Source organism: Streptomyces sp. NPDC060232, assembly GCF_042726555.1.
GTDB lineage: Bacteria > Actinomycetota > Actinomycetes > Streptomycetales > Streptomycetaceae > Streptomyces.
In genome coordinates this window covers 228885-284877 of record NZ_JBHXAG010000001.1, presented here as the reverse complement: position 1 = coordinate 284877, position 55993 = coordinate 228885, and the positions used below count along the sequence as shown (strand labels likewise).

Genomic DNA, 55993 nt, shown 5'->3' with positions numbered 1-55993 from the left:
CGGCGGCCGGCGGTGACGGGGAACTGGGAGCGGGTGCTGTTGTCCTCGCCCCAGGTGCGGACGGGGGGTTCGCTGCGGAACCAGACGGAGTCGGGCCCGGCGACGGCGACCCGTTCGCCGTCGCTGCGGCGCACCCAGGGCACGACGTGCCCGTAGTCGAAGCGCAGGCGCAGGGTGCTGAGCATCCTGACGGTGCCGCTGATGCCCTCGACGATGCGGACGACGTCGGGGGCGATGTCGCGCTGTGGCATGAAGTCGATGACCTTGACGGTGCCGGTCTCGGTCTCCCAGTACGACTCCAGGACCAGTGAGCCGTCGACGTAGGCGCGTCGGGTGCAGCGCTCGCCGTCGGCGGCGCCGAGGGGGGCGATGCGCCAGTGGCCGTTCTCCTCGTCGCCGAGGAGTCTGGCGAAACACGCCCCCGAGTCGAAGCGCGGCAGGCACAGCCAGTCGATGGACCCGTCGCGACCGACGAGTCCGCTGGTCATGAGGTCGCCGATGAGTGCGTAGTCCTCGATGGGTTGTGTCATTGGAGCGCTCTTCCCCCGAATGTCCGGGGCCAATCAGCCGGGGCCCCGGACACCCCGGGACGGCGCCAGGGGGCGTCCCGGTGAGATGCCGCCTCAGGTGCGTACGAGGAGCAGTACGGCGGCGAGGACGGTGCCGAGGGCGAGGGCCAGGGCTCCGTGGGCGAGGCGGTGGGCGCGCAGGACGGGGAGGAAGCCGTCGACGGCGTACCGGCCGGGGCCGGTGAGGGTCAGGGCCGCGGCGCCCGCGGTCAGCAGGAGTTCGTACTCGATCCCGGCGGGGGCGAAGAAGGCGCCCGTGCCGTGGACGGCGATGGCGTTGACGAGGGTGCCGACGACCGCGGCGCCGGCGGGCGGGGTGAGGAGGCCGGCGGCGAGGCCGAGGCCGCCGAGGGTCTCGGTCAGTCCGGCGAGGACCGCCATGGCGTCGCCCGCGGGGTAGCCGCTGGCGGTGAAGAACTGGCCGGTTCCGCTGATGCCGCCGCCTCCGAACCAGCCGAAGAGCTTCTGGGCGCCGTGTGCGGCCATGGTGAGGCCGAGGACGAGCCGCAGCAGCAGCAGGCCGGTGTCGTGGCCGGGGGTGGAGGGGGCGGCGGGCCGGGGCTGCGCGGCGGTCGCGGCGGCCTGCGGCTTCGCGGCGGTCGCGGAGGGGCTGGTCATCGTTGGGGGTCCTTCCGGTGGTGCGGCCCGGGGAGGCAGGTGAGAAGTTGTTCAAATTCGAACCGCTGACCATGGACCCTAACCGGTGATTCAAATTCGAACAACCCGTGTAGAGTGGCCCCATGGCTGAACCGCGATGGCTGGACGAGCGCGAGATGCGCGCCTGGAACGGCTTCCTGGCCGCCTCGGCCCTGGTGAACCGGCGCCTCGACCAGCAGCTCAAGGACGACGCCGGGCTGTCGCACCCGCAGTACGAGATCCTCGTACGACTCGCCGCGGCCCCCGGGCGGGAGCTGCGGATGACCGAGCTCGCCAACGGCCTGATCAACTCCAAGAGCGGGCTGACGTACCAGGTCACCCAGATGGAGAAGGCCGGACTGGTCCGCCGCCGCAGCTGCCCCTCGGACGTACGCGGGGTCTTCGCCGTGCTCACCGACGCCGGCAGCGCGAAGCTGGAGGAGGCCGCGCCGGGCCACGTCGCCACGGTCCGGGAGGTCCTGGTCGACGTCCTGACCCCGGCGCAGCTCGATGCGCTCGCCGAGGGGCTGGGCGAGGTCGGGCGCCGCCTGCGCGGGCAGGGCGCCTGAGCGGCTCCGGACGCCGGGCAGGTATCACCATCCGAAAACGGGGTATAGGGGCGCCATGGACGGAAAGGTCTGGCTCATCGTCGGCACGGTCCTCACGGTGGGCGTCGCGATCGGCGCGGCCGTGCTGTTCGTACGCGTGCTCAGGGCGCGACGGCTGCTGACCGACGCGGGCATCCCGCTGCAGGACAAGGCCCTGTTCTGGGCCGCCCTGATCTACACCGTCTCCCCCGTCGACCTGATTCCGGACCCGGTGTACCTGGACGACATCGGGATCCTGATGCTGGCGCTGCGCTCCCTGCACGCGGCGGCAGCGGCCGCACGGCCGTCGAAGGAGCCGGGCGTCGACGTCCGCACGACCCGGGTCTGACCCGGAGGGCGCGGAGCACGCGCCCGGGTCCCCGCGACCGGCGTGTACGCCCCTGCGGCGGGGCCGCGGACCGGGGGTCAGCGCACGCCCCGGGTCCGGAACTGGATGCTGATGCGGGGCCCGACGGCCCGCGCCGACTTCGGTACGGCGTGTTCCATCGTCCGCTGGCAGGAGCCGCCCATGACCACGAGGTCGCCGTGGCCGAGCGGCAGCCGCAGCAGGGCGGCCCCGCCGTCGCGGGGGCGGATGGCCAGGTCGCGCGGGTCGCCGACGGAGACGATGGCGACCATGGTGTCCTCGGTGGAGGAACGGCCGGTCCGGTCGCCGTGCCAGGCGACGCTGTCCCGGCCGTCGCGGTACAGGCACAGCCCGGCGGTGGTGAACGGCTCGCCCAGCTCGGCGGCGTAGTGGCCGCCCAGCACGTCACGGGCCTCCACGAGTGAGGGGTGCGGCAGGGCGTCGCCCTCGCCGTAGAAGGCGAGCAGCCGGGGCACCTCCACCTCCCGCTCGTACATCTGCCGCCGCTCGGCGCGCCAGGGCACGTCGGCGGCCAGCCGCTCGAACAGCTCGTCGGCTCCGCGCAGCCAGCCGGGCAGGTGGTCGACCCAGGCCCCGGCGCCGAGCTCGGTCCGGCACAGCCCGTCGAGGGGCCGGAGGCCGATCTCGTCGCCCTGGTCGAAGAGGGAACCCTGGAGGCCGTGGACTGCGCGCATGCCCCCAGCCTAAACGCATAACCGAACACGTGCACGAATCCTTGTTTCAGAGCGGCTGCTCGCGGCGCGGGGGGCGGGACGGCCTGATCAGGAGCGTGACGGCGAGCGAGGCCGCGGCGGCGAGGGTGATCGCCGTGCCGGGGCCGAGACACTGGGCCAGGCCGCCGGCGATCACGGCGCCCAGACCCTGCCAGGTCATCCGCCCCGCCGATTCGACCCCCTGGACCTGCCCGCGGATCGCTTCGGGGGTCAGTTCCAGGAGTTGCTCCTGGAGGGGCAGGGTGGCGGCGAACCCGGCACCGGCGAGGAACACCGCGACCGCCAGGACGGGCGCGGGCGGGTGAACGGCGAAGAGCAGGAAGGGGGCGGCGAGCAGCAGCCGCAGGGTGGAGGCGTGGCGGCGGCGGGCCGCCGCGCTGAGCAGCCTGCCGACGGTCAGGTCGCCGAGGAGCATGCCGGCGGATCCGGCGGCCAGGAGGGTCCCGGCGTGGCCGGGGTCGTAGGAGATGAAGAGGGCCTCGCAGCCGACGACCAGGCCGTTCGGGACCCACAGGGCCAGCAGCAGCGCCCTCCGGCCGGGGTGCGCGAACAGCTCGGCGTTCGTCCGCCAGGTCTGCCGCAGGCCCGGGCGGCGGGTGAGCCGGACCGAGTGCTCCCGGACGGTGGCCGCGACCACGGCCGCGCCGAGGGCGGTCAGGCAGGCGGCGATGACGAAGACGCCCCGCGGGCTCGCGCAGCGCAGCAGGAGGGCGCCGACGGCGTAGCCGAGGATCGCCGTGCCGCCCGAGGTGATGTTCATCAGGGAACGGGCCGACGCGTAGGCGGAGGTCGGCACGACCTCGCAGAGCAGCCCGAGCCGCGCGCCCGTCCCCAGGGACTGGAAGAAGCCGAGGAGCAGCAGCAGGGCGAACCGGACGGCCAGCGGCAGCCCCGGAACCGCCTGCGCGGCGACCCCGGCCAGCGAGGCGAGTTGGAGCAGGACGACGGTCCGGCGCGGACGCCCGCCGTCCGCGAGCGACATCAGCGTGAGCGCGCCGAGAACCGTCGCGAAGGTGGCGCCGTACATGCTCACGGCCGTCAGGAAGGGGGAGCCGGTCTGCTCGTCGACGAGCGTGCCGAGCGCGAAGCCCGAGAGGGTGCTCGCCGCGACCGTCAGGGTGGAACCGGCGTACAGGCCGGTGAACTCCCTGTTGCGGAGCAGGCCGAGATAGCCGGTGGAGGCGGAGAGGGGGTCGGGTACGGGGGCCGAAGCGGAGTGGGTCGTGGGGCGGGTCGCGGGGTGGGACGTGGGGTGGGACGTGGGGTCTGAAGGCATGAAAAAAGCCTCCGGACGCATGCACGGGGCACGCACGCCGAAGGCCAACACCGGTGATTCTAGCCGCAATCCCGGCCGCTCGCCGCGCACCGCGGCTCCCACGACCGTCCCGAAACGGCATTACCGCAGCGTAACTGTGTGATCAGGGACTCACGGTCTTGGCCGCGGGCCCGCCGCACGGTAGCGTCACGGCGACATTTCCACATAGCGACGACGGCGAGACGGAAGCCCGGTGTGAATCCGGCATGGTCGCGCCACTGTGTGCTGCGGTGGCCTCCCCCAGGGGGCGTCGTGGCGAGTCAGACCCGAGGACCGTCGTCCTGCACCACCGTATGGGACGCGTTGTTCCCCAAGGAGGTTCCATCATGGCCGAGGCTGTCGCTTCCGCTGCCATATCCACCCCCGCCGTCTCCCCGTCGGCTCCGCTGCCCGTGCGCGCCGTACTGCCCTGGGCGGTCTTCGTCGGTCTCCTGATGCTCGTGGCGCTGTACTTCGTCGGTGCCGAGCAGGGCGCCACCGCCGTGTTCGCCGGCGAGGGCGTGCACGAGTGGGTGCACGACGGCCGCCACCTGCTCGGCTTCCCCTGCCACTGAGAGGCCGCGCCCATGTACGCCTCTACTGTCAGAGGTCTGCTGGTCCGCGGCATGCTCGCGGGCCTGATCGCCGGACTCTTCGCCTTCGCGGTCGCCTACGTGGTGGGTGAGCCACCGGTACGGGGCTCCATCGCCGTGGAGGAGGCCGCCGCCGCCCAGGACGCCGCGAGCGCCCCGAGCGGCCACGCCGGGCACGGTGGTGACGCCGCGTCGGGCGGGGCCGCCGAGGAGGAAGAACTCGTCAGCCGACCGGTCCAGTCGACCGTCGGCCTGGCCACCGGCGTGCTGGTCTACGGAGTCGCGCTGGGCGGTATCGCCTCGCTCGCGTTCTCGTTCGCCCTCGGCCGCGTCGGCGGGTTCAGCCCGCGGGCGACGGCCGCGCTCACCGGTGCGGGCGCGTTCGGCCTGGTCTACCTGGTGCCGTTCCTCAAGTACCCGGCCACCCCGCCGGCGGTCGGCAACCCGGACACCATCGGGCAGCGCACCACGCTGTTCTTCCTGATGATCCTGCTGAGCGTGCTGCTCGGCGTCGGCGCGATCATCCTCGGGCGACGGCTGGCACCGCGCCTGGGCAACTGGAACGCGACGCTGACGGCGGCGGGCGGCTTCGTCGCCGCCACCGCCCTGGCGTTCGTGTTCCTGCCGGACAACAGCGACGCGGTGCAGCCCGGGTTCCCCGCGGCCCTGCTGTGGGAGTTCCGGATCGCCTCGCTGGCCGTCCAGCTCGCGCTGTGGACGGTGTTCGCCGTCGTCTTCGGCGTCCTGGCCCAGCGGCTCCTGGCCGCGCGCACCGACGACGCGGAAGTGACGGCCCGGCAGCAGGCTCCGGCCCTCGGCTGATTCACCGCCACGTCCGCGCACGGGCCCCGCGCCCCCACTGGGGGGTGCGGGGTCCGTGCGCGTCCGCATGTGTGCGCCGGTCCGCACACTTCGCACCGCGGCCTAGGTGTAGTGCCCCTGGACGCACTCGGGCTCTCCGACAACGCGGCGAGGTGCGGCACCGGACGCCGCGGGCCCGACGGGACTTTGACGGCAGGACCTAGGATGTACGGATGAGCGGAGGCACGCACCTGGCAGGTGCGCACGATGCGCGGGAGCGGGGTGACCGGCTGGAGGTCGCCGCAGCCGTCCTGGCCCTGCTCGCGGACCGCACGCGCCTGGCGCTGATGGAACGGCTCGGTCGGGGCGAAGCGGACGTCACCACGCTCACCGAGGCGTGCGGGGCGGCCCGGCCCTCCGTCAGCCAGCACCTGGCCAAGCTCCGGCTCGCCGGTCTCGTCACCGCCCGCAAGGACGGGCGCCGCGTGGTCTACGCCCTGCGCCACGGGCACCTGCGCCGGCTGGTGGACGAGGCCATGAACGTCGCCGACCACCAGGTCGGCTCCCTGCCGCCGCACGACTGAGCCCGCCGGCGGGCCCGCTCCCCGTTCCCCCGCGTTTGCCCGCTCTCCGCCTCCCCGCGCCACGCTTCCCCGCGCCCCGATCTCCGCGCAATACGTGCACGCGTGCGCACATGTTGGGTACGATGGCATCGCGTCATCGATCCGCCGACCGGAACGGGGGCCGCCCTTGCCGTCCGTGCTGCGCAACAGGACCTACCGCCGCCTGTTCACCGCCCAGGTCGTCGCCCTGGTCGGCACCGGGCTCGCCACCGTCGCGCTGAGCCTGCTCGCGTACGACCTGGCCGGCGACGGCGCCCCGGCGGTCCTCGGCACCGCGCTGGCGATCAAGATGACCGCCTACGTGACCATCGCGCCGCTGGTCACGGCCATCGCCGACCGGGTACCGCGACGAACCCTCATGGCGGCGACCGACCTCACCCGGGCCGCAGTGGCGGTAACCCTCCCCCTCGTCGCCGAGGTATGGCAGGTCTACGTCCTCATCTTCGTGCTCCAGGCGGCTTCGGCGGCCTTCACCCCGGCCTTCCAGGCCACGATCCCCCAGGTCCTGCCCGACGAACACGACTACACCCGGGCCCTGTCGGCGAGCCGGCTCGCCTACGACCTGGAGAGCCTGTGCAGCCCGGTGCTGGCCGCGGCGCTGCTCACCGTGGTCTCCTACGACCGGCTGTTCGCCGGCACCGCCGCCGGCTTCCTCGCCTCCGCCGCGCTCGTGACCGCCACGGCGCTGCCCGCGCCCGCCCCCGCCGAGCGGACCGGCGGGGTCTACGCCAAGGCCGCCTTCGGGACCCGCCTGTTCCGCGCCACACCGCGGCTGCGGGCCATGCTCGCCCTCGACCTGGCGGTCGCCGCCGCCGGAGCCGTGGTCTTCGTGGACACGGTCGCCGTCGTCCGCGACCACCTCGACCGGACGGCAGGCGCGGTCTCCGTCGCCCTCGGCGCGTACGGCGCCGGGTCCGTACTCGCCGCGCTCGCCCTGCCGCGGCTGCTGCGGCGCACCACCGACCGCGCGGTGATGCTCTCGGCCGCCGCCAGCCTCCCGGCGGTACTCGCCGCCGTGACCGTGCTCACCGCGACCGCCCCCGGCCCCTGGTCCTGGCCCGCGCTCCTGGGGGCGTGGGCGGTGATCGGAGCCGCCTGCTCCGCCGTTCTGACCCCCGGGGGCCGCGTGCTCCGCCGCTCCGCCGCCGATGCCGACCTGCCCGCCGCCTTCGCCGCCCGCTTCTCCCTCTCCCACGGCTGCTGGCTGCTCACCTACCCGCTGGCCGGGTGGCTCGCCCCGTGGGCCGGGCTTCCGCTGACGGCCGCGGTCCTGGGGGCGGTCGCCCTGGCCGCCACCGCCGCGGCTGCGGCGATCTGGCCGGTCCGTGACCCCTACCGGCTGGAACACGTGCACCCGGACCTGCCGCCCGGTCACCCGCACCTCGTCGGCGCCCGTGCGGCCGGGGGCGGTTGGCGGCACGGCCACCACTACGTCATCGACCAGCACCACCACCGCTGGCCCGGGCGGGCCGGCTCGCGCCGGAAAACACCTCGCCGGTCGCGGCCGGGGTCGCTACGATCACCGCGATGACCACTTCCTCCCTTCACGGATCGGAGGTCCCCACCGCGCAAGGTGAGTGCTGATGCTCACTCGGACCGCCGACCGGGACCCCCGCCTCGCCCTCTGGCTCCGCGTACGCGAGTACGCCGTGCCCGTGTCCATGATCGAGACTGCGACCGCCCGCCGCCACGTCGGCGACTGGGCCGCGGCATGCGCCGCCGCACGCATCGACGTCGATTTCAACCTGCGTTCACTGGCGCGCTCGCACGGCCGCGACCTCGCGGACCGGATCCGGGCCGATCTTCGCCACCTGGCTCCCGACCTGCTTCGCTGGCACATGCCGCGCGTCGCTCCCGACGGGCTGCTGCGCCCGGGCCTGACCGTCACCCTGGCCCGCTACGACACCGCCGGACCCGAGGACACCGCGCCCCCGGTACACCTCGTGGCCCGTACCCCGCCCGCCTGGGCGGACGGCGGGCAGCGGATCAGCCTCGCCCTGTGGGACGGTTCCCGCTCCGAGACCGGGGTCGCCGCCCGTGATCCGCGGCGCAGGTCCCACCCCGACCGGCGGTTCCGCCTCGACCTGCACCGCCACCTGTGGGACGCGCGCAGGACGGACGAGTTGCGGGCCCGTTCCGGGGCCGACCGGCCGGCCGGCGACGGCCCGCCCGGACCGGAACCGCAACCGGAACCCACGCGAGCACTGCCGCCGGAACACCGCTGGGCCGCCGACCGGTGGGCGGTCGACCGGTGGGCCGCGGAGGCCGCGATCGTGCTCCGGGCCGAGGGCCGGACCGCCGGCGGCGTCACCGTCCGGCTCGGGGCCCGGCAGCGGCTGGTCCTGGACCTGGTCGCGGACGGACCCGGCCTCGGCCCGCCGTCCACGCTCCGGATCGGGGCCGCCCCCACGGACGGCAGCGCCCGCACGCTGCCGGTCCTGCCCGACGCGGCGGCGCGGGTACTCCCCGACCTGGAACTGCTGCGCACCGGTTCCATCGAGGCCGACCGGCTGCACCCCCTGGTCGCCGCCGCCCTGGCACCGGGTCACGCGTCGGCCCGGCCGCCACGGACCGGGGAACCGGAGCCGGGGACCGGCCCCGGGCAGCCGCGCCGCGTCGAATGCCGCGGAGCCCGGCACCGCATCGGCCTCGTCGACGGGGTACTCGCCCCGCTGGACCACGACCCGGCCGAGGTCCGGCGCGAGGAACTGCTGGCCGCCCTGTCCGGCACCCCCCTGCCCTGCCTCCAGGCCATCGACACGGCCCACCGCCGGCCGGACTGCCTCGCCGGCGTCCGCGAACGCCTGGACCACGGTGACACCGCCGGGGCGCTCGCCGTCGTCGAGGGCCTCCTGGGCCCCGGCGCCCTGCTGCGCCCCGGCGCCCTGCGGGACGAACTGGAGGCGGCCGCCCGACGGCGGATCACCTACGGGCTGTTCCGCGCGGGCCTGGCCGGACCGGGCCCCGAGCGCCTGCCTCCAAAGGACCGCCGCCCCCGGCAGGACCGCCGGGCCGCCTGAGGCCGTGCCCTGCGGATCATGCAGGGCCCGCGCCGGCGGACCCGTACCCCCGCCGCACCCGCTCCCCGTATCCACCCGGCCTTTCCCCCTCCCCCTCACGCATCCACAGGTGATCACCCATGCCCATGAACACGCCCGCCGCCTCCCGACTCGACGTCGCCGGCGAACTGCTGGCCCTGCTCCGCGAGACCACCACCGAGCCGCGCCCCGACAACCAGCTCGAAGCCCTCACCCTGGCCGTGGCCGCGGACCTGCCCGTCCTGCTGTGGGGTGAGCCGGGCATCGGCAAGACCGCCGCCCTGACCCAACTCGCCGCCGCCCTGGAGCTGCCGCTCACCACGGTGATCGCCAGCGTGCACGAGCCGTCCGACTTCTCCGGACTGCCCGTCGTCGGCGACGATCCCGCGGAGCAGGGCGTCCCCATGGCCCCGCCGGACTGGGCGGTGCGCCTGGTACGGGCCGGGCGGGGGCTGCTCTTCCTCGACGAGCTGTCCACCGCGCCGCCGGCCGTACAGGCCGCACTGCTGCGCCTCGTACTCGAACGGCGGGTCGGCGCCCTGCAACTGCCGCCCGGGGTAAGGATCGTGGCGGCCGCCAACCCTCGGTCCTCGGCGGCCGACGGCTGGGAGCTGAGCCCACCGCTGGCGAACCGGTTCGTCCACCTCCAGTGGACCCATGACCACGACGTCGTCGTGCGCGGTCTGGGCGGGACCTGGCCGCGGGCCACCCTGCCGCGCCTCGACGCGCGGGCGCTGCCGGCGGCCGTGGACCACGCCCGCCGTGCGGTGTGCGAGTTCCTCACGGCGCGGCCTCCGCTCGTCCACCGCCTGCCCAACGGCGAGACACGGCGCGGCGGCGCCTGGCCGTCGCCCCGCAGTTGGGACATGACGCTGCGTCTGATCGCGTTCGCCACCGCGGCCGGCTCCTCCAGGGAGGTGCTGTCCATGCTGGTCCGGGGGACGGTGGGAGACGGTCCGGGGCTGGAGCTGCTGGCCGCCCTGGACCGGATGGAACTCCCGGACCCCGAGGTGCTGCTGGCCGACCCGGCCGGCGCCGAGCTGCCCGAACGGGGCGACCAGCGCCAGGCCGTCCTCGACGCAGTCGTGTCGGCGGTGTGCCGGCGCCCGGAGAGGTCCCGCTGGGACGCGGCATGGGCAATCATGGTCCGGGCGCTGGAAACGGGGGCCCCTGACCTGGTGGTCGTCCCCGCGACCTCGCTGGCCGCGCTCCGCCGGGAGGAGTGGGACGTTCCGGCAGCGATCGAGCGGCTCGCCGGGGTGGTGGACCTGTCCCGGCGCGCGGACCTGGCCGCTGAGCGGACCGCAGACCGTACGGGTGTCCGCGCGGGGGCCGGCCGATGAGCGCCGTGGCACCGGGGGCGCTGGACCTCGACAAGCTCTTCGCGGCGCGGCTGCACGCCGCGCGGGTCCGCCCGTACCTGGCGACGGCCCTGTTCGCCCTGCACACCGTGGAGTCGCGGCAGGTGCCGACGATGGCCGTCGACACGTACTGGCGCTGTTACGTATCGCCGGGTTTCGTGGACCGCACGCCGGTGGAGGAGTTGGCCGGGGTGTGGGTCCACGAGGTGTCGCACCTGCTGCGCGACCACCACGGGCGCGGTGACCGGGCGGCGCGCCTCCAGGGGCTGACCGGCCCGGGGGCGCGGCTGCGGATGAACATCGCCGCGGACTGCGAGATCAACGACGACGTGTTCGGCGAGGGGCTGGTCCGGCCCGAGGGCGCCGTCACTCCGCAAGCCCTGGGCCTGTCCGGGGGTGAGCTGATGGAGGACTACCTGCGCCAGTGCGGGCTCGGGCCGTGGACGCAGGGCCTGGCCTGGCTGGACTGCGGCAGCGGCGCCGACGGGCTGGAACGTGACTGGGACCTCGGGCCGGACGGCGCGCACGGCCTCAGCGAGCAGGAGCAGGACGCGGTCCGGTTCCGGGTGGCGCAGGGGATCAACGGGCGGCCGGGGCACACCCCCAGGGGATGGAAGCGGTGGGCGGAGGAGGCCTTCCACGCACCGCAGCCGTGGCGGGAGCTGCTGGGAGCGGCGGTGCGGTCGGCGACCTCCGGCGCGGGCGCCGGCGAGGACTACAGCTACGGCCGGCCCTCCCGCCGCTCCGCCTGCCTGCCGGGCGTCGTCCTGCCGAGCCTGCGGCGCCGGCCGCCGCGGGTCTCCGTGGTGATCGACACCTCGGGGTCGGTCAGCGACGCCGAACTGGGCAGCGCGCTCCTGGAGGTCGCCGCGATGGCGCAGGCCGTGGGCGGCCGCCGCGATCTGGTCACCGTGGTGGCGTGCGACGCGGCGGCACGGATCGTGCATCCGCTGTGCGAGGGCGAGGGCATCGCGCTGGTGGGCGGTGGCGGTACGGACCTGCGCGCGGGTTTCGCCAGAGCACTGGGGGCGGGGCTCCGGCCGGACGTCATCGTGGTGCTGACGGACGGGCAGACGGCCTGGCCCGCCGTCCGGCCGCCGTGCCGGACGGTGGTGGGCCTCTTCGCCCGTCCGACGCCCTCGCGGTGGGACGAGGACGATCCGCGGTACGTGCCGGACCGGACCCCGCCCTGGGCCCGGGTGGTGTCCATCGGACCGTCCGCTTCCGCCCGATGAGCCGCGCCGTCCCCGCGGCGCCGACGGCCGCGGGGACCGTCCGGGGTGCGCGGCGTGGTCAGGCCGCCGCCGGCTGGTCCGCCCGGTCGGCGGGCTCCGCGGGGCTGAGGCGTCGTACGCCGTGGGTGGTGGCGAGCCTGGCGATCAGCAGGCAGTAGGCCGGCGCGGCGACGAGTTCGAGGACGAGTGCCTGCCACGAGGCGTCCGCGGCGTTGCCCGACTCCGCCAGCTGCCCCAGGGCGACGGTGATGCCGTAGGCGGTGACGTTGTTCGCCACGTGCACCGCGATGGCGGCTTCGAGGCCTCCCGTGCGGACGGTCAGCCATCCCCACCACAGGGCGGAGTAGAAGAGCAGGGCGAAGCCCGACACCTCGCCGAAGCCGTGGGCGACGGCGAAGAGGGCGGACCCGATGACGATGCCGGGCCAGGGGGACGTGAGGAAGCCGCCGAAGAACTGGGTGATCCAGCCACGGAAGACGAACTCCTCGGCGGCGGCCTGGAACGGGATCAGCGCCCACAGCACGACGAGGCCGAGTGCGAACCGGGACCAGCCGGGGAAGTCGCCCGCGAGGCTCTCCTGACCGTCGCTGAGGTAGCCCCACAGCGCCAGCCCGCCCATCTGGAGCACGATCAGGGGGAAGGCGACCGCCGAGCAGCGGGCCAGCCAGCCCCAGCGGATCCGCCCCAGGACGGAGACGACCGTGCCGGCGGGGCGGCTGCCGCACCAGCGGACCGCGAGCAGTACGACGGGGATGCCGGCGGCTATGGAGAGCAGGGCGAGCGCCTCGTCGGCGAGCGGGTCCTGGAGGATCCGCTCGCCGTCCTGGGGGGCGAAGTCCAGGCCCAGCACGTACCAGACGAGGGCGCCGAACGCGATCACCAGCAGCGGAACGATCAGGTTGCCGACGAGGACGAGGAGGAACTCCCCGATGCGCTGCGGGGTCTTCTGGCGGCCGTTGCGTGCCTGTTCGTGGTACGCGCTCGCGGCCGGCGCCGTCTGCGTCCGCGGCTGCGGAACGGCCGGGGCGCCGAACGGCGGACCGCCGTGGGCGGTGGGCGGCCACCCCTGCGCGGGGGCCGGCCATTGCGGAGCGCTTCCGGCCGGCGCGGCCCAGACGTCGGGCGGGGGCGTATCTGACACAGCGGGACCCTTTCCGTCACGGCCGTTCACACGCCCATTCGATCACGTGACCGCCCGGCGGCTCAGTCGGATGTCGTGCGGGTTCCACCGGGGGCGGGCCGGGGGCGCGGCTCGGCACGGGGGGCGGGCAGGGGCAGGGAGAACCAGACGGCCTTTCCCTCGGCCGTCGGGAGGGTCCCCCAGGAGGCGGCGAGGGAGTCGACGAGGAGCAGACCGCGGCCGGATTCGGCGTCGGGTTCGGCGAAGCGCGCCTGGGGCAGGACCGGGCTGCCGTCGCAGACCTCGACGCTCAGTTCACGGCCGACCTGGCGCAGTCGGAGGCGGACGGGGCCGCGGCTGTGGTTCACGGCGTTGGAGAGCAGTTCGGAGGTGAGCAGGCAGGCGGTGTCGCACAGTTGCTCTTCGTCCCTGCCCCACTGGGCCAGGGTGGAGCGCAGGAACCGCCGCCCGGCGCCGACGCTGCTCGGGTGGGCGGCGAGGAGCATGCTCTGCGAGGTCACCGGCGCGTCGGGAATGCGGACGAGCAGGAGGGTGACGTCGTCGGGGTTGTCGTCGGCGTCGGGCAGCAGGTCGGCCAGCAGCCGGTCGGCGGCCGCCTCCAGGCCGTCCGTCGTCGCGACGGCCTTCTCCAGCGCCGCCGCGAGGTTGTCCACTTGGCCTTCGATGTCGCTGTCGGGCGTCTCGACCAGGCCGTCCGTGTAGAGCGCGAGGACCGAGCCGGGCTGCACGGTCTGCCGGGTCTCGTGGTGGGGCACCTCCCCCACCCCCAGCGGCACGCTCACCTCGACGGGCAGCCGGGTGACCTCGCCCCCCGGGTTGACGAGGAGGACCGGCAGGTGCCCGGCCGAGCACATGGTGATCTCGGCCGCATCGGCGTCGACGACGAGGTAGCAGCAGGTGACGAACTGGTCCGGCAGTTCGCTGACGACCGCGTCCAGGGCGCGCATGAGCTGCCAGGGCGGCATGCCGGTCTTTGCCAGTGCGTGCGAGGCGGATCGGAGCTGGCCCATGACGGCGGCGGCGTCCAGGCCGCGCCCCATCACGTCGCCGACCATCACGCCGACCCGGCCGCCTCCCAGCGGGATGAGGTCGAACCAGTCTCCGCCCACCCCGGCCCCCTGCCGGGCCGGGAAGTACCGGCTCGCCGTGGGCATTCCCGGTACGTCCGGCGGGGATCCCATGAGGCTGCGCTGGAGGGTGAGCGCGACGTGGCGCTGCTGCTCGTAGAGCTTCGCGAGCATCTCCTCGGCGGACTTGCGTTCGGTGACGTCGCGGATGGCCGCGGAGACCAGGGTGCCGTCGGGGGTCTCCAGCGGGCTCAGGCTGATCTCCACGGGGAACTCGCCGCCGTCGCGGCGCAGGCCGTACAGATCCAGGCCCGCGCCCATGGGGCGGGTCCTGCGGTTGGCGAAGTAGCCGTGCCGGAAGCCGGAGTGGTGCCCGCGGAACCGTTCCGGAACGAGCACCTCGACCGGTCTTCCCAGCAGGTCCTCGCGGGCGTACCCGAAGAGGGCCTCGGTCTGCGCGTTGACGAGCTGGATCGCGCCTTGCTCGTCGACGATCACCATCGCGTCCGGTGCCGCCTCCAGCAGCGCCCGGAAGCGCTCCTCGGCGGCCCTGCGCTCGCTCACGTCGCGTACGGCCGCCGAGATCAGCAGGCCCTCCGGGGTCTCCAGCGGGCTCAGGCTGATCTCCACGGGGAACTCGCGCCCGTCCCGGCACAGGCCGTAGAGCACCAGGCCCGCGCCCATCGGGCGGACCTGGCGGCTGGCCGCGTAGCCGAGCCGGTGGCCCGGGTGGTGGCCGCGGAACCGTTCGGGGACGAGGACCTCGATGTGCCGGCCCAGGAGTTCCCCGCGGGGATGGCCGAACAGGGCCTCGGTCTGCGCGTTCACCAGCCGGATCACCCCGGCGTCGTCCACGATCACCATCGCGTCCGGTGCCGCTTCCAGCAGAGCCCTGAAGGGCTCTTCAGTCGTCGCTGCCACGCTGCGCCTCGCAGTCGTCGAATCCCGCAGAAGCAGACATCGGACCACGTGGCTGAATCTCGCGCTTCCGGTTGACCGCATGCGGCGGCAATTGACCGATTCTGCGCGCCGGGCACGCCCGGGGCCGACGCGGGTGGACGCGGTCGGAGCGGGGCTGACGCGCCCCTACGGACGGCGGAGCCGTAGCGGCAGCGCTGATCTATGGTGGCGGGAGGACCGGCCAGGGCGGACGCGAGGCGAGGAGATCCGGTGCGTGACGCAGAGTTCTTCCGGAGCTGGATGACGGCCACCGCGGCTGTCGTGGAGCGTGAGGCGGACCGGCTGACCGAACTCGACTCCCCCATCGGGGACGCCGACCACGGGAGCAATCTGCTGCGGGGTTTCAAAGCGGTGCGCACCGCTTTGGACACGGAGGCCCCGGCGGCGCCCGGCGCGGTGCTCCAGCTCGCCGGGCGGACGCTGATCTCGACGGTCGGCGGCGCCTCGGGACCGCTGTACGGGATGCTGCTGCGGCGAACCGGCAAGGAGCTCGGGGAGGCGGCCGAGGTGTCCGACGGCGAGCTGCGCGAGGCTCTGGACAAGGGGGTCGGCGCGGTGGCGCAGCTGGGCGGTGCCGCGCCGGGCGACAAGACGATGCTGGACGCGCTGCTGCCGGGCGTGGCCGCGCTGAGCAGCTCTTACCGGGCGGCCGCGGAGGCGGCTGAGAACGGGGCCCTCGCCACCGTGCCGATGCAGGCGCGCAAGGGGCGGGCCAGCTATCTGGGCGAGCGGAGCATCGGGCACCAGGATCCGGGCGCGACCTCGTCGGCGCTGCTGCTCGGGACGCTCGCGGACGTGGCGGAGGGCGCGCGGTGACGGCCGGACAAGGCGACGGGGCCGCCGCCTCGCAGCCGGCCCTGGTCGGGGTCGTACTGGTCTCGCACAGCGCGCCGGTCGCCGAGTCGGTGGCGGAGTTGGCGCGGGGCCTGGCGGCGGGCGGGCCGGTGGTGCCGGTGGCCGCGGCCGGCGGCACGTCCGCAGGCGGGCTCGGCACGAGCGCGGAGCTGGTCATCGCGGCCGCCCGGGAGGTGGACCGGGGTGCCGGGATCGCGCTGCTCGCGGACCTGGGAAGCTCGGTGCTGACGGTGAAGGCGCTGCTGCTGGAGGACGAACTGCCGCCCGGTTCACGGCTGGTGGACGCCCCGTTCGTCGAGGGCGCGGTGGCGGCGGTGGTCGCCTCGTCGGCGGGAGCCCCGCTGGCCCAGGTCGTGGAGGCCGCCGCCGAGGCGTACGCGTACCGCAAGGCCTGAGGACCCGGGCGGGCGGCGGCAGCCGTCCCGGCCGGGGCCTGGCGGTCGCGGCCGGGAGTCAGCGTCCGCGCAGCGACTGGATCTCGCGGCGGTCGCGCTTGGTGGGGCGGCCCGTGCCCCGGTCGCGGATGCCGACGACCGCGGCCTCCACGGGGGTCGGCGGCGGCGGGCTCTTGTCGATCAGGCACTCGGCGGCGACGGGCGCGCCCACCCGCTTGGACACGGGCCGCTTGACGACGACGATCCGCTCGCGCCCGGCGTGGAAGAGGCGTACCTCGTCGCCCGCGCGGATCGGCTGCGCCGGCTTGGCACGTTCGCCGTTGACCTTCACATGGCCCGCCCGGCAGGCGGTCGCCGCGATCGAGCGGGTCTTGGTCAGACGCACGGACCAGATCCACGCATCGACCCGCACCGTGCCCGTTTCCGTTCCCGATACCTCATCAGCCATGCCCCGACTCTAGTCCTGTGGCCGGAGAGGACGGAACGACGTTTTCGTGGCTTTCGGCAGATGCACCAACGGTCCTGGCACCTACCATGGAGATCCGCCCAAGAGAATTGCACATGCGCCATACGTGCGCCTACCGTGTCGCACATGCAGTCCTACACCATCGGACAGGCCGCGCGGCTGCTGGGCGTCAGCCCGGACACCGCGCGGCGCTGGGCCGACGCCGGCCGGGTCGTGACCCATCGCGACGAGGCCGGCCGGCGGCTGATCAACGGCCATGACCTGGCCGCCCTCTCCGTGGAGGTGGGCCAGGGCGCCCACACCGAGGACGGGGAGCCGTACACCTCTGCGCGCAACGCCTTCCCCGGCATCGTCACGGCCGTCCGGCTCGGCGACGTGTCCGCCCAGGTCGACATCCAGGCGGGCCCCCACCGCCTGGTCTCCCTGCTCACCCGCGAGGCCGTCGAGGAACTGGGACTGGAGGTCGGCATGCGGGCCACCGCCCGCGTGAAGTCCACGAGCGTGCACATCGACCGCGCCTGAACCCCAGACGCCGCCACCCGACGTCCGCCGCGGTCGCCCGCCGCCCCACCCCGCCGAGCAGCGCTGCTCGGCACCAACGAAGCGTTCCCACCCGCTCCGCCCCCCACCGGCGCGGGTCACCACCGCGCGGATCCGGCACCGGCCGGCCGCCGACCCGACCGAGGAGCCTGCGCGCATGTCCCCGACCCCGATCCGCCGCCGCGCCGTCGCCGCCTCCGCCCTGACCGCCGCCCTGCTAGCCGGGCTGACCGCCTGCGGCAGCGGTGACGGCAAGCCCGCCGCCCCGGGCTCCGGTTCAGCCGACCCGTCGGCTTCCGCCGCGCCGCGGGCGAGCCTCACCGTGCTGGCCGCCTCTTCCCTCACCGACGTCTTCAAGACCGCGGGTGCGGCGTACGAGAAGGCCCGCCCCGGTACGAAGGTCACCTTCTCCTTCGCCGGTTCGCAGGAGCTCGCGGCGCAGGTCAGGCAGGGCGCCCCGGCCGACGCGCTGGTCACCGCCGACACGAGGACCATGGACGGGCTGAGGGCCGAGACCGGCGAGCCCGAGATCATCGCGAAGAACCGCCTGGTCATCGCGGCGGGCAAGGGCAACCCGTTCAAGATCGACGAGCTGAAGGACCTCGCCGACACCAAGCTCAAGGTCGTGCTCGCCGCGCCCGAGGTACCGGTCGGCCGCTACGGCCGGCTGATCCTCGACGCCCAGAAGATCGAGGTGAAGCCGGTCTCCCAGGAGCCCAACGTCCGCGCCGTCCTGGGCAAGGTCGAGATGGGTGAGGCCGACGCCGGCCTCGTCTACAGGACGGACTCCGCCAGGTCGGGCGACAAGGTCGTCACCGTGGAGATCCCGGACGAGCAGAACGCCGTGGCCGCCTACCCGGCCGCCACGCTGAAGCAGTCCAAGCACACCGATGCCGCCGCCGCCTTCGTGGCATGGCTGAGCACCCCCGAGGCGCAGAAGATCTTCCAGGACGCGGGCTTCCAGCAGCCGTAGCAGGCGCCGCTCCCCCGAAGCGCCCCGGGGGCCTGGCCGCTCCGGGGGCACGGACAGCCCTCCTTCGGCGTGCCCCGGGCCGGTCCGGTCCGGCGGTTCGGGGTGGAGCGGCCCGCCCCGCATACGCTGCACCCCTGCACCCCTGCACCCCTGCACCCCTGCAGCCCCTGCACCCCCACAGCCCCTGCCCGCCCGCGGCCCCCGCCGCCGGCCCCGCCCCGTCCGGCCACGCCGGCCCCAGCCAGGAAGTCCCGTGAGCAGACTCCGTACCCGCACGCGGCCCCCGGCGGCCCTGGCGCTCCCCGCGCTGCTGGCCATCGCGTTCCTGCTGATGCCGCTGATCGGGATCCTCGTCCGCACTCCGTGGGGTGAACTCGGAGAACACCTCGGCAGCCCCGGCGTGGTTGAGGCCCTGAAGCTCTCCCTCCTGGTGTCCCTGTGGGCGCTGGGCCTCTCGCTCCTCCTCGGCGTGCCGCTCGCCTGGCTGCTGGCCCGCGTGGAGTTCAGGGGCAAGGCGCTGGTCCGCTCGCTGGTGCTGCTCCCCATGGTGCTGCCGCCGACCGTGGGCGGTGTCGCCCTGCTCCTCGGCTTCGGCCGGCGCGGACTGCTGGGGCCCTGGCTGGAGGACTCCTTCGGGATCACCCTGCCGTTCCACACCTCGGGGGCCGTCGTCGCGGCGACCTTCGTCGCCATGCCGTTCCTCATCATCAGCCTGGAAGGCGCCCTCGGCGGTCTCAAGCAGAGCTACGAGGAGACCGCGGCCTCGCTCGGCGCGTCGCCGGTCCGCGTGTTCTTCACCGTGACCCTGCCCATGGTGGCGCCCGGCCTGGTCGCCGGCGCCGCCCTCACCTGGGCCCGCGCGCTGGGCGAGTTCGGCGCGACCATCACCTTCGCCGGGAACCTTCCCGGCACCACCCAGACCCTGCCGCTCCAGGTGTACCTGCTGCTGCAGGACCAGCCCGAGGCGGCCACCTCCGTCTCCCTGCTGCTGCTGGCGATCGCCATGGCCGTACTGATCGCACTGCGCGGCCGCTGGACGGGCGCACCGATCGACCGCGGGGCGGTCACGGCGCCGCAGCCCGCCCCGGAGGAAGGGCCGGCCACCGCCCCTGGGCCGGGGGCGGGGGCGGGGGCGGCCAAGGAGACGGACGGGGCCGGCGCCGCGCCGCCGCAGCCCGAGGAGACGGGGCACTGGCCGCTGCACGCCACCGTCACCGGCTTCAACCGCCTCACCCTCGACGCCGAACCGGGCACCACCATCGCCGTCGTCGGCGAGAACGGGGCCGGCAAGACCACCCTGCTGCGCGCCCTGCTCGGCCTGACCCCGCGGGCCCACGCCGACCTGCGGCTCGGCGACGCCGACGTCACCGCCCTGCCCCCGCACAAACGGCAGGTGGCCTGGGTCCCGCAGGACGGTGCGCTGTTCCCGCACCTGAGCGCCCTGGCCAACACCGCGTACGGGCTGCGCGCCCGCCGGGTGCCGCGCGCCCGTGCCCGCCGTGAGGCGCAGGACTGGCTGGACCGGCTGGGCGTGGGCCACCTCGCGCAGCGCAGGCCGTCGCAGCTCTCCGGCGGCCAGGCCCAGCGGGTCGCGCTCGCGCGCGCCCTGGCGGCCCGCCCGCGGCTCCTGCTGCTGGACGAACCGCTCGCCGCCCTCGACCAGACCACCCGGGCCCGTGTCCGGCACACCCTGCGCACGCACCTGGCCGACTTCGGCGGGGTCTGCCTCATCGTCACCCACGACCCCGTCGAGGCGGTGTCCCTGGCCGACCGGGTCCTCGTACTGGCCGACGGCCGGGCCCTGCAGGACGCACCGCCCGCCGAGGTCTCCCGGCACCCGCGGTCCCCGTGGGTGGCCCGCATGCTCGGGCGCAACGCCTGGCCGGGCATCGCCTCGGCGGACGGCCTCGCCCTCGCGGCGGGCGGCCGCCTGGTGGTCGCCGAGGCCCTGCCCGAGGGGGCCGAGGCCCTGGCGATCATCGCCCCGGAGGCGGTTTCGGTGCACCGGGACCGCCCGGGCGGCAGCCCCCGCAACGTATGGCGGGGCACCGTCCGGGAGATCACCGCGGTGGGCAGCCGCCTGCGCGTGCTGATCGCGTCGCCCGACGCACCCGACCTGGTCGCCGAGATCACCCCGGGTGCGGCGGCCGAACTGGGCCTGGCCGACGGATCCGAGGTCTGGACGAGTGTGAAGGCCACCGAGGTCGCCCTGGTCCGCCTGTAGCTCCGCCGGGCTGCGGTGGCGTGCCGGAGGCGTCCCCCGGCCACGAAGCCCCCGGGTGGGGCGGGGGCGGCCGGGGACACCGGGTACGCGTCGCGGGTCGGCCGGGCCGCGCGGCTCAGGAGGTGTCGTCGGGGGTCTGCGGCCGGGGCAGGGCGAATTCGCACCAGACGCACTTCCCGCCGCCCCGCGGTTCCACGCCCCACGCGTCCGCGAGCTGTTCCACCAGCATCAGTCCGCGCCCCGACACCGCCCAGTCCCCTGCCTCGCGCCGCCGCGGCAGTGCGCTGCTGGAGTCCTCGACCTCGATCCGGATCCGCCCCTGGGGCGTGATCCGCAGGGTGACGTGGCCGCCGCCGGCCGTGTGGACCAGGGCGTTGGTCATCAGCTCGTCCGCCGCCAGCTCGATCTCGTCGGCGCGGTCCCGCGCGCCCCAGGCGGCCACCGCCGCCCGGATGAGGTGCCGGGCCAGGGCCGGGGCCTCGGCGTCCCCCGGCTCCAGGCGATGGCGCAGCGGGCCGCCGCCCCGCCCGGTGGGCGTACCGCGGCGGCGCAGGACGAGCAGGGCCATGTCGTCCCCGCCGCCCGAGTCGCCGACGAGGTCGCACAGCACGTCGGCGAGCTCCTCGACGTCCGCGGGGCCGCTGTGGACCGCCGCCATCAGCTCACGCATCCCGGTGTCGGGATCCGCGCCGGGCCGCTCGATGAGGCCGTCCGTGCACAGCACCAGGGTGTCTCCCGGGTGCAGTTCCAGGCTGGTGACCGGGTAGCCGCAGCCCGGCGCCGCGGACGGTTCGGGGGACGCAAGCCCGAGCGGCAGCCCGCCCGCCACCTGGACCCGGTGGCAGCTGCCGTCGCCGCGCCGCACGACCGGGTCGAGGTGGCCGGCGCGGACGATCTGGAGCATCCCGCTGGTGAGGTCGACCTCGGCGTACGTGCAGGTGGCGAAGCGCTCCGTCTCCAGTTCGCGCAGGAAGGCGGAGGCACGGGCCATCGCCGCGCCCGGCGTGTGCCCTTCGACCACGTACGCGCGCATCACGATGCGCAGCTGCCCCATGACGGCGGCCGCGTCCGTGTCGTGGCCCTCGACATCGCCGATCATCACCCCGACGCGGCCGCCGCCGAGCGGCACCACGTCGTACCAGTCGCCGCCGATGTCCCGCCCCATCCGGGCGGAGCGGTAGCGTACGGCGATCAGTGCTCCCGGCACCGCGGGGATCCGGCGGGGCAGCATGGCCCGCTGGAGGCCCTCGGCCAGGTCGTGCTCCTGCTCGAAGAGGATGGCGCGCTGGAGGCTCTGGGCGACGCCGCTGCCGAGCGCCATCAGCAGGTTGCGTTCCTCGGCGGTGAAGTCGCCGTCCCGTTTGTAGAGCAGCCCCAGGGCTCCGACGGGCCGTCCCTGGGCGATCAGCGGCAGGTAGACGCCGCTGCGGACAGCCAGCGGCTCGATGTACGGCCACAGTTCGGGGTAGCCCTCCTGGAACTGCTCCCGCGAGAGGATGAAGACGGGCTGCATGGTGCGTACGGCCACACTCATCGGGAACTGCGCGTCGATCCGCGTGTACTCGATCTCGGGGACGTAACTGCCGAGCTGTCCCTCCGCGACCAGGTGGATACGGCCTCCGTCGACGACGCCCAGCATCACGCTCACGGCGCCGAGGTGGGTGAGGGCCTGGGGGTCCTTGAGGATGTCGGTCACGTCGTTGACGGTGCGGGCGTGGGCGAGGATGGCGGTCGTCCGCTCGACGACGCCGGTCATCCGGCGGCGCCCCTCGTCCTGCTCTCCGGCGGCTCCGGGCTCGCCGGGGTCGCCGGCGGCGTCACGGAGGATGCCGATGACGCGGTACGGGCGGCCGCCAGGGTCCCGCAGGATGTGCCCCTGGATGTGGGTCCAGGCCGGTGTGCCGTCGCGGCGGCGGCTGCGGACGTAGGCGCCGTAGTGGCTCCGGCCGTCCTTGATCGCCTGGGCGACCCTGGCGTCGAGCCGGGCCTCCTCGGCGGGCGCGATGCGCGCGCGGAGCCCGGCGGGGGTGCCGTCGTACTCGTCCGGGCGCAGGTCGAGAACCTCGAGGGCGGTGGGATCCAGGTGCATCCGCCCGCTGTCGAGGTCCCAGTCGAAGGTGCCCATGCGGTTGAGCGCAAGGCTCGTGTCCGGCCGCGCGGGCCAGTCGACCTCGGGAACGTCTCCCCTACGGGCCATGCAGCCAGGGTCTCACTGTCCCCCGCCGGTGTCCCCGTGGAGCAGCCGACGGGGGGCGGGGTCCGGTGGGGGTGGTTGCGCGGACACGACGCTGTGCGGCCCGTCGCGCGGGCCGCACAGTGTGCTGTGGTGTCAGCAGCCGTGGCCGTAGCCTCCGCCACGGTAGTCGTCGTCGTCATCGTCGTACCAACCGTGGTGGCCGCCCCTGTCGTTGTCCCAGCCGCCGCCGCTCACGTACGTGACGGACTGGGCGGGGGTCGCCGCCGAGGCGGTACTTGCGGCTCCCAGGGCGCCGCCGGCCATCAGAGCGCCGATGGCGGACACCGCAAAGAGGCGCTTGACTCTCGTTGCTCGCATAATGGAGAACCCTTCTCGTTGCTACGGCACGAAAATTTGCTCTTCCTCCTCACACAAGGGATGTCCATGGCTGCACCTGTGGCCGTACAGATTTCATGAATGCGCGTAATCCCCGTCAACGCGGCCTCGTTGGGCCACGGACCTTCGGGGCCGGTGCGATATCTCGCACGCCTCGCGTTCCGGCTTGTCACTGCGGGCAAAGGGTGTGATCCCCGCGGTGGCCACAGCTACCTACGGATAATATTAGTCACCGCGCCGGCGATCGGCATCTCGGGCAGGCACCAAATCCGCCCGCAATCCGCGGCAATTCCGTTGCATCGGCCAACTATTCGGGGCGCCTGCCCTGTCACCGCAACGGGCCAAGGGGTTGCAGGAAATCAAGGTGTTGCTGCCCTGCAAGCCCTTGGGCTCGGATCCCGCACGAGGTGGCAGAGGTGACCGGGGCGGCGCTGCCGGATGAACCACTGCGTGGCACAGATCGGTATCGAGCATCCGGAACACCGCGCGGACGCCGTCGGCGAGCCCCTGGAAGCACTGAAGGACTACCCGACGTCCCCCGGTTGCACGTCCCCGTTCGCCCCGGTCTGGATCGCCGAAACGGTCCGCCGGCAGTCGGCTCCGCCGGCGGTGTGAGGCCGACTGCCCCGCCGTGGACGTCGGTTCGTCGCGCGCCGCGGGGCATCCCGTACGACCGGCCCTCGACGGGGCCGATTCGGAGCGCTCAGGCCGGTTCGCCCGTCTCCTGGACCAACAGGGTGGGCTGGACGCGGTTGTTGAGGTCGAGGCGGATCGGGGTCCTGGACACGTGGGCCGTCACCGTCGGCAGTGCCAGGTGGAGTTCCCGTGCGTGGGCGCGGCAGGTGGCTCGCCGACCCGCCGCACCCGGACCTGACCGGTGCGCTGCGCCGGTTACTGGTTGCCGCCGTCGCCGCCGTTGCCGCCACCGTCCTCGCGGGGCTGGTCCGCCGGCGGCGGCTCGATCGCTGTACGGGCCGGTTCCGGCTGCGGCTGCGAGGCGACCGGCGACTGCGGAGCCGCGGACCTGGTCGGCAGGGAAGGCGTGCGGTCGGTCGGCTGGGGCGAACCCGCCTCAGAGGGCGACGGTGACGGGCTGGGCGGGGGCGATGCCGCCGGGGACCCCGAGGGGGAGCCCGACGGCGACGGAGGTCCCGACGGGGACCCCGAGGGTGGCTTGGACGGCGACGCCGACGCCGAAGGCGTCGGCGAACCCGAAGGCGTCACTGACGGCGATCCAGAGGGCGACACCGACGGCGAGGGCGTCGGTGAGACCGACGGGGATCCCGAAGGCGACACCGACGGCGAGGGCGTCGGTGAGACCGACGGGGACTTCGACGGCGATTCGGAACCGGAGGGCTTCCCGGACGGGGACGTCGAGGGCGACTTCGACGGCGGCTTCGAGCCCGTGTGCGAGGGCGACTTCGACGGCGGTGCCGGCGGCTTCGTCCCGGTGTGCGTCGGCGTGACCCACGGACTCGGCGTGGTCGGCGGCGTCGGGAAAACGGGCGGCGGGATCGGCCGGTCGGACCGCCTGTCCTGGGGGTGGCCCTTCTCGCGCTCGAACCAGTGCCGCTTCTGGTGGTCGTAGATCACGATCTTCTTCACGGGCTGCACCGCCGGCGCGATGACGACCACCTTCTCCGGCTGGTACGAGGGCCACGTCTGCCCGTAGCGCTTCGGGGCGGCCTTGAGCGGGACCGGCTGGCCGAGCGGGTTCCCGCACGCGCAGCGCACCCGCGGCACGCCCCGGTCGTCCACGAGCACGGCCGTCCCGGCCTGCAGGACGGCCTGGTAGCTGGTGACCTTCCCGTTCTGGAAGCCGTGGTTGGTGACCCGGGTGTCCATGCGCAGCTGTACCGGGGTGAGCGAGCGCAGGTATGCGGGAACGGCCGTCGGCTGGATGCCGAGCGTCGCGGCGAACGCCTGGTTCTTGGCGGGCTCCGCGGCCAGCACCTTGATCTGCTTCTCGACGTCGCAGCTCGCCACGTTCTGGGTGCCCCCGTACACGCCCGGTGCGGAACCGCTGACGCTTCTGGTGCCCGTGGTGGTGCCCTGGGTGGTGGGGGCGGCGCCGGTCCCGCTGGGGGACGGAGCGGGGCTCTGCGGTGGCGGTGCGTCCTCCTTCACCACCGTGGACTCGGTGAAGGGGTCGGGGCCCGCGGCGGCGGCCGGCTGGAGGAACACCTCGCCCCCGGCGCCGGGGGTGCCGCTGGGCCGGGTCAGCACCACTGCCAGGGCCACGACCGCGACCACCGCGACGAGCGCGGTGGCGAGCCGTGGAACGGACCGCCACCAGGGACCCTTGTCCGGCCGCCCCGGACCACCGGGGCCGGCGGGACCGCCGGGCGGTCCGGTCGGCGGCGGGGGCGGCGGTACCTGCCGCCCGCCCGACAGCGGACCGGACGGCGGGCCGGTGGGTCGCTCTGACGACGGCTGCCAACCGGAGGGATGTGTGCTCACGGGCTCTTCTTCCCAGGAGGAGGGAGTTCCCATCGGACCATTGTGTGCGCCGTCCGGGTGGTGCCCGCAAGCCGGGAGTGCCACGGTTGCAGGGTGAGCCAGACACCGAGATCGGCATCGTCCGGGGGCTCCGCGAGGGCCTGGCGCGACGCCCTCGTCACCGTCGTCGCAGGCTTCGCTGCGATGGTCGCGGTCGCCGCGGCGGGCCTTGCGTGCGCGGGCGCGGGAGACCTTCCGGAGGGAGCGTTCCCCCACGTGCTCGCCGCGGTCGTGGTGATGGCGGCCGGCGGTACCGTGGCGGTGTCCGGCGACGCCGGTCTGCTGGCGGGCGCGGACGTGAACCTGGCGGTGCTCCCGCTCTCGGTGAGCCTGGCGGGCGCCCTCGCGGCCGGCTACTGCTTCCTGCGTCCGCTGCACAACCGGGCCGTGGCCGGGCCCCGCGAACTGGTCGGCCGGGCCGTCCCGTTGGCTGTTCTGTGGCTGCTCGCGCTGCTCGGCTGCGCGCTCCTGGCCCGGCAGGACTTCGGCATCTCCACCGCCGACCCCGCTCTCGCGGTGATCGGTGAACTCCTCGACTCCGCGCCGACGGTGGGCTTCCGCGCCGACGTGCCCGCCACCCTCCTGTTCGGACTGCTGTGGATCCTCGGCCTGTTGGTGATCGCCCTGCTGGTGTCGCGTCGGGCACCGCTCCCGGCCGGACTGGTCCGCTTCCACACGGCGGTGCGTCCGGCCGCCTTCGCCACGACCCTGCTGCTCCTCTCGTACGTCGTGATCGGCGTCGCCGTCGCGCTGGTGGTGGCCGCGACCCAGGGGGACGCCGCCCGGACCCTCGCCGTGGTCCTGCTCGGGCTGCCGAACCTCGTCTGGATCGCGCTCACCCTGGGCTTCGGCGGGTCCTGGGAGGCCCGGGTCGAAGGGGCCTTCGGGCTGCCGATGCCGCAGCTGCTGGACGAGGTGCTGCGCGATGCCGACGGGGCCCCGGTCGACGTGGCGTCGTTCGCGGCACGCGACCCGCGGGCGTGGTGGCTGGTGGTCGTGGCCGCCGTCCTGCTGCTGGGCACGGGCGTACTGGCGGCCGTACGGTCCCCCGCGCACGTCCGGCCGTGGCAGCACGCGCTGCATCTCGGCGCGGCCCTCGCCCTGGCCACCCTCGCGGTCTGCCTGCTGTGCCGGATCCAGGCCGAGTACGGGCTGTCCCTCCTGGGCATCGGCGAGGTGGACGGCCTCGGCGGGGAGCTCCTGCTGGACCCCGTGCTGTGGCGGACGGTCGGACTCGGCCTCCTCTGGGGTGCCGTGGCCGGCTTCCTCGGCGGTCTCCTGGCTCGCCCGCTGCACCGCCGCGGGCGGGTCGGCGCGCCCGCCGGGACACCGGCTCACGGCTGACCCGCACCCCTCAGCGGGTGGCGCCCTTCACTCCCCCTCGGGGTCGCGCGTGTCCACGATCCGGGTCGGGCCGGCCTGCCGGTCGTGTCCGCCCGCCTCGGGGCCGGCGGGCGGCTCGTCGGGCCCCGCGCCGGCCCCGCCGCCGTCCGGTCCGGCCGGCGGCGTCTGGGGCCCGAGGGCGATCCCCGGTCCCTCGGTGACCGCACCCCCCGGTCGATCGGTCACCGCACTCCCCGGCCCCTCGGTCACCGCGTAGGTCGCCAGGCGGGTCCCGTCTCCGTACATCCACCGTCCCGAGGTCTCGTCGTAGAGCCAGACCGACTCCCCGTCGACGACGACACCCGCCCGCAGTCCGCGCAGGGACCGCCGGAAGGCGTCGGTGTCGGCCCGGCCGGAGGCGAGTTCGTCCACGGCGTGCCGGTAGCGTTCGAGGGCGTCGGCGCCGCGCGCGAGCAGCGGCCTCGGGTCCTCGGCGCGTACCGACGGCCGCTCCCCCGTGGTCGGCGGCGGCTGCGGGACCGCGATGAGCAGCCGCCCGTCGACCCAGGCGCTCCACCCGTTGGCGCAGAGGATCTCCCCCCACTCCCCCCGCCGCGACAGCAGCTGGACGGGCAGAAAGGCGTCCAGGGCGGCGGTCGGCCGGGAGACGTCCGGGGCTTCCCAGGCGGACAGCCCGGGGGGCGGCACCACATGGGTGGGCTGGAAGTCGGCCACGGCGATCCCGGGATCCATCGAGCTGCTCATGACGCCTACTTCCGCATGATCACGGGCTCGTGCCGGCGCAGCAGCCTGGCGACCAGCACCCCGAAGAGAACGGACAGGACCACCAGCATGCCCAGGTTCAGCAGCCACACCGCGGGGGCGTGTGCGAACAGCGGGTCGTCGGTGAGGGTGCCGGGCACGATCGCGCCGAGGTCGATGGTGCCCGCCATGGCGCCGAGGGCCCAGCGCGAGGGGACCAGCCAGGCCAGTTGCTCGATCACCGGGACGCCGTCCAGCCGCAGCAGCGCGCCGCAGAAGACCACCTGCACGATGGCGAGGAGGACCAGCAGCGGCATGGTGACCTCCTCCTTGCGGACCAGTGCGGAGATCAGCAGGCCGAGCATCATGGCGGTGAAGGCGAGCAGTGCCACCGCGATGGTGATCTCGGCGAGGGGTCCCATGATCACGCCCTGGCCGCCCGGGGCGCTCAGGTCCACGCCGTAGAGGGCCACCAGGGTCAGCACCACGGCCTGGGCGACGGTGACGGCGCCCAGAACCACGACCTTCGACATCAGGTAGGCGGAGCGGGACAGCCCCACAGCCCGCTCCCGCCGGTAGATGACCCGTTCCTTGACCAGTTCGCGCACGGCGTTCGCGGCTCCGGTGAGGACGGCGCCGACGGACAGGATCAGCAGGGCGTTGATCGCGGTCTCCTGGGTGAGTCTGCTGCCGGCCAGGGCACGGGCCATGGCGCCCATGACGAAGGGCAGCGCGATCATGATGGCGAGGAAGGTACGGTCCGCGGAGAGTGCGGCCGCGTAGCGCCGGACGAGGGTGGACAGCTGGGAGCCCCAGCTCTGCGCCTTGGGCGGCGGGGGGGCGAGCGCGGCCGTGGCGGGCGCCGCGGCCGCCGCCCGGCGGTCGCCGCCGTGCCACGGCTGGCGGGCGGCGCCCAGGACGTACGTGCGGTAGGCCGTCGAGGCGGCGTACTCCCCCGCCCAGTCGCGGCCCGGCTGGTTCTCGAAGGCTTCGAAGGCCTCCGGCCACTGCGCGGCGCCGAAGTAGCCGAGGGTCTCCCCGGGCGGTCCGTAGTAGGCGATGCGGCCGCCCGGGGCGAGGACCAGCAGCCGGTCGCAGACGTCGAGGCTGAGGACGCTGTGGGTGACGACGATGACGGTGCGGCCGTCGTCGGCGAGGCCGCGCAGCATGTGCATCACCGAGCGGTCCATTCCCGGGTCGAGGCCGGAGGTGGGCTCGTCCAGGAAGAGCAGGGAGGGCTTGGTGAGCAGTTCCAGGGCGACGGACACCCGTTTGCGCTGGCCGCCGGAGAGGCTGTGGATGGGCTGCGCGGCGCGCTCGTGGAGGCCGAGTTCGCGGATGACCTCGTCCGCCCGGGCCTGGCGTTCGGCTTTGGCGGTGTCCTGCGGGAAGCGCAGTTCGGCGGCGTAGGCGAGGGCGCGCCGGACGGTGAGCTGGGAGTGCAGGATGTCGTCCTGCGGTACGAGGCCGATGCGGCTGCGCAGTTCGGCGTAGTCGCGGTAGAGGTCGCGGCCGTCGTAGAGGACGGTGCCGCGGTCGGCAGGGCGCAGGCCGGTGAGGGCGCCGAGCAGGGTGGACTTGCCGGCTCCGCTGGGGCCGATGACGGCGAGCAGGGATTTGGCGCCCACCGGGAAGGACACCTCGTCGAGGAGGGTCTTGCGGCCCCGGTCGACGGCGACGGTGAGGCCCTGGACGTCGAGGGTGACCTCGCCGGTGTCCTCGTACTCCTGGAGCCGGTCGCCGACGAGGCAGAAGGCCAGGTGGCCGATGCCGACGATGTCGCCCTCGGTGAGGGGGGCCGCGCCGGTGACGGGGGCGCCGTTGAGGTAGGTGCCGTTGTGGCTGCCGAGGTCGGCGATCTCGTAGGTGCCGTCGGGGAGGGCCCGCAGTTCGGCGTGCCGGCGCGATACGTCGAGCTCGTCGATGACGAGGTCGTTGTCGGTGGCGCGGCCGATGCGTACGGCGGTGCGGGCGGGCAGCGGGAGGACAGCGCTGGGACGCCGGAAGGTGGTGGTCATCGACGGGTTGGACACCCGGGCCGGCCCGGAGCCGGCGCTCCGCGGCCCGGGCCGCGGAGCGCTGAGGACGGCCCTGGGACCGTCCTGCGCGTCGCCGAAGCGCAGTTCGCTGCCGGCGCCGACGCTCCACTCGTGGACGCGGTGGCCGTCGGCCCAGGTTCCGTTGGTGCTGTGCTCGTCCTCGACGGTCCAGTGGTCTCCGTCGGGGCGCAGGACCGCGTGGTGCCAGGAGACGCGGGCGTCCTCGAAGCAGATCTCGCAGAGCGGGTCCCTGCCGACGTGGTACGTCCGGCCCGGGCTCATCGCAGTGGAGCCCGTGTCGGTTTCCAGGACGAGCTCGGGCGCGGTCGGCACACCGGGACGCTGGACCATGCAGAGATTTTCCCACGATCACACCGCCCCGGCAGCGGCCCGACAAAACCGCAGGTCAGAGACCTCTTATAGGGAATGACAACGGTCCCCGTTGCAGCCTTTGCCAGTCTCGCCGGGGTGCGCTTCACTTCACGCGACGGAACCGAACAAACGGTTGCCGCGACGAGACGGGGGACGACATGAGCGGGCACGACCACGGGCACGGCGATCACGGCCACGGGCCCGGGGGCCACAGCCACGGCGTGGCCGCCGACGCCGACCGCCGCTGGCTGGCCATCGCGCTCGGCCTGATCGGCGGGTTCATGGCCATCGAGGTGGTCATCGGCGTCATGGCCCACTCCCTGGCCCTGATCTCCGACGCCGCCCACATGCTCACGGACGCCGTCTCGATCGTCCTCGCGCTGATCGCGATGCGGCTGGCGGCCCGCCCCGCCCGCGGTGGTTTCACGTACGGCCTCAAGCGGGCGGAGATACTCTCCGCCCAGGCCAACGGCCTGACGCTGCTCCTGCTGGCCGCGTGGCTGACGTACGAGGCGGTGCGCCGGCTGATGGACCCGCCGCCGGTGGAGGGCGGCCTGGTCCTGGTGACGGCGCTCGCGGGCATCGTCGTCAACGTGGCCGCGGCCTGGTGCATCTCGCGGGCGAACCGGTCGTCGCTGGCGGTCGAGGGCGCCTACCAGCACGTCCTGAACGACCTGTTCGCCTTCATCGGGACGGCCGTCGCCGGTCTGATCGTCATGACGACCGGCTTCCGGCAGGCCGACGCGATCGCCACACTGGTGGTCGTCGTCCTGATGGTGAAGGCGGGCTACGGCCTGGTCCGCGACTCCGGTCGGATCTTCCTGGAGGCCGCGCCCGCGCACGTGGACCCGGATGCGGTCGGGGACCGGCTCGTCGGGCACCCGCCGGTCACCGAGGTCCACGACCTGCACATCTGGACGATCACCTCGGGGCAGGCGGCGCTCTCCGCACATGTGCTGGTCGAGCCGGCGGGCGACTGCCACGCCGTGCGCCGGGAGCTGGAGCGGCTGCTGGAGAAGGAGTACGGCATCACGCACACCACTCTCCAGGTGGACCACGTCCAGGAGGCCCTCCTCTCGGTCGGCCGGCGGGGCGATGCCTCCTACGACCCGCACTGCGCGGACGCGCACGGTCCGGTCCACCGCGAGGGCCCGCACGACCACTGAACGCAGTCGACCCGGTCACCGAACGCCGAGCCCGATCACTGACCGGCGCCCGTACGGGGCATGTATGTGCCCATGACGTACAAGCGCAGCGCCGGACTGCTCCTCTTCCGGCGGACGGCGGCGGCCGGGGTCGAGGTGCTGCTCGGGCACATGGGCGGCCCGTTGTGGTCCGGGCGGACGTCCGGGGACTGGGCCATCCCCAAGGGCGAGTACGGGCCGGAGGAGACTCCGCGCGACGCGGCCCGGCGGGAGTTCACCGAGGAGATCGGGCTGCCCCCGCCGGACGGCGAGTACCTCCCGCTGGGCGAGGTACGGCTCTCCAGCGGGAAGCTGGTGACCGTCTGGGCGGTGGAGGCGGACCTCGATCCGGCGCTCATGGTGCCGGGGACCTTCACCATGGAGTGGCCCCCGCACTCCGGGAACGCGCAGGAGTTCCCGGAGCTGGACCAGGTGGCCTGGTGCACACCCGAGATGGCCCAGGACATGCTGATCCCCTCGCAACTGCCGTTTCTGGAGCGACTGTTGGCGCTCCTGAAGGCTTGACCAGAGCTCGTACTTGCCAACATCCCCACCTGCCTGGACATTGCATCCATGACCAACGTCGTGCTGGTGGGAACCCTGGACACCAAGGGTGTGGAGTACGGCTGGCTGCGCGAGAGGCTGCTGCGCGCCGGCGTCGAAGTGATACTGGTCGACACAGGCATCATGGGCGAACCCCGGGTGGCCGCGGACGTGCCGCGCGCCGCGGTGGCCCGGGCCGCGGGAACCGAACTGTCCCTCCTGCGATCGGCCGCCGACCGGGGCGCGGCCGTGACCACGATGGCCCGGGGCGCCGAGGCGGCCCTGGTGCGCCTGCACGCCGAGGGCCGGCTGCACGGGGTGCTCGCGATCGGCGGCAGCGGCGGCACCTCCATCGCCACCCGGGCGATGCGCTCCCTGCCGCTGGGCGTTCCGAAACTGATGGTCTCGTCGATGGCGTCCGGGGACACTGCCCCGTACGTGGGCTCCTCGGACATCACGATGATGTACAGCGTGGTGGACATCGCGGGGATCAACAGTGTGTCCGCGCCGATCCTGGCGAACGCCGTGGCGGCCATCGCCGGGATGGCCGAATCCTTCGCCGCCGGGGCGGACCGACCACCCCGGCTGGGGGCGGGCCCCCGTCCGTTGGTGGCGGCGAGCATGGCGGGCGTGACCACGCCCGGCGTGGACGCGGCGCGCGAGCGGCTGACCGAGCTGGGCTACGAGGTGCTGGTCTTCCACGTCAGCGGCACCGGCGGCCGCACCCTGGAGACCCTGGCCGGCCAGGGGGTGTTCGCCGGGGTCCTCGACCTCACCCTCAGCGAGCTGGCCGACGACCTGTGCGGGGGGATCCTGACGGCGGGGCCCGACCGGCTCAGCGCGGCCGGGCGGGCCGGCGTGCCGCAGGTGGTGAGCCTGGGCGCGCTGGACATGGTGAAGTTCGGCCCGCTGGAGTCCCTGCCCCAGCGGGTCCTGGACCGGGGCGTCCACGTCCACAACCCGTCGATCACGGTGATCCGTACGAGCCAGGCCGAGTGCGCGGAGCTCGGCCGCCGGGTGGCCGCCAAACTCCGTGCGGCGACCGGGCCCACGGCCGTCTGCGTCCCGCTCCGCGGACTGTCCGCCCTCGGCGCGCCGGGCGGCCCATACCATGACCCCCGCGCGGACCGGGCGCTGTTCTCGGCGCTGCGCGAGGGCTTGCAGGGCAGTACCGCACGGCTCTACGACTACGACACGCACATCAACGACCCGGCCTTCGGGCGGGCGGCCGCCGACCGGCTGCACGCCATGATCGGCACGGTGTCGGCCGCGGCCTGAGACACCGGCCGCAGTCGGGAACCGGCCGTGGCTCGAACCACGTCCCATGGGGAGTCCGGTACCGGGCGGGCCGGTGAGCGGCCCGGCCCCGCAACCGGCCGCTGACATGGATGGTTCGGCGCTACACGGCAGGCAGCAGGCAGGGGGCAGGAACGATGAACGGCACTCGGGCGGCATGGTCGGTCCCCGGTTACACGGAGGTCCGCGAGCTCGGCTCGGGCGGCAGCGGCCGGGTGGTGCTGGCCGTCCACGACGCCACGGGCACGGCGGTCGCGGTGAAGTACCTCAGCGACCGTCTGCGCGAGGACCCGGTCTTCGTCGGGGAGTTCCGGGCCGAGGCCCGGCTCCTCGGCGGGCTGGAGTCCCCGTACGTGGTGCGCCTGTACGAGTACGTGGAGGCGCCCGGCGGCGCCGCCATCGTGATGGAACTGGTGGACGGCATCTCCCTGCGCTCGCTGCTGAAGCAGTCCGGGCAAGCCGACGCCGAGGCGGCGCTGGTGGTCCTCAAGGGGTCCCTGCTCGGGCTGGCGTCGGCGCACCGGGCGGGCGTCGTCCACCGGGACTACAAGCCGGAGAACGTGCTGGTCGCGGCCGACGGCTCGTCGAAGCTGGTGGACTTCGGGATCGCGGCCAACCGCGGCTCCACGCCCGGCGTCGCCGGCACCCCCGCCTACATGGCGCCCGAGCAGTGGCAGGGCCGGCCGGCGTCGCCCGCCGCCGACGTGTACGCGGCGACGGCGACCTTCTTCGAGTGCCTCACCGGGCGCAAGCCGTACCACGGGGAGAACTTCGCGGAGCTCGCGGTGCAGCACATCGAGGCCCCGGTGCCGGAGACCGAGGCCCCGGAGCCCGTGCGTCCGCTGATCCGGCGCGGCCTCGCCAAGGCACCCGAACAGCGGCCGGAGAACGCCGAGGCGTTCGTGGCCGAGCTGGAGGACGTGGCGCTGGCCGCGTACGGGCCCGAGTGGGAGGAGCGCGGGCAGCGCAAACTGGCGGCGCTGGCCGCGCTGCTGCCGCTGCTGTTCCCCTCGGCGGGCGCACCCGCGGCGGGCACCACCGCGGTGGCGACGACGAAGCTGGACAGCGGTGCGGGCTGGGCTCCCGGCAAGCGCGGCTGGATCGCGGCGGGGGCGTCCCTGGTCCTGGGGGCGGTACTGGTGTTCACGACGGACGCGATCGGCGCGGCCCCGGGCGGGGCCTCGGCGCTCAGCGCCTTCGCCACGACGAGCGCGGCCCCTGACGGGTCGGCTTCCCCGATCCCCGGTGCGTCGGCCTCCGCTTCGCCGTCGCCGAGCCCGAGCGCCTCGGCCTCGCCGAGCCCCACTCCGTCCGCGTCCGCGTCCGCTTCGGCTTCGGCATCGGCATCGGCATCGGCCTGGCCGTCGCTGTCGCCGAGCCCCACCCCGAAGCCGACGGTGAGCCGGCCGCCGACGCCGACACCCACCGCGACACCCACGCAGACCCTGCGGGTGACGAACGTCGCGGTGTCCCTCAAAACCGGCGTGTACCGGGGGGACGCGGCCATCACGGTCTCTTCCCAGGGCGCCGGGCCGGTGACCGTGGTGGTGGAGTGGTTCCTGGGCGGAGCGCAGGGTTCGCTGTCCGTTCCCGACGGCACCGAGTCGTTCACGGTCCAGGCCGGCTCGACCGTCACCACGAACAGGGTGCACACCTTCAGCCGTGACCGCGGCTGCTACGGCGGTGTCCGGGTGACCACCAAGCCGGCCGCCGGCAACAAGTCCGCGTCGGCCTCGCAGTACCTGCCGCGCTGCGTGGAGGTACCACGATGACCGCTTCCCACGCCCCGGAGGGCGACGACTACAGCGCGACCGTCCTCGGGAGCCACTGGTTCAGCGGGCCACCCGCGCCGGCGGAGGCGGTGGCACCCGACCGTGTCGAGGGGTCCGTACTCCGGTTCGGCCCCGGCGTCACCGCCGCGATGCCGGCGCCGTTCCCGCTGGAGGCGGCCGTGGCCGCGGCCCCCGCGCCCCGCCGACGGGGCGCCGGGCTGCGCCGGTACACGCTCGCCGCGGTCGTGTTGGCGGCGGTCCTCGCCTACCTCGGATGGCAGCGGTTCGGGCCCGGGATCGAGGTCCGCGACGTGGCCGTGACCACCGATCCGGCCGGCCCTGCGTGCGACGCGACGGCCGACGTGGTGGCCGTCGTGGGCACCAACGGGCGGCCGGGGACTCTCACCTACCGCTGGATCCGCAGCGACGGCACGAAGTCCGAGGAGCTGACCGAGCGGGTGCCGCGCGGGCAGAACGAGGCCCGGCTGCACCTGCTGTGGACGTTCCAGGGGACTGGCAACTACCAGGCGAAGGCCGAGCTCCAGCTGCTCTCCCCGGCGCAGCGCACGGCTTCCGTGAACTTCACGTACCGCTGCTCCCGCTAGCCGGGAGCCACATGACGGCCCGTCCGCCGGGGCCGTGCCCGAGCGGGGTTCAGAACCGCGCGTGCGCGGTGATGTCGGCCTCGAACTCGCCCGTCATCGCCGGGGTCACCGTCGGCCGGCACTGCCGGACGGCCTCCAGGTAGTCCCCGGTGGTCGCGCCGAGCTGTGCGGCCGCCGCGCCGCGCGCGCCCACCGCCTCCAGGTCCCGTTCGAAGGACACCTGCGCCGCGATCCGCGCCGCGTGCTCGATGTCGGCGGGCGTGAACAGTTCGGTCGCCCCGACCAGGGCGGTGACGTCGACGTCGGAACGCCCCTCCGTGTACCGGGCCCAGATCGCGGCGCGCGCCCCGGCGTCCGGGGTACCGATCGGGATGAGGTAGTCGAAGCGCCCCGGGCGCAGGAAGGCCGGGTCGAGGGAGCGGATGGAGTTGGTGGCGCAGACGAGCAGCCGTTCGCCGCCCTCGCGGAAGCCCGGTATCAGCTTGAGCAGCTCGTTCGTCACGCCGTGGATCCCGCCGGGCTGTGCGGGCTCGGTGCGCACCGGGGCGATCTCCTCCACCTCGTCGATGAAGACGAGTACGCGCTCCAGTTCCGCGATCCGGGCGAAGGCGTCGCGCAGCGCCGCGGCCAGGTTGCCCTCGTCGGCGAGGCGCGAGGGCAGCAGTTCGACGAAGGGCCAGCCGAGCCGGGAGGCGATGGCCCGCGCGAAGGTGGTCTTGCCGGTGCCGGGCGGGCCGAAGAGGGTGATGGCGCGCGGCGGCCGCACTCCGTGGGCAGCGGCCCGTTCGGGCTCGGCGAGCGGCAGCACCACGCGCCGTTCGATGAGGTCCTTCTCCTTCTCCATGCCGGCGACCTTGGACCACAGGTCGTTCGGCAGGAAGCGGCCGCCGAGGTCGTCGAGGAGGCCGGCGGCCGGTCCGTGGAGCGGCTCGGTCTTCTCGAAGTAGGCGACGGCGGGCTGCCGGGTGTAGCCGGCGTTGAGGAGGCCTTCGCCGAGCAGGTCCTCCTCGGGCAGGACATAGGCGATGCGGCCCACGCGGGCGGCGATGAGCCGCCGTTCCAGCTCGACGAGCAGGGCGCTGGCCAGGCCCCGGCCGCGCCAGCCGGCGGCGATGGCGATGCGCATGACCCAGGCGCGCTCCCCGGTGACGCAGGCGAGGGCCGCGCCGATGGGGACGCCCTGGTGGACGGCGACCACGCAGGGCTGCCGGCCGGTCAGTGCGCTGATGCACTCGGCGAGCGAGAAGACGGACTCCTGCCCGAGTTCGGCCGTGGTGTCGATCAGGTGGACCACCGCTGCGAGATCGCTCTCGCGGTAGTCGTGGATGAGCCAGTTCACCGGGTACCGCCCCTCGTTCGTGCTCCTTGCGGCCGAGGCTAGGGGCGGGCGGCCCCGGCGATCTCGCTCCGCGGTGCACAACAGGCGGTCGGGAAACCCTCCGTGGCGTCCATAGACTGGTACCTTCCGCCCGAACGCCAGAGCGAGGACCCCAGCACCTTCATGCGTTGCCACATACCCGCGGCCCGACGCGGGCTCCTCCTCTGCCTGATCCCCTTCCTCTGGACCCTGGCGTTCGGTCTGTGGGGGCTCTCCCGGCAGGACAGCGTGTGGCGCGACGAGGCGGCGACCTGGCAGGTGGCCGGGCGGTCGGCGGGGGAGATCTGGCGGATGCTCGGGAACGTCGACGCCGTCCACGGCCTCTACTACCTGCTGATGCACGGCCTCTTCGAGGTCTTCGGGGCGAGTACGACGACCCTGCGGCTGCCGTCCGTGCTGGCGGTCGCGGCCGCCGCGGTGTGCGTGGCGGTGATCGGGCGGCGGCTGGCCGGCTTCTGGGCGGGTCTCGGCGGCGGCCTGGCGCTCGGGCTGCTGCCGGCCGTGCAGTTCTACCTCCAGGAGGGCAGGCCGTACGCGCTGGTCGCGGCGGGGGCCGGGCTGTCGGCCCTGCTGCTGGTGTCGCTCCTCGACGACCGGCCCGGTCGGCGCGCGTGGCCGCGCTGGACGGCGTACGGGGCGGTCGTGCTGGTGTGCGCGCTGCTGAACTGGCTGTCGCTGCTGGTGCTGCCCGCGCACGCGGCGACCCTGTGGTGGGTGCGGGCGCGGCGCGGCGTATGGCTGCGCTGGGCGGCGTACGGCTCCGCGGCGGTCGCGGGGGCGCTGCCGCTGGTCCTGTTCAGCCGGGGCCAGTCCGACCAGGTGTCCTGGATCCCGCCACTGACCTGGCACATGCTGATCGGCCCCGGGATCCTGCTGGCGGTCGGCGCGCTGGGGGCGTGGGCGGACCGGCCGGACCGGTCGCGGCTCTCGGCGGCGGCGGTGGGGCTGCCGCTGCTGGCGGTTCCTCAGCTCGGCCTGGTCGGGCTGTCGCTGGTCCAGCCGCTGTTCCTGGACCGGTACGTGCTGTTCGGCATGGTGGGGCTCGCCCTGCTGATCGGTGCGGCCCTGGGGGCTGCCGTACGGGCGTGCGCGCCGCGGTTCCCGAAGGCGTCGGCCCTGCTGGTGCCGGGGGTGGTCGGGGTCTCGGTGCTGGCCCTGCTGCCGGTGGCGGTGGACAAGCGGGCCCCGGCCAGCCGGGTCGACGACGTGCTGGCGGTGGCCGGCGAGGTGGCCCGGCTGAAGCGGGACGGGGACGCCGTGCTGTTCATGCCGGCGGCCCGGCGGGACACGGCGCTGGTCTCCCCGAACGCCTTCACGGGCCTGACGGACGTGGCGCTGGCCGAGAGCCCGGTGGCCTCGGCCACCCTCAAGGGCGAGGAGGCGCAGCCGGCCCGGATCCGGGAGGCGCTGCTGGAGCGGCGGCGGGTGCTGCTGGTGACGGACTCGGCGAAGGTCGCGAAGGTTCCGTCGGCGGAGCGGGACAAGGCGAAGGCCGCCGTGCTGCGGGAGCGGTTCGCGGTGGTGGAGGACCGGCAGGTGCGCGGCCGCCGGGTGACGGTGTACGAGCGCCGCGACTGATCGCGCGGCGGTACGCGGCGCGGGCGTCTCGTCCGGGGCTGGGTGGTTCGCGGCCGTCTCGTCCGGTCATGGCCCGGGTTTCACAGGATGATCACGGGATTCACAGGAGATTCATACGGAACTCCGCCCTCCGGTCATAGGTTCGGCGGGCAGGGTGGCCTTCATGATCCTCGACGTGCTCCCCCGAACGGCCCGGCGCTCCCGTGCGCGGCGGGCATCACGGATCCTGCTCTCGCTGACCGCGATGGCCGCGCTGATCGGCGTCGACCTGCCCTACGGCGCCTCCGGCCCGCCACTCGGCGTCACCGCGTGGGCCCAGCCCGGCGCCGTGGCCGACCGGGTGGGCGCGCTCTTCGCGGACGGCCTCGACGGCGGGCACTCCTGCACCGCCGCGGTGGTGCGCAGCGACGACCGCGACGTGATCGCCACGGCGGCGCACTGCCTGGAGAAGACGGACACCACCGTCTTCGCACCGGGATACCGGGACGGAGACACCCCGTACGGTCTGTGGAAGATCACCGGCGTGTTCGTGGCGCCGGAGTGGACCGCCGGGCAGGACCCCGACGCCGACATCGCCTTCGCGACGGTGGCCCCGGTGGGCGGCGGGCAGACCCGTCGTGTGGAGGACCTCGTGGGCGGCTTCCCGGTCGCTGCCGAGCAGGCCGCCGGGGCCAGGGTGACGGTCATCGGCTACCCGAGGACGATGGAGGCCCCGCTGCGCTGCGCCAACCGCACCGACCTGCTCTCCCCCACGCAGCGCCGCATCGGCTGCCCCGATCTCAGCGGCGGCACCAGCGGCAGCCCCTGGCTGGTGGACGGCGCGCTGGCCGGGGTGCTCGGAGGGTTCGAGGGCGGTGGGACGGTACCGGAGATCTCCTACAGCGCGGTGATGGGCGACCAGGCGGTGGAGCTGTACCGGAAGGCCGCCGTCGACGGCTGACGCTCCCCGTCGACGGCTGACGCTCGTCGGCGGCAGCCGACAGGCCGCCGTCGGCGATGTCGGCGATGTCGGCGAAGTCGGCGAAGTCGGCGGTGCCTCAGGAGCGGCCGGCCGGGATGCGTTCCGCCCCGGGTGCGGAGGGCTGGGCGGGGAGCCGGCCGAGCGTCGCCCGACACGGCGTGCCCGAGCGGATGTCCTGCACCCCGCGTCGCAGGCTGTCGCCCAGCAGGCGGCCCAGCGGGCGTTCGACGAGCCGGTGGACGAGCCAGGCGAGAGCCACCATGGCGGCGGTCACCCCGATGGCCAGCGGGACGGGCGCGACGTCGCCGCGGAAGTGGTGGATGGCGGTCAGCCCGGCCATCATGTGGATCAGGTAGAGCGGGTAGGTGACCGCTCCGGCGTGCGGGAGCCAGCGCCACTGGACGCGGTCGAGGGCGCCGAGGGCTATGGCCGCCATGACGGCGAATCCGAGCACGATGATGACGTGGGCCGGCCAGGCGGGCGTCTGCTGGGTGGCGCTGCGGCCCAGGCTGGAGATCATGCGGGCGTGCACGTGGTGGTGTGCGAGGAGGAACTGCACACCGACCACCGCCCACAGGACGGCGTTGGGCCGGAAGCGGCGCATCAGGTGGAAGGCGATGCCGGCGATGAAGTACGGGGACGCCGACGACACCGCGAAGAAGGACAGCAGGCCGCTGTCGACGGTTGGTGCCACGACACCCGCGAGGGTCCAGGCCCCGCAGAAGAGGACGCAGTTGCGGTAGGTCACACCGCGCATGACGACCAGCGCGAACAGGACGTAGAACTTGAGCTCCACGAAGAGCGTCCAGTACGCGTCGTCGACGTGCGGGACCCCGACCCCGGCCTGGAGCATCGAGAGGTTCACCACGACGTCGCTGAACGAAGCGATCTTGCGCACCTCGGGCCAGTTGAACAGCACGAGTGAGGTGAAGACCACGGCCGCCCAGTAGGCGGGGAAGAGCCGGGAGACCCGGGAGACCGCGAAGTCGCCCACGGTGCGGCCCCAGGCGCTCATGCAGATCACGAAGCCGCTGACCAGGAAGAAGATCTCGACGCCGAGCCAGCCGTAGACGGCCACGGCGTGCGCGGCCGGGAAGACGTCCTCGGCCGGCTCGCCCCAGGCGCTGTCGAGGGCCGCGTAGTGGTAGAAGAGGACGGAGAACGCGGCCAGGACCCGGATGCCGTCGAGGGCCGCGAGGCGCGGGCCCGGGCCTGCGGCGCGCGGGGCGCCGGCCCTCGGGTGCCCGCCCGTCCTCGGTATGCCGGCCTCTCCACCTGCGCTCATTCCTCGACCCCGTGGATGTGTGACGGTGACGGCCCCTGTCGGACCCGCCGGATCTGCGGAACCTTACAGCGCACTCGCGACAGGACCGGGCGGCGCCCACCATGACGGGCAAGCCACAGGGCAGGGCCAGGCCCCGTGGCCTATGGATCTGCCGGGCCCCACCCTGCCCCTAGGACGCGGCCTGTGCCGTGCCCGTGATCGCGGCGGGGACCTCGAACCAGGTGGGTTCGTCACGCAGGGCCCGGTGGATCCGGTCCAGGGCGAAGGCCTCCAGCGGCGGCAGGGCGTCCACGTCGAACCAGGCCACTTCGAGGGATTCGTGGTCGTTGGCCCGCGCCTCACCGCCGGTGGCCCGGCAGCGGAAGGTGATGTCCTGGAACTGGCAGACGTCCCCGTTGGGGTAGGTGATCGGCTCGAGCATCTGGACGAGGACCACGCGCTCGGGCACGCAGTGCACGGCCGTCTCCTCGTACACCTCGCGCACGGCGGTCTCGGCGGGCTGCTCGCCCGGCTCGGCGATGCCGCCGACCACGGACCACCGCCCGGTGTCGGAGCGCCGGCCGAGCAGCACCCTGCCCCGGTCGTCGAGGACGATGGCCGTGACCCCGGGCAGCAGGAGCAGCTGGCGCCCGGCGGACTCACGGATCCGCCGGATGAAATCAGGTGTGGTCATCCCCCGACCCTACGAGGCCGTGCCCGCCCCGCCTCAGGCGGCGCGGCGGGCGCGGATCCGGCGGGCGGCGAGTACGCCGAACCCGCCCGCGGCGAGCAGCAGCAGGGCGTACTCGGGCAGCGCTCCGAGGACGGTGGCCGGGGTACGGCCGGAGCGCAGCGGGATCTCGGCGACGAGCGCGTCCGCGGTGAACATCTCCGTCTGCGAGACGATCCGGCCGTCGGGACGGATGACGGCGCTGACGCCGCTGGTGACGGGGACGAGGACGGTGCGGCTGTGCTCGACCGCGCGGACCCGGTCCATGGCGAGCTGCTGGTAGGTCATCTGGGTGCGGCCGAAGGTGGCGTTGTTGCTCGGCACGGCGATCACCTGGGCGCCGTCCTGGACGGTCGAGCGGACGGCGTCGTCGAAGGCGGCCTCGAAGCAGGTGACCATGCCGACGCCGCTGCCGGCCATGTCGAAGACACCGGGGTCCTTGCCGGGGCCGAAGTCGCGGCGGACCCGGTCCACGTCGGAGCTGAAGAGCCGGACGAAGGAGCGCATCGGGATGCGCTCGCCGAAGGGTTGGATCTTGCGCTTGTCGTAGGTCTCGGTGGGGCCCTCGACAGGGTCCCAGAGGATCATCGTGTTGCGCAGCGGGCCCGTCTCCGGGGCGACGACCGCGCCGATCGCGACGGGCACACCGATGGCCTTGACGGCCTCGTCGATGACGGCGTGGGCGTCGGGTTCGGCGTACGGGTCGAGGTCGGAGGAGTTCTCGGGCCAGACCACGAAGTCGGGCTTGGGGGCCTTGCCGGCCTTGACGTCCTCGGCGAGCTGGATGGTGCGCTTGGCGTGGTTGTCGAGGACGGCCCGGCGCTGGGAGTTGAAGTCGAGGCCGAGGCGGGGCACGTTGCCCTGGATGACGGCGGCGACGACGGTGCCGTCCTCGGCGGCGTCGGAGACCAGCGGGCGGGCGGCGAGGCCGGCGCCGATCGGGGCGGCGACGGTGAGCGCGGTCAGCGCGGCGGTGGTGCGGCCGGGGTGGCGGCGGGCGATGCGCAGGGCCTCGTACAGGCCGAATCCGCAGAGGGCCACGCCGAAGGAGAGCAGCGGTGTGCCGCCGAGGGCGGCGAGCGGGGTGAAGACGCCGTCGGCCTGTCCGAAGGCGAGCTTGCCCCAGGGGAAGCCGCCGAAGGGGGCCCGGGCGCGCAGGGCCTCGCCCGCGACCCAGACGGCGGCGGCGAACACCGGCCAGGCCGGGAGGCGGCTGACGAGGGCGATACCGAGGCCGGTGAGGCCGATGAAGAGGGCTTCGAGGGAAGCCAGGGCCAGCCAGGGAACCGGGCCGACCTCCTCACCGGTCCACACCAGGAGCGGCAGCAGGTAGCCGAGCCCGGCGAGCGTGGCGAGCCCGAAGCCCGCCCGCGGACGGCGCCCGTGCAGGCAGCCGGCGAGCAGGGCGAGGGCGAGCGGGGCCAGCCACCACAGGGGGCGGGGCGGGAAGCTGAGGTAGAGCAGCACGCCGGACAGCGCGGCCAGTACGCAGCGGACCAGCAGGGCTCCCCGCCGCGGCGGGGCGGCCGGGCCGTCGGGGGGCGTCACGTAGGGCGTCCTGGGCTCGTCCGGTCCGTCGGCGGGCCGCGGGGGCTCGTCGCTCCAGGCGGCCTCACGCGTCACACTGCTGCTCATCTGGCGGAGTGTACGTCCCCGCGCCCTCGGATCCCGTAAGCGCCTCGGCCCGTGCGGCGCGGCCCGGGTGCGCCTACGGCGCGTGGGCGGGGGCGCGCGGGGCTCAGCGGGCGGGACTCGGCGCGCGGGACTCAGCGGGCGAGGGAGCGCAGGTGGGCGCGGATGACGCGGACCGCGTTCTCGGCGTCGTCGACGGTCACCGTGAAGAGCTTGCCGTCGTCCAGTGTGAGCTCGAAGCCCTCGCCGCGCCGGACGATCACGGCGGTTCCCTTCTCGGGACGCCAGCGGTAGCCCCAGCCGCCCCAGTGCTGCGGGGTGATCCGGGGGAGGAAATCGACCGAGGCGACGTCGGTGAGCTCGATCCTGCGGCGCGGGAACCCGACGTGCCCGCAGCGCACCAGGAGGGACTCCGCGTCGATGGTGACGGAGACGTGCACGAAGGCGACCGTGCCGTAGACGATGAGCAGTCCGGCGGCGAGGCAGCCGGTCACGGCCATGAGGAGGGGGATGAAGCCGGAGGTCCAGGCGTTGTCGACGGCGAGCTCGACACCGAGCGCCACGCAGGCCGCGCCGACCGCCGCGAACAGCCACTGCATGGGGTTGGAGGCCCGGCCCGTCCAGAGCGGACCAGGGGGGTGACCCGTCATACGTAGCAGCGTACCCACGCATCGCCCCGGCGCCACTGTCGCGCGCCCGGTCGGCCCACCGCGCGCCGCGCCGACCCCGGCGCCGACCACGGCGACCGGGCGGCCTGGGAGGGGACCGCGATCCTGCACGAACTCGTCCGCGTCGCCCTGGACGGCGCCGATCCGCTCGCGGCCCTGCCGGCCACGCTCGACGCGGTGCACCCCGACCACCGCGAACGGTACGGCCGGGTGCTCGCCCCCGACTGGCACCCGGGCCTGGCCACCGAGTTCAACGGGGCGGTGTGGCCCTGCCTGGGCTCGGCGGTGTGGGCACTGCGGACCACCTCTGGTTTCGCGGAGGCCGTACGCGCCGCCGTGGACCTGGGCGGCGACACGGACACGGTGGCCGCGGTGACGGGTGCGCTGGCCGGTGCCAGGTACGGGCAGGATGCGGTTCCCGCGCACTGGACGGCGCCGCTGCACGTGCCGCTGCCCGGGTTCGGCGAGCGGGTCCTGTACGCCGACGATCTGCGCGCGCTGGCTCAACGGCTCGTGGCGGCCGGCTCCCGCTGAAGTTCCAGGCGGCGGCCGCGGAAGCCCGCACGCAGCCGCCGGTCGTGCGTGACCACCACGAGGGTCCCGCCGAAGTGGGCCAGGGCCGCCTCCAGTTCCTCCACCACGGCCGGGGCCAGGTGGTTCGTCGGTTCGTCCAGCAGGAGCAGGTCGAGGGGGCGCGCCACCAGCCGGGACAGCTCCAGCTTCCGTCGCTGGCCGGCCGAGAGGGTGCGTACCGGCCGGGTCAGGTCGGCGGGGGCCAGCAGGCCGAGCCCGGCGACGTACCGGTCGGCGTGCTCGCGGCCGAACAGCTCGACGGCCGAGCGGGGTTCGCCCGCCCACGGATCGTCCTGCCGGAGCAGCCCCACCCGCTCGGGTGTGCGTACGAGGCCCTGCGCGGGGTGCAGTTCACCGGCCAGGAGGTGCAACAGGGTTGACTTTCCGGCCCCGTTGGGGCCGGTGACCAGGAGGCGTTCACCCGGGGCGAGTTCGAGCGAGAGCGGTTCGAGCCGTCCGGGCAGCGCCGCGCCCGCCAGTTCGACGGCTCCGGCGGTGCCTTCGGTGAACCGCCCGGTGAAGGTCAGCGGCCGCGGGGGCGGCGGGACGGGATTCCCGTTCAGCCGGTGCAGCCGTTCGCGGGCTGTACGGATGCGGCTCGCGGCGCCGTGGGTGCGCGACCGGGCACGGAAGGCGCCGGCGCCGCTGAAGCCGCGCGGCAGCTTGCGCGGGATCGCGGCGAACCGCCCGATGTTGGTGTCGGCGAGCCGTTCGGCGCTGCGCACCTCCTCGCGCCACTCCTCGTACTCCCTTTCGCGGCGGGCCCGTTCGGCGGCGCGGCCGGCCAGGAACCCGGCATAGCCGTTGCCGAAGCGGCGTACCGTCCGGCGGTCCGCGTCGACCTCCAGGACGGCGGTCGTGACCCGGTCGAGGAAGAGCCGGTCGTGGGTGACGGCCACGAGGGTGCCGCGGTGCGCGCGCAGGTGCTCTTCCAGCCAGGCCACGGCCTCGTCGTCGAGGTCGTTGGTCGGCTCGTCGAGCAGCAGCAGTTCCGGCTCGGCGGCCAGGGCGGCCGCGAGGGCGAGGCGGGAACGCTGCCCTCCGGAGAGGGTGCCGAGCCGACGGTCGGCGTCGATGTCGGCGCGTTCGCCGAGGCGGCGCAGGGTGGTCGCGACCCGTCGTCGGGCGTCGCGGCCGCCGCGTGCCTCGTAGGCGGCGAGGAGGTCCCCGTAGGCGGTGAGTTCGTCGGGGCCGGCCCGGTGCAGGAGGGATTCGGCGGAGCGGATGCGGCGTTCGAGGGCGAGGAGGTCGGCGAGGGCGAGGTCGACGGCCTCGCCGACGCGGGCGCCCGGGGGGAGGTCGAGGGTCTGCGCGAGGTGTCCGGTGCCGCCGGGGGCGGTGACGGTGACCTCGCCGTGGTCGGGGCGTTCCCCTCCGGCGAGCAGCCGGAGGAGGGTGGATTTGCCGGAGCCGTTGTCGCCGACGACACCGACCCGCTCGCCGGGCCGGACCGTGCAGGTGACCCGGTCCAGGACGACGCGGGTGTCGTAGGCCTTGGTGACCTCGGACAGGACGATCTGGGCGGAGGCGAGTGGAGCACGCAAGGGCGGGCCCTTCATTCGGGGACGGGGACATGGAGATGAATCAGAGACGATACGTACCGTCTCGTCATGCCCCATAAAGATAGACCACGTCCGAGGACTCCGCAAGACGGTTCGTCTCGCCAGCGGTTCTCGCGGTACTTCGGGTGTCAGCCGACGGGCGCGCCCTGGCCCGCCAGGAGCCGCCCCTCGGCGTACGCGAACGCGGCGGCGGGCAGCGCCGCTTCGCGGCCGCTGTGCAGGACGGTCAGGCTGCCCGTACGGGGCAGGGTGGGCTCGGCGACGGCACCGATACGGCGCAGCGCCTGGGTGGCGACCGGCTCGGCGGAGCCGTAGTAATCCAGCTCCGCTCCCCCGGTCCGCGCGGCGAGAGCGGACCGGATGGGGCTCTCGGTCAGCTCGTAGTGGGTGCATCCGAGCACCACGCCGGTGACGTCGGCCGGGGTCAGCGCCGCCGCCGCGGCGACGGCCGCGGTCACCGCCGCGTCGTCGGCCGCCTCCACGGCGTCGGCCAGCCCGGGGCAGGGCACCTCCGTGACGCGGGCGCCGGTGGCGAAGTCGCGGATCAGCCCTCGCTGGTAGGGGCTGCCGGTGGTGGCGGGGGTGGCCCAGATGGCCACCCGGCCGCCGGACGCCGCGGCGGGCTTGATCGCGGGTACGGTCCCGATGACCGGGATGTCCGGCTCCAGTTCCGCCCGCACGGCGTCCAGGGCGTGCACGGTGGCGGTGTTGCAGGCCACGATGAGCGCGTCGGGGCGGTGCGCGGCGGCGGCCCGGGCCACTGCGAGGGCCCGCCCGGTGAGGTCTTCGGGGGTCCGCGGGCCCCAGGGCATTCCGTCGGGGTCGGAGGACAGGACGAGATCCGCGTCCGGCCGCAGCCGCCGCACCGCCGCGGCCGCCGCGAGGAGGCCGATTCCGGAGTCCATGAGCGCGATCTTCACCCGGCCACTTTAGTCGACCCCGGCTCCGGCCCGACCGGGCACCGGCCGAATCCCGCCCCGCGCCCCGGCCCCCCGGCAGGCCCCGCATCCCGCCCCGCGCGCCCCCGGCCCACTGCCAGGCCCGCACCCGCGTCGCGCACCATCGACCGATCCCACACCACCACAGCCACCGCCCCGTCGAGGCCCGCACGCCACGGCCCGCAGGCCGGTCCCGCATCCCGCCCCCGCGCGCCCCGGCCCGCAGGCAGGCCCGCATCCCGCGTCGCGCGCCGTCGGCCGGATCCCACGCCGCCACAGCCGCCGCCTCATCGACAGGCCCGATACCTTGCCCCGTAGACAGGCCCCGCACCCCGGCCCGCGCGTCCCCGGCCCCCCGACCGGTCCCGCACCCCACCCCGGGAGGGGCGCCGCACCGGGGCCGGCCGGATGCGCGACAGGCCCCCTCCGGCCCGGCACACTGCCGCCATGGGCCTCCTCACCGGCGCCGCCGTCGCCACCGCCGCGTCCTACGCCTCCCTCGCCGCATGGCTCTGGCTCACCCTCGCCCAGGGCATGTTCTGGCGCACCGACGTCCGGCTCCCGCCACGCACCGCCCCCGCCCGCTGGCCGTCGGTCGCGATCGTCGTACCCGCCCGGGACGAGGCCGGGGTGCTGCCGCTGAGCCTGCCCTCGCTCATCGCCCAGGACTATCCCGGCGAGGCCGAGGTCATCCTCGTCGACGACGGCAGCACGGACGGCACCGGCGGCCTCGCGCTCCGGATCGCCGCCGAACAACCGGGGCTTGCGCTCACCGTCGTCTCCCCCGGCCCGCCCGCCCCCGGCTGGACGGGCAAGCTGTGGGCGCTGCGCCACGGCATCTCGCTCGCCCGCACCGCGCACGCCACCGAGCCCGACTTCCTGCTGCTCACCGACGCCGACATCGCACACGAACCCGACAGTCTGCGCGAGCTGGTCTCCGCCGCGACCTCCGCCGACCTCGACCTCGTCTCACAGATGGCCCGGCTGCGCGTCGTCGGCCTGTGGGAACGCCTCGTCGTCCCGGCCTTCGTCTACTTCTTCGCCCAGCTCTACCCCTTCCGCCGGATCAACCGGCCCGGCGCCCGCACCGCCGCGGCCGCGGGGGGCTGCGTACTGCTGCGTACCGAGGCCGCCGTACGGGCGGACGTGCCCGACCGCATCCGCCAGGCCGTCATCGACGACGTCTCCCTGGCCCGCGCGGTGCAGGACTCCGGTGGCCGGATCTGGCTGGGGCTCGCGGAGCGGGTGGACAGCGTGCGCCCCTACCCGGCCCTCGCGGACCTGTGGCGGATGGTCTCGCGCAGCGCCTACGCGCAACTGCGCCACCAGCCCCTGCTGCTGGCCGGGACGGTCGCCGGACTGGCGCTCGTCTACCTGGTGCCCCCGGCCGCCCTCCTGGCGGGCCTCGCCACCGGACGGGCGCCCATGGCGTGGGCCGGGGGCCTCGCCTGGCTGCTGATGGCCGGCACCTACCTGCCGATGATCCGCTACTACCGCCAGCCCGCCGCACTCGCCCCGCTGCTTCCGTTCACGGCGCTGCTCTACCTCCTGATGACCCTCGACTCGGCGGCTGCGCACTACCGCGGGCGCGGGGCGTCGTGGAAGGGCCGTACCTATGCCCGTCCGAGCGATGCCTGAAACGGCGGACCGCCGTCCGCACCCGCGTCATCCGAGGTCACCGCGTTGTGACGTTGCGTCAGCAAGAAGTCGGTGCAACACGCAACCGGTTGGTACGAGTTGGGCCAAGGCGGGATGGAAGTGGTGAAATCGTGCACGTGAACGCCAAGTGAAAGGTGTGGCTCTGACCTGCGAATATGCAGGTCAGAGCGGTGTTGACGGCGCCTCGCTATGGACCCGGTGAATTCGTGGGCTTAACTTATGTCTCATGACCTCCCCCCGCTCCACTTATGGCGGCGGTTACTACTCCGCGCCCTCCTTCCCGGACACCCCCATCTACGACTCCCTCGTCGCCGAACGCGGCACTCCGCAGATCGCCCCGATCCGCGTCCCGGCCGCCTACGAGTCCCCGAGCGCGGGTTATTCGAGCGGTGGGTACCTGCCGGCCCTCCCGTCGGCCCTGCCCGCACTGCCTCCTGCCACCCCTCAGCAGCAGGCGCCGGCGTACGGCTACCCGTACCAGCAGCAGGCCGCTCCGCAGCCGATGCCGCTGCAGAACGCGCCCGCGCCCTACATTCCCCAGCAACAGCCGGTGGCCGCCCGCGCCGGGTACATGCCGCAGCCCCAGCCGCAGCAGCCCCGCCCGGCGGCCATGGCCACCGGTTACGAGGCGATGCGTCCGGCCGCGCCGCGACCCATGCAGGTGCCGGCTCCGGTGGCGGGCGCCTCGTACGAGGACCCCTACGGCCGCCCCTACCAGGGACGCGGCTACTGACCCGGCCCCTCACGCGCGCCGGGACGGCGGAGCGGGCTGGCAGTATGCCCCCATGTCGAAGTTGCACGTTCAGGCGCTCCACGTCCACCCCGTCAAGTCGGTGGCGGGGACCGCTCCCGACGAGGTGGCCGTGGAGCCCTGGGGGCTGTCCGGGGACCGGCGGTGGGCCCTGATCGACCCCGAGGGGACGGTCCTCACCCAACGCCGCCACCCCCGGCTGGCCTTGGCGTCGGCGCGCCCGGTGGGCGGCGGCCGGATCGCGGTGACCGCTGCGGACATGGCGGAGCTGGTCGTGGAGGTGCCCGAGCCCGGTCCGCTGGAGCCGGTGTCGCTGTTCGGGAAGAAGGTCGAGACCGTGGTCGCGGCGAGGGCCGCGGCCGACTGGTTCAGCGCGTTCCTCGGGGTTCCGGTCCGGCTGGTGCATTTGGACGACCCGGCCGTCCGCCGTCCCGTGGACCCGGACTACGCACTGCCGGGCGAGACGGTGAGCCTGGCCGACGGCTATCCGCTGCTGATCACCACGCTCGCCTCGCTGGACGCCCTGAACTCTCTGATCGCGGCGGGGGACCATCCCGAGGAGGGCCCGCTGCCCATGAACCGTTTCCGTCCGAACGTCGTCGTCTCGGGGGCGCAGGCCTGGGCGGAGGACGGCTGGCAGCGCATCGCGATCGGCGACGCACTCTTCCGCGGCGCCCGCGAGTGCGGACGGTGCGTCGTCACCACGACCGACCAGCGGACGGCGGAGCGGGGCAGGGAGCCGCTGAAGACGCTCGCAAGGCACCGGCGGATCGGCAAGTCGCTGGCCTTCGGGCGGCTGCTGGTGCCGCTGCGGCCGGGCATCCTGCACGTCGGCGACGAGGTCCGCGTCCTCGCATGACGGGCCGCGTCCGGGTGGCGACCGCGGCACAGGAATGACACCTTCGAGGGGCTCCGCCCCCGAGCTGGAACCAACCGGCGTGACCGCGCCGTTGGAGCAGTCGGAACAGGAGACAGACGGAGACTGGCGCTAGTAGGGGGAGCCGGACCGTGCGGACAGCTATGGGTGTGTGGCGCTGGCGGCGCAATCCGCTGCGCAGGCCGACCGATCTCTTCGAGGCGTGGGTGGCGTTCGCGGCGCTGGTGTGCGTCGTGGTGGTGGCCCCGGCCGTCGGCTGGGTCGCTGGCCTGCGCGTGGACGGCACGCTGCAGCAGGCCGCGTACGAACAGCGGCAGGAGCGCCATCTCGTCCCCGCCGTGGTGGTCCGGCCCGCCCCGGCCCCGGACGAGGAGGTGTCCGCCGACCCGTCGGCGCAGCGGACGGCACCTCGGCGAACGCAGATCGTGGCCTCGTGGACCGCGCCCGACGGCAGCAGCCACCAGGGCACGGTGCCGGCCGCGGAGGAACCACCGCTGCCCGGCGACCGGTTCCGCATCTGGACCGACGACCGGGGCCGGCTGGTGGGGCAGCCTCTGGACCCGTCCGCCGCCTCCTTCCACGCGGGGACGGCGGGCCTGGCGGCCGCGGCCGGGGTGGCCGTCCTGGCCGTGACGGTCCGCCGCCTGGTCGTACGCCGGCTCATGCATCGGCGGTACATACGTCTGGACCGGGCGTGGGCGGCCGCGGGACCGGACTGGGGCCGGGCGGGCGCCGGTGGCTGACCTGGCGGCCCATCGGCTCCGCGCGCGCTACGGTGGGGCGGCCGGACCGGTCGCTCCGGTGGCGACAGCCACCCGAGCGGCCTCGGACATCAGCGGCTCCGGCCGCATCGGCAGCGCGAGCACGAGGGTGGGGGCACGACAGCACCATGGTTCAGGGCACGGTCCAGGTGACGCACGGCGGCGCTTCGCGGTGGCGGCGCCGCTCCGGTGAATATCCGACGCTGACCGCCGCGCTCGCCGTCGCGGGCGACGGGGACGTGCTGTCCATCCCCCCGGGCACCTACCGGGAGAATCTGGTGCTGCACCACGCCGTCACCCTGCGCGGTCCGGAGGACGGGGCGGGTTCGGTGCGGATCGCGCCCCTCGACGGCGTCGCGCTGACCCTGCGCGCCTCGGCCGTGGTGCAGGACCTGTACCTGGAGGGCCAGGACCGGGCGGCGCCGGCGCTGCTGGTGGAGGACGGCTCTCCCGAGCTGACCGACCTGCGCGTGAGCACCCACTCGGCGGCCGGCATCGAGGTGCGCGGACCCGGGGCCCGGCCCCTGGTGCGCCGCTGCAGCGTGGAGAATCCGGCCGGCGTCGGGATCGCCGTACTGGACGGCGGCGGCGGGGTGTTCGAGGAGTGCGAGGTCGTCGCCTCGGGACAGACCGGCTTCTCGGTCCGCGGCGGCGGCCGGCCGCGACTGGAGCGGTGCCGCATCCACCACTCCACGGGCGCGGGCATCGCGGTCACCGGCGAGGGCTCGGGCCTGGAAGCCCTGGGCTGCGAGGTCTACGAGGTCAGGGGCGCCGGGGTACAGATCGCCGCGCGCGCCGCCGCCCGCCTCACCGACTGCTCGGTGCACCGCACCTCGGCCGACGGGGTCACCCTCGACACGGACGCCGTCCTCACCCTGGCCGGGTGCGACATCCACGACATCCCGGAGAACGCCGTCGATCTCCGGTCGCGTTCGGTGCTCACCCTCAGCCGCACCTCGGTGCGCCGCTTCGGGCGCAACGGCCTGTCCGTGTGGGACCCGGGCACCCGGGTGGACGCCGAGTCCTGCGAGATCCACGACAGCACGGGCGACTATCCGGCGGTGTGGGTCAGCGACGGGGCCACCGCCTCCCTGAACGCCTGCCGGGTCCACGACGTGCCGGACGCGCTCTTCGTCCTGGACCGCGGGTCGAGCGTCGACGTCACCGACAGCGACCTGTCCCAGGTCCGCAACACCGCGGTCTCGGTCAGCGACGGGGCCACGGCGCAGCTCGACGACTGCCGCATCCGCGAAGCCGCCACCGGGGCGTGGTTCCGCGACCACGGCAGCGGCGGCACGCTCGCCGGCTGCACCATCGACGCCGTGCAAACCGGTGTGATCGTCACCAAGGGCGCCGACCCGACCCTGGAACGCTGTACGGTCACCTCCCCCGCCGAGGCCGGTTTCTACGTGTCGGCGGGCGGGCGCGGCGCCTTCAAGGCCTGCCGGGTGACGGACAGTTCCGGTTTCGGCTTCCACGTCCTCGACGGCTGCCGGACCACGCTGACGCGCTGCCACACGGAGCGCTGCGCACGCGGCGGATACGAGTTCCCCGAGGACGGGCCCCTCGTCGAGGAGTGCACCTCCGACGGCTCCGGCCCCCGGTCGGCATCGGCGTCTGCGTCAGCGTCTGCGGCCCCGCCGGTCCCGGGCGGCGGCTGCGCCGGGGCGCAGGGCGGGGTGCGTACGGTCACCGCGGCCCGCAGCTCCGGGGCGCAGCCGTCCCAGGCGGCCGCGGCGTCCGTACCGCGACCCGCGGGTCCCGAGCCGGCCGGGGCTGCGGCGGCGGGCGCGCGGGCGTCCGGCGCGGTGCTGGGGCAGCTCGACGCGCTGGTGGGCCTGGACAGCGTCAAACGCGAGGTGCGGGCCCTCACCGACATGATCGAGGTCGGCCGGCGGCGGCAGCGGGCGGGCCTCAAGGCCGCCTCGGTGCGCCGGCACCTGGTCTTCACGGGCTCCCCCGGCACCGGGAAGACCACGGTCGCCCGGCTGTACGGCGAGATCCTCGCCTCCCTCGGGGTACTGGAGCGCGGGCACCTGGTCGAGGTGTCGCGCGTGGACCTGGTGGGCGAGCACATCGGCTCCACGGCGATCCGCACGCAGGAGGCCTTCGAGCGGGCGCGAGGCGGGGTGCTGTTCATCGACGAGGCATACGCGCTGGCCCCGGAGGACTCGGGCCGGGACTTCGGGCGCGAGGCGATCGACACACTGGTGAAGCTCATGGAGGACCACCGGGACGCGGTGGTGGTGATCGTCGCCGGATACACGGCGGAGATGGACCGCTTCCTCACCGTCAACCCGGGTGTGGCCTCGCGGTTCTCCCGGACCATCGCCTTCGGCGACTACGGCCCGGGGGAACTGCTGCGGATCGTGGAACAGCAGGCGGAGGAGCACGAGTACCGCCTCGGGGAGGGCACCGCCGAGGCCCTGCTGACGTATTTCACGGAGCTGCCCAAGGGGCCGGCCTTCGGCAACGGCCGCACCGCGCGCCAGACCTTCGAGTCGATGGTGGAGCGGCACGCAGGACGGGTGGCCCAGCTGTCGGAGCCGAGCACGGACGAGCTCACCCTGCTGTTCCCTGCGGATCTGCCGACGCTGCCGGCCCCTTGCTGACACCGGGGCGCTGAGCGGGTACCTCGGCCCGAGCCGCCGTCTCCAGCCGGGCGAGCAGGGCGGCGCGTTCGGCGGCGAAGGCGGGGTCCGCCTGGTAGTCGCTGTGGCCGAGGATCGGCGCGGGCAGCGGGTGGCGGACGCTGCGCCCGTAGGCGAGGGGGTCGGCGAGCGGGCCGCGGTCCACTTCCGGTGAGGCGGGGCCGGGGAGCGCGGGGCCGCCGATGGGGTCGGTGGCCCGCCAGAGGTTGCGCCAGCAGTCGACTTCGCAGTGCAGGGCGTTGAGCGGACCGGGGCCGAAGTAGGCGGGAAACCAGCGGCCGTAGAGGCGGGCGAGCGGGGATCCGTAGGTGAGCAGCGCGACACGGCGGCGGGCGGGCGGCGGGAGTTGCCAGACTGCGGCCGCTGCGAGCACGCTGCCCTGCGAGTGGCCGGAGATCACCAGCCGGCCGCCGGTGCGGCCGGTCCAGCCGGCCATCCGCCAGGTCAGGTCGGGGACGGCGCGCTCGGCGTAGCAGGGCGGGGCGAAGGGGTGGGCGGCGCGCGGCCAGAAGGTGCCGACGTCCCACAGGATCCCTATGGTCCGCCGGGCGGCCGGGTCCCGGTAGGCGCGGCGGCCCCAGGCGACGAAGAGGGCGATGCCGAGCCCGATCAGCCAGGATCCGGCGTCCTGGGCGGCCCGGGCGGCGGCCTCCAGCGGCGGCGGGCCCCCGCGTGCGGCCTCACCCGGGACCCGTCCGCTGAGCCAGGCTCCGGCCAGGGCGCCCGCGCCGAGCACCAGGGTGATCCCGGAGACGGCCGCGACGAACCAGGGCGCGGAGTCGGTGAGCGCGGCGGCCGTCCGTGCCCCGGCGATACGGCGGCTGCGCGCGGTGTCCGGGGTCTCCCCCGGGTATTCGGCCGCGACGGCCGCGGCGAGGCCGCGCCGGGCCCGGGCCGCACGCACCGCGAACCAGGCGGCGAGCAGCGCCAGTACGAGGAGCAGCGGGGGCAGTACGGCGGCCTGCCAGGACAGCAGGACGGGCGGCCCGGGCAGAGGTGCGCCGGCCGTGCCGCGGGTGGCTGCCCCGTCGAGCCAGTTGGCGACGCGCTGGGCGACCCCGCCGGACATGACCCCGCCGAGGGCGCATCCGAGCATGGCGACGGCGGGGCCGCCGAGGCCGCGCAGGGCGGCCGCGGGATCGGGGGCCCTGCGGTACAGGTATCGGGCGACGGCGGCGAGGGCCAGCACGCAGAGGCCCTGCCCGAGCATGAGCACCCCGAAGGCGAAGTCCCCGGGGAGCCGTCCGGTGGAGGTCCAGTCCGGGCGAGACCAGCAGGCGTGCAGGAGGACGGCGGCGAGCAGGGCGAGGGCGGCTCCGGGCAGCAGGCTGACCACAGCCCGGTCGAGGCGGTGGTCGGGGCGGTCCTCGCTGCGGCCGCGCCGGCAGACGACCCAGGCGACGATGACGGCCCCTGCGGCGAGGAGGGCCTGGGTGATCCAGCCGAGGGCTTCGAGGGCTGGGGCGGCGGCCGCGGTCCCGCGGTCGTGCTCGGCGGTGGGCGCGGAGACGGCCACCGCGACGGTCAGCAGCCCGGCCGCCGTGTGCGCGGCCCGCAGCCGGGCCACGATGCGGCGCCCGTACCAGAATCCGGGGCGGCCGAGCGCGGGCGCCGTGTCGGAGGCGGTGTCCGGGTCGGCGGCGCCGGCGGGCGGCGGCTGGGATTCGTAGGCGCTCCAGGTGCGGTTCGACAGGTACCAGAGCAGTCCGGTCAGTGCGGTGGGGACCAGCGCGCCGAGGGCGAGGCGGCGTCCGGGCTGGGACCACCAGCCGCCGCCGTCGGGGGCGAGGAAGCCGAGCCGGGAGCCCGCCGCGGTACAGGTCGCGGAGCCCGCGCACTGCCAGGCGGCGAGGTCGAGCGCGACCTCGCAGGCGGCGGCGATCAGCAGGACGGTCAGGCTGAGCGCGAGGATCCGTACGAGGACCCCGTACGTGCGCACCGCGCGGGGCGCGGGGTCGGCGCCGGGCCCGGTGGGGGCGGCCGGCCGGGCCCAGTGGGCGAGGTTGGCCACCATGAAGGGCAGGAGCAGCAGCCACAGTGCGCGGGCGCCGTTGCCGGAGGTGAGCCGGGACCAGCAGTAGGCCTCGGGGACGGGCAGGCCGGCGTACCGCTCGGGGTGGGCTTCGGCGTCGGCGTCGTCGGTGCGGCGGAACACGGCCGCGGTGGAGTCGCCGGTGACGCGCACGGTGCGCGGGTCGCCGAGCAGCTCGGCGGGGGAGGCTCCGGCGACTCCGTGCACCAGGAGTTCGAGGGCGAGGGGCGGGTCGGTGTGGGGGCGGTCGGGCACGGAGGCCTCCGCTCGCGGGGGGATCGGCGCGGATCCAGCATCCCGCGCGACGGGGGCGCTGCCCAGGCCCCGTCCGGGGGAATCCGCGGGTGGTGTCCGGGACGGACTCGGAGGGTGCGGCGCGGGAGTTGCGGCGGGGAGATCGTGGGGAGATCGCAGCGGACTTCTCGACGGCGCACGGCTAGGGTGGCGCGCGCACGTCCGCCGGAACATCGCCTCTGGAGGTACCGCCATGGCTCGCCGACTCCGCCCTGTGGGGCTGGACTTCATCGACGACGCACCTGTCCGGCTGGTGTT

The 55993-nt window shown here is 74.5% G+C and carries 47 protein-coding genes and 3 pseudogenes (2 of these 50 only partly in view); 30 read left to right on the top strand and 20 right to left on the bottom strand.

The features are described 5' to 3' along the window. Both ACFWFZ_RS01215 and ACFWFZ_RS01210 read right to left on the bottom strand, forming a co-directional pair. Positions 1-530, bottom strand: partial view of a glycoside hydrolase family 15 protein gene (locus tag ACFWFZ_RS01215; protein ID WP_387114755.1) — the start only. 1273 nt of this gene lie to the left of the window's left edge; 530 of the gene's 1803 nt are visible here — the first part of the coding sequence; its start codon is at positions 528-530; its stop codon lies beyond the left edge, outside the window. A 93-nt stretch (positions 531-623) separates the two neighbouring features. Further along, positions 624-1187 carry a DoxX family protein gene (locus tag ACFWFZ_RS01210; protein ID WP_387114751.1) on the bottom strand — a complete coding sequence of 188 codons (564 nt, stop codon included), beginning with the start codon at positions 1185-1187 and terminating at the stop codon, positions 624-626. 122 nt (positions 1188-1309) lie between these two features. On the opposite strand from ACFWFZ_RS01210, the gene ACFWFZ_RS01205 reads away from it, so the two are divergent. Together ACFWFZ_RS01205 and ACFWFZ_RS01200 are read left to right on the top strand one after the other, a co-directional pair. Then, complete coding sequence (locus ACFWFZ_RS01205) at positions 1310-1774, top strand: MarR family winged helix-turn-helix transcriptional regulator (RefSeq protein WP_387114749.1); 465 nt, start codon at positions 1310-1312, stop codon at positions 1772-1774. Between the two features lie 55 nt (positions 1775-1829). After that, positions 1830-2141, top strand: a complete 312-nt coding sequence (locus ACFWFZ_RS01200) for a YkvA family protein (RefSeq protein WP_387114746.1) — start codon at positions 1830-1832, stop codon at positions 2139-2141. A gap of 77 nt (positions 2142-2218) precedes the next feature. Here ACFWFZ_RS01200 and ACFWFZ_RS01195 read toward each other — a convergent pair whose 3' ends face one another. Beyond that, the gene (locus ACFWFZ_RS01195) at positions 2219-2854 is read right to left on the bottom strand and encodes an alpha-ketoglutarate-dependent dioxygenase AlkB (protein ID WP_387114743.1); all 636 of its coding nucleotides are present in this window, start codon (positions 2852-2854) and stop codon (positions 2219-2221) included. Between the two features lie 46 nt (positions 2855-2900). After that, positions 2901-4169 carry an MFS transporter gene (locus ACFWFZ_RS01190; protein WP_387114740.1) on the bottom strand — a complete coding sequence of 423 codons (1269 nt, stop codon included), beginning with the start codon at positions 4167-4169 and terminating at the stop codon, positions 2901-2903. Between the two features lie 365 nt (positions 4170-4534). On the opposite strand from ACFWFZ_RS01190, the gene ACFWFZ_RS01185 reads away from it, so the two are divergent. The 7 genes from ACFWFZ_RS01185 to ACFWFZ_RS01155 all read left to right on the top strand — a co-directional run bounded on the left by ACFWFZ_RS01185 (position 4535) and on the right by ACFWFZ_RS01155 (position 11838). Beyond that, positions 4535-4762: a CbtB-domain containing protein gene (locus ACFWFZ_RS01185; protein ID WP_030657740.1), complete on the top strand. Its 228-nt coding sequence runs from the start codon at positions 4535-4537 to the stop codon at positions 4760-4762. A gap of 12 nt (positions 4763-4774) precedes the next feature. After that, on the top strand, positions 4775-5602 hold the full coding sequence (locus tag ACFWFZ_RS01180) for a CbtA family protein (protein WP_387114737.1): 828 nt from the start codon (positions 4775-4777) through the stop codon (positions 5600-5602). Between the two features lie 212 nt (positions 5603-5814). Beyond that, positions 5815-6165, top strand: coding sequence for an ArsR/SmtB family transcription factor (locus ACFWFZ_RS01175; protein WP_387114733.1), 351 nt, complete (start codon positions 5815-5817; stop codon positions 6163-6165). A gap of 166 nt (positions 6166-6331) precedes the next feature. Then, entirely contained in the window at positions 6332-7735 is a 1404-nt protein-coding gene (locus tag ACFWFZ_RS01170; RefSeq protein ID WP_387114730.1) for an MFS transporter, read from the top strand. Positions 7736-7787: 52 nt separating this feature from the next. After that, positions 7788-9224 (top strand): hypothetical protein, encoded by a 1437-nt coding sequence (locus ACFWFZ_RS01165; RefSeq protein ID WP_387114728.1) that lies wholly within the window; start codon positions 7788-7790, stop codon positions 9222-9224. Positions 9225-9343: 119 nt separating this feature from the next. Beyond that, positions 9344-10585, top strand: a complete 1242-nt coding sequence (locus tag ACFWFZ_RS01160) for an AAA family ATPase (protein ID WP_387114725.1) — start codon at positions 9344-9346, stop codon at positions 10583-10585. After that, on the top strand, positions 10582-11838 hold the full coding sequence (locus tag ACFWFZ_RS01155) for a VWA-like domain-containing protein (RefSeq protein ID WP_387114722.1): 1257 nt from the start codon (positions 10582-10584) through the stop codon (positions 11836-11838). Before ACFWFZ_RS01160 ends, ACFWFZ_RS01155 begins: the two co-directional genes overlap by 4 nt. A gap of 58 nt (positions 11839-11896) precedes the next feature. Here ACFWFZ_RS01155 and ACFWFZ_RS01150 read toward each other — a convergent pair whose 3' ends face one another. Together ACFWFZ_RS01150 and ACFWFZ_RS01145 are read right to left on the bottom strand one after the other, a co-directional pair. Then, complete coding sequence (locus ACFWFZ_RS01150; protein WP_387114719.1) at positions 11897-12979, bottom strand: CPBP family intramembrane glutamic endopeptidase; 1083 nt, start codon at positions 12977-12979, stop codon at positions 11897-11899. Positions 12980-13041: 62 nt separating this feature from the next. Beyond that, entirely contained in the window at positions 13042-14967 is a 1926-nt protein-coding gene (locus ACFWFZ_RS01145) for a PAS domain S-box protein (protein ID WP_387114716.1), read from the bottom strand. Positions 14968-15216: 249 nt separating this feature from the next. Here ACFWFZ_RS01145 and dhaL point away from each other — a divergent pair, with 249 nt between their 5' ends. Both dhaL and ACFWFZ_RS01135 read left to right on the top strand, forming a co-directional pair. After that, complete coding sequence (gene dhaL / locus ACFWFZ_RS01140; RefSeq protein ID WP_387114713.1) at positions 15217-15822, top strand: dihydroxyacetone kinase subunit DhaL; 606 nt, start codon at positions 15217-15219, stop codon at positions 15820-15822. Continuing rightward, positions 15819-16256, top strand: coding sequence for a PTS-dependent dihydroxyacetone kinase phosphotransferase subunit DhaM (locus ACFWFZ_RS01135; RefSeq protein WP_387114710.1), 438 nt, complete (start codon positions 15819-15821; stop codon positions 16254-16256). The genes dhaL and ACFWFZ_RS01135 overlap by 4 nt, the downstream gene beginning before the upstream one ends. 58 nt (positions 16257-16314) lie before the next feature. On the opposite strand, the gene ACFWFZ_RS01130 is transcribed toward ACFWFZ_RS01135, so the two are convergent. Then, positions 16315-16704 (bottom strand): RNA-binding S4 domain-containing protein, encoded by a 390-nt coding sequence (locus tag ACFWFZ_RS01130; RefSeq protein ID WP_387114707.1) that lies wholly within the window; start codon positions 16702-16704, stop codon positions 16315-16317. 144 nt (positions 16705-16848) lie between these two features. Between ACFWFZ_RS01130 and ACFWFZ_RS01125 the strand changes: the two genes are divergently transcribed. The 3 genes from ACFWFZ_RS01125 (at position 16849) to ACFWFZ_RS01115 (ending at position 20459) form a co-directional block, all read left to right on the top strand. Further along, positions 16849-17244 carry a molybdopterin-binding protein gene (locus tag ACFWFZ_RS01125; RefSeq protein WP_387114704.1) on the top strand — a complete coding sequence of 132 codons (396 nt, stop codon included), beginning with the start codon at positions 16849-16851 and terminating at the stop codon, positions 17242-17244. A gap of 175 nt (positions 17245-17419) precedes the next feature. Further along, on the top strand, positions 17420-18235 hold the full coding sequence (gene modA / locus ACFWFZ_RS01120) for a molybdate ABC transporter substrate-binding protein (protein ID WP_387114701.1): 816 nt from the start codon (positions 17420-17422) through the stop codon (positions 18233-18235). Positions 18236-18566: 331 nt separating this feature from the next. After that, positions 18567-20459: an ABC transporter permease gene (locus ACFWFZ_RS01115; RefSeq protein WP_387116241.1), complete on the top strand. Its 1893-nt coding sequence runs from the start codon at positions 18567-18569 to the stop codon at positions 20457-20459. A 115-nt stretch (positions 20460-20574) separates the two neighbouring features. On the opposite strand, the gene ACFWFZ_RS01110 is transcribed toward ACFWFZ_RS01115, so the two are convergent. Both ACFWFZ_RS01110 and ACFWFZ_RS01105 read right to left on the bottom strand, forming a co-directional pair. Further along, complete coding sequence (locus ACFWFZ_RS01110; protein WP_387114698.1) at positions 20575-22656, bottom strand: SpoIIE family protein phosphatase; 2082 nt, start codon at positions 22654-22656, stop codon at positions 20575-20577. A 132-nt stretch (positions 22657-22788) separates the two neighbouring features. Further along, complete coding sequence (locus tag ACFWFZ_RS01105) at positions 22789-23013, bottom strand: hypothetical protein (protein ID WP_387114695.1); 225 nt, start codon at positions 23011-23013, stop codon at positions 22789-22791. Between the two features lie 456 nt (positions 23014-23469). Between ACFWFZ_RS01105 and ACFWFZ_RS01100 the strand changes: the two are divergent. After that, a pseudogene (locus tag ACFWFZ_RS01100) lies at positions 23470-23646 on the top strand (DNA alkylation repair protein); the annotation flags it as partial. Positions 23647-24270: 624 nt separating this feature from the next. Here the strand turns inward: ACFWFZ_RS01100 and ACFWFZ_RS01095 are convergent. Next, positions 24271-25524: pseudogene (locus ACFWFZ_RS01095) on the bottom strand (DUF6777 domain-containing protein); the annotation flags it as partial. Between the two features lie 60 nt (positions 25525-25584). Between ACFWFZ_RS01095 and ACFWFZ_RS01090 the strand changes: the two are divergent. Continuing rightward, complete coding sequence (locus ACFWFZ_RS01090; RefSeq protein WP_387114692.1) at positions 25585-26874, top strand: streptophobe family protein; 1290 nt, start codon at positions 25585-25587, stop codon at positions 26872-26874. Between the two features lie 27 nt (positions 26875-26901). On the opposite strand, the gene ACFWFZ_RS01085 is transcribed toward ACFWFZ_RS01090, so the two are convergent. Further along, entirely contained in the window at positions 26902-27618 is a 717-nt protein-coding gene (locus tag ACFWFZ_RS01085; protein WP_387114689.1) for a hypothetical protein, read from the bottom strand. A 5-nt stretch (positions 27619-27623) separates the two neighbouring features. Further along, the gene (locus tag ACFWFZ_RS01080) at positions 27624-30005 is read right to left on the bottom strand and encodes an FHA domain-containing protein (RefSeq protein WP_387114687.1); all 2382 of its coding nucleotides are present in this window, start codon (positions 30003-30005) and stop codon (positions 27624-27626) included. Positions 30006-30184: 179 nt separating this feature from the next. Between ACFWFZ_RS01080 and ACFWFZ_RS01075 the strand changes: the two genes are divergently transcribed. The 5 genes from ACFWFZ_RS01075 to ACFWFZ_RS01055 all read left to right on the top strand — a co-directional run bounded on the left by ACFWFZ_RS01075 (position 30185) and on the right by ACFWFZ_RS01055 (position 35426). Continuing rightward, positions 30185-31192 (top strand): cation diffusion facilitator family transporter, encoded by a 1008-nt coding sequence (locus ACFWFZ_RS01075; protein ID WP_387114684.1) that lies wholly within the window; start codon positions 30185-30187, stop codon positions 31190-31192. 72 nt (positions 31193-31264) lie between these two features. Then, positions 31265-31735, top strand: a complete 471-nt coding sequence (locus ACFWFZ_RS01070; RefSeq protein WP_387114681.1) for an NUDIX domain-containing protein — start codon at positions 31265-31267, stop codon at positions 31733-31735. Positions 31736-31783: 48 nt separating this feature from the next. Beyond that, positions 31784-33031 (top strand): Tm-1-like ATP-binding domain-containing protein, encoded by a 1248-nt coding sequence (locus tag ACFWFZ_RS01065; RefSeq protein ID WP_387114679.1) that lies wholly within the window; start codon positions 31784-31786, stop codon positions 33029-33031. Between the two features lie 155 nt (positions 33032-33186). After that, the gene (locus ACFWFZ_RS01060; protein WP_387114676.1) at positions 33187-34821 is read left to right on the top strand and encodes a serine/threonine-protein kinase; all 1635 of its coding nucleotides are present in this window, start codon (positions 33187-33189) and stop codon (positions 34819-34821) included. Beyond that, positions 34818-35426 carry a hypothetical protein gene (locus tag ACFWFZ_RS01055; RefSeq protein ID WP_387114673.1) on the top strand — a complete coding sequence of 203 codons (609 nt, stop codon included), beginning with the start codon at positions 34818-34820 and terminating at the stop codon, positions 35424-35426. Before ACFWFZ_RS01060 ends, ACFWFZ_RS01055 begins: the two co-directional genes overlap by 4 nt. 49 nt (positions 35427-35475) lie before the next feature. Here ACFWFZ_RS01055 and ACFWFZ_RS01050 read toward each other — a convergent pair whose 3' ends face one another. Continuing rightward, positions 35476-36765, bottom strand: coding sequence for an ATP-binding protein (locus ACFWFZ_RS01050; RefSeq protein ID WP_387114670.1), 1290 nt, complete (start codon positions 36763-36765; stop codon positions 35476-35478). 162 nt (positions 36766-36927) lie between these two features. Between ACFWFZ_RS01050 and ACFWFZ_RS01045 the strand changes: the two genes are divergently transcribed. Both ACFWFZ_RS01045 and ACFWFZ_RS01040 read left to right on the top strand, forming a co-directional pair. Beyond that, positions 36928-38382: a hypothetical protein gene (locus ACFWFZ_RS01045; protein WP_387116238.1), complete on the top strand. Its 1455-nt coding sequence runs from the start codon at positions 36928-36930 to the stop codon at positions 38380-38382. Positions 38383-38545: 163 nt separating this feature from the next. Then, complete coding sequence (locus ACFWFZ_RS01040; protein ID WP_387114667.1) at positions 38546-39322, top strand: trypsin-like serine peptidase; 777 nt, start codon at positions 38546-38548, stop codon at positions 39320-39322. A gap of 97 nt (positions 39323-39419) precedes the next feature. On the opposite strand, the gene ACFWFZ_RS01035 is transcribed toward ACFWFZ_RS01040, so the two are convergent. From ACFWFZ_RS01035 to ACFWFZ_RS01020, 4 genes are all read right to left on the bottom strand, one after another. After that, positions 39420-40628: an acyltransferase family protein gene (locus tag ACFWFZ_RS01035; RefSeq protein WP_387114665.1), complete on the bottom strand. Its 1209-nt coding sequence runs from the start codon at positions 40626-40628 to the stop codon at positions 39420-39422. Positions 40629-40797: 169 nt separating this feature from the next. After that, positions 40798-41301: an NUDIX domain-containing protein gene (locus ACFWFZ_RS01030; RefSeq protein ID WP_387114662.1), complete on the bottom strand. Its 504-nt coding sequence runs from the start codon at positions 41299-41301 to the stop codon at positions 40798-40800. 33 nt (positions 41302-41334) lie between these two features. Then, positions 41335-42972, bottom strand: coding sequence for an apolipoprotein N-acyltransferase (lnt, locus tag ACFWFZ_RS01025; RefSeq protein WP_387114659.1), 1638 nt, complete (start codon positions 42970-42972; stop codon positions 41335-41337). A 131-nt stretch (positions 42973-43103) separates the two neighbouring features. Then, complete coding sequence (locus ACFWFZ_RS01020; protein WP_387114657.1) at positions 43104-43619, bottom strand: hypothetical protein; 516 nt, start codon at positions 43617-43619, stop codon at positions 43104-43106. 84 nt (positions 43620-43703) lie between these two features. On the opposite strand from ACFWFZ_RS01020, the pseudogene ACFWFZ_RS01015 reads away from it, so the two are divergent. Next, positions 43704-44171, top strand: a pseudogene (locus ACFWFZ_RS01015) (ADP-ribosylglycohydrolase family protein); the annotation flags it as partial. Here ACFWFZ_RS01015 and ACFWFZ_RS01010 read toward each other — a convergent pair. Both ACFWFZ_RS01010 and ACFWFZ_RS01005 read right to left on the bottom strand, forming a co-directional pair. Then, on the bottom strand, positions 44141-45769 hold the full coding sequence (locus ACFWFZ_RS01010; protein ID WP_387114654.1) for an ATP-binding cassette domain-containing protein: 1629 nt from the start codon (positions 45767-45769) through the stop codon (positions 44141-44143). The pseudogene ACFWFZ_RS01015 and the gene ACFWFZ_RS01010 overlap by 31 nt on opposite strands. A 131-nt stretch (positions 45770-45900) precedes the next feature. Continuing rightward, positions 45901-46692 (bottom strand): glutamate racemase, encoded by a 792-nt coding sequence (locus tag ACFWFZ_RS01005; RefSeq protein WP_387114651.1) that lies wholly within the window; start codon positions 46690-46692, stop codon positions 45901-45903. A 465-nt stretch (positions 46693-47157) separates the two neighbouring features. Between ACFWFZ_RS01005 and ACFWFZ_RS01000 the strand changes: the two genes are divergently transcribed. The 5 genes from ACFWFZ_RS01000 to ACFWFZ_RS00980 all read left to right on the top strand — a co-directional run bounded on the left by ACFWFZ_RS01000 (position 47158) and on the right by ACFWFZ_RS00980 (position 53370). Then, positions 47158-48348: a glycosyltransferase gene (locus ACFWFZ_RS01000; RefSeq protein ID WP_387114648.1), complete on the top strand. Its 1191-nt coding sequence runs from the start codon at positions 47158-47160 to the stop codon at positions 48346-48348. A gap of 247 nt (positions 48349-48595) precedes the next feature. Beyond that, positions 48596-49102: a DUF6643 family protein gene (locus ACFWFZ_RS00995; protein ID WP_387114645.1), complete on the top strand. Its 507-nt coding sequence runs from the start codon at positions 48596-48598 to the stop codon at positions 49100-49102. A gap of 52 nt (positions 49103-49154) precedes the next feature. Further along, the gene (locus ACFWFZ_RS00990; protein WP_387114642.1) at positions 49155-49979 is read left to right on the top strand and encodes an MOSC domain-containing protein; all 825 of its coding nucleotides are present in this window, start codon (positions 49155-49157) and stop codon (positions 49977-49979) included. A 149-nt stretch (positions 49980-50128) separates the two neighbouring features. Further along, positions 50129-50740, top strand: coding sequence for a hypothetical protein (locus ACFWFZ_RS00985; RefSeq protein WP_387114639.1), 612 nt, complete (start codon positions 50129-50131; stop codon positions 50738-50740). 146 nt (positions 50741-50886) lie between these two features. Next, entirely contained in the window at positions 50887-53370 is a 2484-nt protein-coding gene (locus tag ACFWFZ_RS00980; protein ID WP_387114636.1) for a right-handed parallel beta-helix repeat-containing protein, read from the top strand. On the opposite strand, the gene ACFWFZ_RS00975 is transcribed toward ACFWFZ_RS00980, so the two are convergent. Then, on the bottom strand, positions 53321-55696 hold the full coding sequence (locus ACFWFZ_RS00975) for a hypothetical protein (protein ID WP_387114633.1): 2376 nt from the start codon (positions 55694-55696) through the stop codon (positions 53321-53323). The genes ACFWFZ_RS00980 and ACFWFZ_RS00975 overlap by 50 nt on opposite strands. A 232-nt stretch (positions 55697-55928) precedes the next feature. Between ACFWFZ_RS00975 and ACFWFZ_RS00970 the strand changes: the two genes are divergently transcribed. Beyond that, a protein-coding gene (locus ACFWFZ_RS00970) for an SRPBCC family protein (protein ID WP_387114630.1) crosses the window boundary here: on the top strand, positions 55929-55993 show its 5' end (the start). It continues 424 nt past the right edge of the window; the window shows 65 of its 489 coding nt (coding positions 1-65); the start codon lies at positions 55929-55931; its stop codon lies beyond the right edge, outside the window.

Excerpts from the sequence above, each read along its gene's own strand:
- ACFWFZ_RS01205 (WP_387114749.1), top strand. The coding sequence starts at position 1,310 with ATGGCTGAACCGCGATGGCTGGACGAGCGCGAGATGCGCGCCTGGAAC.
- ACFWFZ_RS01195 (WP_387114743.1), bottom strand. The coding sequence starts at position 2,854 with ATGCGCGCAGTCCACGGCCTCCAGGGTTCCCTCTTCGACCAGGGCGAC.
- ACFWFZ_RS01060 (WP_387114676.1), top strand. The coding sequence starts at position 33,187 with ATGAACGGCACTCGGGCGGCATGGTCGGTCCCCGGTTACACGGAGGTC.
- ACFWFZ_RS01040 (WP_387114667.1), top strand. The coding sequence starts at position 38,546 with ATGATCCTCGACGTGCTCCCCCGAACGGCCCGGCGCTCCCGTGCGCGG.
- ACFWFZ_RS01185 (WP_030657740.1), top strand. The coding sequence starts at position 4,535 with ATGGCCGAGGCTGTCGCTTCCGCTGCCATATCCACCCCCGCCGTCTCC.
- ACFWFZ_RS01160 (WP_387114725.1), top strand. The coding sequence starts at position 9,344 with ATGCCCATGAACACGCCCGCCGCCTCCCGACTCGACGTCGCCGGCGAA.
- ACFWFZ_RS01210 (WP_387114751.1), bottom strand. The coding sequence starts at position 1,187 with ATGACCAGCCCCTCCGCGACCGCCGCGAAGCCGCAGGCCGCCGCGACC.
- ACFWFZ_RS01065 (WP_387114679.1), top strand. The coding sequence starts at position 31,784 with ATGACCAACGTCGTGCTGGTGGGAACCCTGGACACCAAGGGTGTGGAG.
- ACFWFZ_RS01155 (WP_387114722.1), top strand. The coding sequence starts at position 10,582 with ATGAGCGCCGTGGCACCGGGGGCGCTGGACCTCGACAAGCTCTTCGCG.
- ACFWFZ_RS01045 (WP_387116238.1), top strand. The coding sequence starts at position 36,928 with ATGCGTTGCCACATACCCGCGGCCCGACGCGGGCTCCTCCTCTGCCTG.
- ACFWFZ_RS01200 (WP_387114746.1), top strand. The coding sequence starts at position 1,830 with ATGGACGGAAAGGTCTGGCTCATCGTCGGCACGGTCCTCACGGTGGGC.
- ACFWFZ_RS01080 (WP_387114687.1), bottom strand. The coding sequence starts at position 30,005 with ATGGTCCAGCGTCCCGGTGTGCCGACCGCGCCCGAGCTCGTCCTGGAA.
- ACFWFZ_RS01070 (WP_387114681.1), top strand. The coding sequence starts at position 31,265 with ATGACGTACAAGCGCAGCGCCGGACTGCTCCTCTTCCGGCGGACGGCG.
- ACFWFZ_RS01010 (WP_387114654.1), bottom strand. The coding sequence starts at position 45,769 with ATGAAGGGCCCGCCCTTGCGTGCTCCACTCGCCTCCGCCCAGATCGTC.
- ACFWFZ_RS01180 (WP_387114737.1), top strand. The coding sequence starts at position 4,775 with ATGTACGCCTCTACTGTCAGAGGTCTGCTGGTCCGCGGCATGCTCGCG.
- ACFWFZ_RS01105 (WP_387114695.1), bottom strand. The coding sequence starts at position 23,013 with ATGCGAGCAACGAGAGTCAAGCGCCTCTTTGCGGTGTCCGCCATCGGC.
- ACFWFZ_RS01175 (WP_387114733.1), top strand. The coding sequence starts at position 5,815 with ATGAGCGGAGGCACGCACCTGGCAGGTGCGCACGATGCGCGGGAGCGG.
- ACFWFZ_RS00995 (WP_387114645.1), top strand. The coding sequence starts at position 48,596 with ATGACCTCCCCCCGCTCCACTTATGGCGGCGGTTACTACTCCGCGCCC.
- ACFWFZ_RS01000 (WP_387114648.1), top strand. The coding sequence starts at position 47,158 with ATGGGCCTCCTCACCGGCGCCGCCGTCGCCACCGCCGCGTCCTACGCC.
- ACFWFZ_RS01030 (WP_387114662.1), bottom strand. The coding sequence starts at position 41,301 with ATGACCACACCTGATTTCATCCGGCGGATCCGTGAGTCCGCCGGGCGC.
- ACFWFZ_RS01020 (WP_387114657.1), bottom strand. The coding sequence starts at position 43,619 with ATGACGGGTCACCCCCCTGGTCCGCTCTGGACGGGCCGGGCCTCCAAC.
- ACFWFZ_RS01110 (WP_387114698.1), bottom strand. The coding sequence starts at position 22,656 with ATGGCCCGTAGGGGAGACGTTCCCGAGGTCGACTGGCCCGCGCGGCCG.
- modA (WP_387114701.1), top strand. The coding sequence starts at position 17,420 with ATGTCCCCGACCCCGATCCGCCGCCGCGCCGTCGCCGCCTCCGCCCTG.
- ACFWFZ_RS00990 (WP_387114642.1), top strand. The coding sequence starts at position 49,155 with ATGTCGAAGTTGCACGTTCAGGCGCTCCACGTCCACCCCGTCAAGTCG.
- ACFWFZ_RS00980 (WP_387114636.1), top strand. The coding sequence starts at position 50,887 with ATGGTTCAGGGCACGGTCCAGGTGACGCACGGCGGCGCTTCGCGGTGG.
- ACFWFZ_RS01035 (WP_387114665.1), bottom strand. The coding sequence starts at position 40,628 with ATGAGCGCAGGTGGAGAGGCCGGCATACCGAGGACGGGCGGGCACCCG.
- ACFWFZ_RS01075 (WP_387114684.1), top strand. The coding sequence starts at position 30,185 with ATGAGCGGGCACGACCACGGGCACGGCGATCACGGCCACGGGCCCGGG.
- ACFWFZ_RS01055 (WP_387114673.1), top strand. The coding sequence starts at position 34,818 with ATGACCGCTTCCCACGCCCCGGAGGGCGACGACTACAGCGCGACCGTC.
- ACFWFZ_RS01085 (WP_387114689.1), bottom strand. The coding sequence starts at position 27,618 with ATGAGCAGCTCGATGGATCCCGGGATCGCCGTGGCCGACTTCCAGCCC.
- ACFWFZ_RS01165 (WP_387114728.1), top strand. The coding sequence starts at position 7,788 with ATGCTCACTCGGACCGCCGACCGGGACCCCCGCCTCGCCCTCTGGCTC.
- ACFWFZ_RS01115 (WP_387116241.1), top strand. The coding sequence starts at position 18,567 with ATGCCGCTGATCGGGATCCTCGTCCGCACTCCGTGGGGTGAACTCGGA.
- ACFWFZ_RS01125 (WP_387114704.1), top strand. The coding sequence starts at position 16,849 with ATGCAGTCCTACACCATCGGACAGGCCGCGCGGCTGCTGGGCGTCAGC.
- ACFWFZ_RS01190 (WP_387114740.1), bottom strand. The coding sequence starts at position 4,169 with ATGCCTTCAGACCCCACGTCCCACCCCACGTCCCACCCCGCGACCCGC.
- ACFWFZ_RS01130 (WP_387114707.1), bottom strand. The coding sequence starts at position 16,704 with ATGGCTGATGAGGTATCGGGAACGGAAACGGGCACGGTGCGGGTCGAT.
- lnt (WP_387114659.1), bottom strand. The coding sequence starts at position 42,972 with ATGAGCAGCAGTGTGACGCGTGAGGCCGCCTGGAGCGACGAGCCCCCG.